This is a genomic window from Isoptericola sp. S6320L, from assembly GCF_023015685.1.
GTDB classification, from domain to species: Bacteria; Actinomycetota; Actinomycetes; order Actinomycetales; family Cellulomonadaceae; genus Isoptericola; species Isoptericola halotolerans_A.
Window position 1 is genome coordinate 1 of the sequence record NZ_JALKAT010000028.1, and the last position, 49,707, is coordinate 49,707.

Sequence of the window (49,707 nt, forward strand, 5' to 3'; positions counted from 1 at the left end):
CAACGCCGGGGGTCACGGGGTTGTCCACAGATGCGGGATCGGCCTCCCGCGGCGCCGGGCGCACGGGCACCGTGTGCCCATGCCTCCCCCACCGCTCGACCCGCGCATCCCTCTCGACCGGCCGTTCCGGGTGTCCGACGCCGTCCGTCGCGGCGTCCCGCGCCACCGCCTCCGCTCGTCCGAGCTGGCGACCCCGTTCCGCGGGGTCCGCTCCGCGGTGGCGCCGGAGAGCCTGGCCGACACCTGCCGCGCGCTCGCCGAACGCCTCGGTCCCGACGTCGCCTTCTCGCACACGACGGCGCTCGACCTGCTCGGCGTCGAACGCCCCTGGACGCTGGAGCACGACGACACCCTCCACGTGGTCACCGCCCGGCAGCAGGAACGCCCGCGGTACGACGGCGTGGTCGCGCACCGCTCCCGGCAGTCGTTCCTGGAGGTCGTCGAGCACGACGGCCTGCTCGTCACGACGGCGGCGCAGACGTTCGTGCACGTCGGTGTCGGGCTGCGCCGCCCCGACGACGTCGTCGTCCTCGGCGACGCGATGATGCGCCGCCAGCGCCCGCTCACCACCGTCGCGAGGCTGGCCGACCTGGCCGAGCGCACGCGCAAGGTCAAGGGCATCGCCCAGGTACGCGAGCAGATCCCCCGCCTGCGGGCGGGTACCGATTCCGGCCCGGAGACCGTGACACGGTTGGGCCTGGTCGCCGGCGGGCTGCCGTGCCCGCAGGTGAACGAGGTCGTCACGGACCTCGACGGCCGGTACGTCAAGCGCGTCGACCTGGTCTACCCCGCCGAGCGCGTCGCCATCGAGTACGACGGTGACCAGCACCGCACCGACCGCGCACAGTGGCGCGAGGACGTCCGCGCCCGGCGGCGTCTCGAGGAGCTCGGCTGGGTCGTGATCGTCGTCGTCGGCGACGACCTGCGCGACCTGCGACCCGTCGTCGCGCGCGTCCGTGCCGCCCTCCGCGCCCGCTGACACCCGCCCCCCCTCCCCGCTGTGGGTGCCCGACACGCCGCTGGCCAGCACTGCGAGACGGCGCGTCGTGCACCCACAGCGGTCGGGGGTGCGCGTCAAGAGTCTTGATGTCGAGAGACCCGCGATAGTCTCGTCGCATGGACAGCACGCGCACCGGGGACGAGGTCGACCGCATCGTCGCGGCCTGGCAGCGCGAGCGACCCGACCTGGACGTCGAGCCGCTCAGCGTCTTCTCCCGGATCAGCCGGCTGGCCCGCCACCTCGACCGCGCGCGGCGCGGCGCGTTCGCCCGGCACGAGCTCGACACCTGGGAGTTCGACGTGCTGTCCGCGTTGCGTCGCGCCGGCGACCCCTATCGCCTCTCCCCGGGCACCCTGGTCGCGCAGACCCTCGTGACCAGCGGCACCATGACCAACCGGATCGACCGCCTCGAGCGCCGCGGGCTCGTCGAGCGGCACCGCTCGCCCGACGACCGCCGCGGCGTGCTCGTCCAGCTCACCGCCTCCGGTCGCAGCCGCGTCGACGCCGCGATGAGCGACCTGCTCGACGTCGAGACCCGCGTGCTGGACGCCCTGCCCGCCACGGAGCGACCCCGCCTCGCCGACCTGCTGCGCACCCTCGGTGCGCAGTTCGATGCGTAGCGCCTCCGACGGCGGCACCCGCCCCGGCAACGTCCTCACCACCAGCGCCGGCTGGGGCGCGCTCGGCGCGCTCCTCCTCGTGGCGCTCAACCTGCGCGCCCCGATCACGTCCCTGCCTCCCGTGGTCGACCAGGTGGCCGCCGGGCTCGGCCTGTCCTCCGCCGGCGCCGGGCTCCTGACGTCCGTCCCGGTGCTCTGCTTCGCCCTGTTCACCCCGACGGCGGCGGTACTGGTCGGTCGGCTCGGTCCCGAGCGGACCATCCTGCTCGCCCTGCTCGGCGTGCTGGGCGGGACGCTGCTGCGGTCCACCGGATCCGTCCCCACCGCGCTCGCCGGAACCGCCGTGCTCGGACTCGGCATCACGCTCGGGAACGTCGCCGTACCGGTGGTCATCGCCCGCGACTTCCAGCGGCGCGCAGCCGCCGTCACCGGCGCCTACACCGCCACGATGAACGTCGGCTCGACCTTCACCACCCTGCTCACCGTCCCCCTGGCGGTCGCCTTCGGGTGGCAGTGGGCGCTGGCCGGGTGGGGGCTCCTCGCCGTGGCAGCACTGGCCGTGTGGGTCCCCACGGGTCGGGCGCTCGCCGCCCGCCACGCCGGGGCACCGCCGTCGGCCACCGCTGCGCCGACGGCCGGTGCGCTCGGTGCACAACGGCGGCTCGTGGTGCTGCTGGCGTTCGCGTTCGCCGGGCAGGCGTCCGGGTACTACGCGATGACGGCGTGGCTGCCGGCGATCCTCGCCGACCGGCTCGGGATCGACGCCGCGGCTGCCGGCGGGGCCGCGGCGCCCTTCCAGCTCGCGGCCGTGGCGGGAGCGTTCCTCGTGCCGATCGGCATGGCCGGGAGGCTTTCCGCGCGGACGGTGGCCACCGGGCTCTCGGTCATGTGGCTCTCGCTGCCCGTCGGGCTCCTGGTCGCACCGGGCGCCTGGTGGCTCTGGGTGTGCCTCGCAGGCGCCGCGCAGGGCGGCAACTTCACGGTGATCTTCACGCTGATCGCCCAGCGCTCGCCGTCCGTGGCGACCGCCCGGCGAGCCTCCGCCGTCGTGCAGACCGCCGGCTACGCGTGCGCGGCGACGGCCCCGACCGTGCTCGGCGCGGTGCACGAGGCGACCGGTGGCTGGACGGCGCCGCTGCTCGTGGTGGCGGTGTTGCTGGCGATCATGGCGGTGACGCTCTGGGTCGCGTCGGCGCGGCCGCGCACGCCGCCACCCCCACCCCCCTCCTCGCTGTGGGTGCGCGACACGCCGCCGGATTGATCGGCTCAACGGCGTGTCGTGCACCCACAACGACCGGGGCTACTCGGCGAGCTCGGCGGCCTCCAGCCACTCCATCTCGACCTCGTCCTTCTCGGCCAGCAGCTCCCGCAGCCGGGCGTCGAGCTTCGCCGTGGCCTCGAAGTCGGTCGGGTCGGCAGCCATCGTCTCGTGCAGCCGCGCCTCCTCCTCCGCCAGCCGGGTCAGGCGCTTCTCCAGCCGCTGCACGGTCTTCTTCGCTGCCCTCTGCTCAGCGGGCGACGCCTTGGGCTCGGCCGTCCCGCTCGCCCCCGACGACCGGACGGCCTCGCCACCACGGGGCAGGCCGGACGCCGACGGCGCCGCCGCCGCAGCACGGCGCAGCTCCAGGTACTGCTCCACTCCCCCGGGCAGGTCCCGCAGCGTCCCGTCGCCCAGCAGGGCCCACTGCCGGTCGCACACCCGCTCCAGCAGGTACCGGTCGTGCGAGACCACGATGAGCGTGCCCGGCCAGCCGTCGAGCAGGTCCTCCACCGCGGCGAGGGTGTCCGTGTCCAGGTCGTTGGTGGGCTCGTCCAGCAGCAGCACGTTGGGTTCGGAGACCAGCAGCCGCAGGAGCTGCAGCCGACGGCGTTCCCCGCCGGACAGGTCGCGCACCGGCGTGTGCGCCCGCTCGCGGGTGAACCCGAGCCGCTCGGTGAGCTGCCCGGCCGTCATCTCCTTGCCGTCGACGACGACGGTGCGCTTCTCGGCGTCGACCACCTGCACGGCGGTGAGGTGGCCGACCTCGTCGAGCTCCGTCACCTCCTGGGTGAGCTCGGCGACCTCGACCGTCTTGCCGCGGCGCACGCGTCCGCCGTCGGCCTCCCGCCGGCCTGCCAGCAGGGCGAGCACCGTCGTCTTGCCGGCGCCGTTGACGCCGACCAGCCCGTAGCGGTCGCCGGGGCCGAGCCGCCACGTGACGTCGTCGAGCAGCGTGCGCCGGCCGCCGTCGGGCTGCGGGACCGTGACGGTGACGTCCTCGAGGTCGAGCACGTCCTTGCCGAGCCGCTTGGTCGCCATCTGGGTGAGCTCGAGCGTGTCGCGCGGCGGCGGCTCGTCGTCGATGAGCGCGGCGGCCGCGTCGAGCCGGAACTTGGGCTTGGAGGTCCGGGCGGGCGCGCCGCGCTTGAGCCACGCGAGCTCCTTGCGCAGCAGGTTGTTGCGCTTCTCCGCGGCGGCCGCCGCCTGCCGGGACCGCTCCGCGCGAGCCAGGATGTAGGCGGCGTACCCGCCCTCGTAGCCGTCGACGGCGCCGGTCCCGTCGCCGCGCACCTCCCACATCCGCGAGCAGACGGCGTCCAGGAACCAGCGGTCGTGGGTGACGACCACGAGGGCTCCTTGACCACCGGAGCGCCCGGCCGTCCCGTACCGGTCGCGCAGGTGCTCGGCCAACCAGGCCACGCCCTCGACGTCGAGGTGGTTGGTGGGCTCGTCGAGCAGCATCACGTCCGGGTCAGTCACCAGCAGCGCCGCCAGCGCCGCCCGACGGCGTTGCCCGCCGGAGAGGGTCGACACCGGCTGGTCGAGGTCCAGGTCGGCCAGCAGGCCGGCGTGCACGGCGCGGATGCGGGCGTCGGACGCCCACTCGTGGGTGGCGTCGTCGCCGTGCACCAGGTCCAGCACCGTGGCCCCGGGCCGCGCGTCGTCGCGCTGGTCCAGCATGCCGAGCCGGGAGCCCCCCACGCGGGTGACCCGTCCGCCGTCGGGCGTCGCGGTCCCGGCGAGGAGGCGCAGGAGCGTGGACTTGCCGGCGCCGTTGGGGCCGACGACGCCGATGCGGTCGCCGTCGTCCAGCCCGAGCGAGACGCCGTCGAGCAGGGTGCGGGTGCCGATGGTCAGGGAGATGCCGTCCGCACCGAGGAGATGAGCCACCGCAACAGCGTAGTGGCCGGACGCGGACCGCCCGGCGCCCTGTGAGCGGGCTAACCTCGTCCCGACGCCGCCGTCCGCACCCGTCCGAAGGAGAACCCGCATGGCCCAGTTCGACCTCCCCCTGGCCGAGCTCGAGCAGTACGAGCCCACGCTCGACGAGCCCGCCGACTTCGACGAGTTCTGGGCCGGCACCGTCGCCGAGGCCCGCGGGCATGGGGACGGCGTGCGCGTCGAGCGGGTCGACTCCGGGCTCACGGAGGTCACGGTCGACGACGTCACGTTCCCCGGGTTCGGCGGGCACCCGGTCAAGGCGTGGCTGGTCCGCCCGGCCCGTGCCGACGGGCCGCTGCCGGCGGTCGTGGAGTTCGTCGGGTACGGCGGAGGCCGGGGTCTGCCGCACGAGCAGCTCGGGCTGGCCGCCGCCGGGTACGCGCACCTGATCATGGACACGCGGGGCCAGGGCTCCGGCTGGGGTTCCGGCGGGGACACCCCCGACCCCGTGGGCCACGCCCCGGCCTCGCCCGGCTACCTGACGCGCGGCATCCTGGACCCCGCCGAGCACTACTACCGCCGGGTCTTCACCGATGGCGTGCGCGCCGTCGACGCCGTCCGGCACCTCGACGGGATCGACCCGGCGCGCGTCGCGGTCGCCGGCACGAGCCAGGGCGGCGGGATCGCGACCGCCGTCGCCGGCCTGCTGCCCGACGTCGTCGCCGCGGCCACGAACGTGCCGTTCCTCAGCCACTTCCGGCGCGCTGTACAGATCACCGACGCCCATCCGTACGCCGAGATCACGCAGTACCTGTCCGTCCACCGGGAGCACGAGGACGCCGTCTGGCGCACCCTGTCCTACCTGGACGGGGTGTCGTTCGCCCGCCGCGCCCGGGCCGCCGGACTGTACTCGGTGGCGCTCCGGGACGACATCTGCCCGCCGTCCACGGTGTACGCGTCGTACAACGCCTGGGGCGGATCGGACAAGAGCATCGACGTGTACCCGTACAACCGCCACGAGGGTGGTCAGCACTACCGGTTCGCTCCGACGCTGGCGTTCCTGCGCAAGCACCTCGGCCAGGCCTGAGCCGGCACTACCTCGGCCAAGTCGGCACTACCTCGGCCAAGTCGGCACTACCTCGGCGGGGTCAGAGGACCCGCGCGCCGGGCGCGGGCGCCGTCGTGCACCACACCGCGTCGGCGGCGTCCTCGGCGGTCCACGTCGCGGCCAGCGCCAGCGCGTGCTGGCGTGAGCGGGCGAGCGCCGCGACCGTCGGCCCGGAGCCGGAGACCATCACCCCGAGCGCGCCGCCGTCGCGCGCGATCTGCAGGGTGCGGGCGAGCTCGGGACGCAGGTCGAGCGCCGCGGCCTCGAGGTCGTTCTGCAAGGCCTCGCCGAGCGCCGTCGGGTCGCCGGCGCGCAGCGCCTGCATCAGCCCGTTGTCGTCGGCGTCGTCGACGGAGGGCGCGGTGGGACCGGTGAGCTCGTCGAACCGCCGGTACACCGCCGGGGTGGAGAGGCCGTCGTCGCGCGTGGCGAACGCCCAGTGGAACTCCCCGCGGGTCATCGCCGGCGTGAGCAGGTGGCCCCGGCCCGTCCCGACGGCGGTGTGCCCGAGCAGCGCGAACGGCACGTCGGAGCCGAGGGTCGCGGCCAGCCCGGCGAGCTCCTCGCGCGGCAGGGCGGTGCCCCACAGCGCGTCGCAGGCCAGCAGCGTCGCCGCCGCGTCCGCGGAGCCGCCGGCCATCCCGCCGGCCACCGGCACGCCCTTGGCGATGTGCAGCGCGACGCTGGGGTCGAGCCCGACGTGCCGGGCGATCGCCTCGACCGCCTGCCAGGCGAGGTTGCTGGAGTCCAGCGGGACGCGGTCGGCCTGCGGGCCCTCGACCGTGAGCGAGATGCCCGCACCCTCCGGGACCTCGGTGGCGGTGATCTCCTCGTGCAGCGCGACCGCCTGGAAGACGGTCACGAGCGGGTGGTAGCCGTCGTCGGCGACCGGCCCGACGCGCAGCGTCAGGTTGATCTTCCCCGGGGCACGCACACGGACGGAGGGCGCGGGGGCGGCAGCGAGGTGGCTCACGCGTCCACCGTGCCAGCACCGGCGTCCAGGCGCTCGGCGATGCGGGCGAAGTCGCCGATCGCCAGCCGCTCCCCGCGCAGCGTCGGGTCGACGCCGGCGGCCCGCAGCGCCTCCTCGGCGGCGGGCCCGGAACCGAACAGCCCGGAGAGCGCGGCCCGCAGGGTCTTGCGGCGCTGGGCGAACGCGGCGTCGACCACGCGGAACACCTGCTCGCGCGTCGCGGTGGTCGACGGCGGGTCGTGCCGCTCGAACGCGACCAGCGCCGAGTCCACGTTGGGCACGGGCCAGAACACGTTGCGCCCGATGGTCAGCGACCGGCGTGCGGACCCGTACCAGGCGGCCTTCGCCGACGGTACGCCGTACGTCCTGGACCCGGGGGGCGCCGCCAGGCGGTCGGCCACCTCGGCCTGCACCATGACGAGCACCGAGCGCAGCGAGTCGAACCGTTGGAGGAACGTCAGCAGCACGGGGACGGCCACGTTGTACGGCAGGTTCGCCACGAGGGCCGACGGCGGTTCACCGGGCAGCGCGGTGACGTCCAGCGCGTCGGCGGTCACCACCTCGAGGTCGGCGCCGGGCAGGTGACGCTGCACGGTCTGGGCGACCTGACCGGCCAGGACCGGGTCGATCTCGACGGCGACCACCGACGCGCCGGCCTCGAGCAGCCCGAGGGTCAGCGACCCCAGGCCGGGACCGATCTCCACGACCCGGTCGCCGGGCTGCACCCCGGCCGCACGGACGATCTTGCGGACGGTGCCGCCGTCGTGCACGAAGTTCTGCCCGAGCGTCTTGGTGGGCCGGACGCCGAGGCGCCCTGCCAGCTCGCGGATCTCCGCAGGGCCGAGCAGGGCGCCAGGGGTGTCAGTCATGGGGCTGAGTATCGCCCGTCGGGGCGGCTCAGTACCAGTTGTTGGCCTGCGAGTGGCCCCAGGCACCGCACGGGGAGCCGTAGCGGCCGGCGATGTAGTCCAGGCCCCACGAGATCTGGGTGGCCGGGTTGGTCTGCCAGTCGGCACCGGCGGTGGCCATCTTGCTGCCGGGCAGCGACTGCGGGATGCCGTAGGCCCCCGAGGAGGGGTTGGCGGCCGTGTGCGACCAGCCGGACTCCTTGGTCCACAGGCTCTCCAGGCACGTCCACTCGCCACCGGTCCAGCCGCGGGCCGCGGCCATCTGCTGGCCGATCTCGCGGTTGGAGCCCGAGTAGCCGCCGGTCGAGGCGGCGACGCCGGACGAGGAACCGGACGACGACCCGGACGAGGTCGCCGGCTCCGGATCGGGCTCGGGCCGCTCCTTGGTGCCCTGCACGAGCACCTCGGTCACCGGCTCGGCGGTCACCAGGGAGGTGACCTTCTCGTCCGAGACCGTCTTGCCGTCGATCGTGGTGATCTCCCGGACGACGGTGCGCGAGCCGGGCTCGCCCTTCGTGCGGACCTTCGGGTCGAGGTCCTCGAAGCGCTGGGAGCTCTTCTTCGTCTTCGTCTCGAAGTCGATCTCCTTGACCTTCGTGACCTGCTCGACCTCGACGCGCTGCACGACGACGGCGACCTGCGGCACGTCCGTGCCCTCGGGCAGGTCGTCGGCCCGGACCCCCGCGTCGGCGGCGGTGGACAGCGTGACCATGTCGTCCTCGTCGACCTCGACCTCGACGTCGGCGAGGACGGCGTCGAGCTCGTCGGAGCCGTCGGCGACGTCCACGGTCTCGTCGTGCACCACGGCGACCTGGTCGCCGTCGTGCACCTGCAGGGGGAGGTCGGCGCGGTCCTCGGAGCGGGACGCGACGAGCGCGACGTCCTCACCGCGCTGGGCCAGCAGGTTGAGCGCCTCGTGGGCGTCCGCCGCGGTGACCCAGGCGGTGCTCTCCCGGCCGTCGATCGCGACGTCGACCTCCTTGCCGGTCCGCACGACCACCTCGGCGTCGCTGGACAGCGGGCTGTCGGCCGCCGGGGCCACGAGGTCACGGTCGCCGACGGTGACGCCCTCGGCGGCCAGCAGCCCGTCGACGTCACCGGCGAAGGTCCCGACGGTGCGGGTCTCGCCGTCGACGTCGAGGGTGACGGTCTTGTGGGCCTGCGACACGGCGACGGCCGAGCCGACGCCGAGGACGAGGGTGCCGGCGGTGGCGCCGGCGATCAGCGCCCGACGGCGCCGGGAGCGGTGCGTGCGGACGGCGCGGGTCTCGGCGGTGGTGGGCCGAGGCTCGGTGTTCTCCGGTGCGGAGGTCATGGATCTCCTGGGGTGGTGTGGGGGGTCGGCTCTCGGGAAGGCGGCGTCTGCCGGGCAGGAACGCCTCGCGGTGCGCGAACGACAGCCGACCGTAACGGATTCGTGATCGGGGGCAAGAGGGCGTGGGTCACACCTGACGGCACCGGCACCACGTCTTCACAGCCCTTCACAGGGCTTCACGGGCGGGGCACACCGAAGGCCGCCGGGAACGCTCCCCGGCGGCCTTCCGTGGGTCAGAGCAGCCCGAGCTTGCTGGCGCAGTGGGGCCACTGGCCCCACCCGGAGCGCTGCTGGAGGATCTGCGCCCGCTTCGTCTGCTCGGCGGCCGAGGCGTCCGAGGGGAGCCCGGAGCCGCCCACGGCCTGCCAGGTCGGCAGCGAGAACTGGTACAGCCCGTAGTAGCCGTTGCCGGTGTTGGTCGACGGGTTGCCGCCGGACTCGCACTGGGCGAGCTGCGCCCAGACGCCGGCCGGGGCGCTGCCGCCGGACGAGCTGGTCGACCCGCTGGAGCCGGACGACGAGCTGCCGGACGACGAGCTGCTGGACGACGAGCTGCTGGACCCGGAGTCCGCGGGCTGCGGCTCGGGCTCCGGCTCCGGCCGCTCCTTGGTGCCGGTGACGACGATCTCGTCGACCGGCTTCGTGGTGACCTTGTTGGACACCTTCTCCCGCGACTCGACCTCACCGTCGACGCGCGTCACGCGCTTGACGATGGTCCGCTCGCCGTCCTTGCCCTCCCGGGAGACGGTCGAGCCCTGGTCGCGGTAGCGGTCGGGGTCCGTCCTGGTGACCGTGTCGTGGGCGATCTTCTTGGTCTGGGTGACCTTCTTGACGTCGACCACCTGCACGACGACGCGCACCGTCGGGTCACCGGCCTCGGCGGCCTCGATGCGGTCCACGTGGACGCGGTCGTCGGCGTCGATCTCGACCGACTCCGCCTCGAACAGCTCCGAGAGCGTCGTGGCGCCGTCGTCGACCACGGTCTCCTCGCCGCCCACGACGAGCGCGACGGGCTGCTCGGCGTCGAGCCGGATGGGCAGCGTGGCGCGGTCGGCGGACCGGGAGGGCAGGAGGCGGACCTGCTCGTCACGCGTGGCGAGCTCCGCCAGCGCCTCGTCGGCGTCGAGCGCGGCGACCCAGACGTCCTGCTCCTCGCCGTCGGCCTCGACGGTCAGCTCGCGGCCGTAGCGCACCTCGACGACGGCCCCGTCGCGGAGCTCGTCACCGGCGGCGGGCGTGACCTCGTCGTTGGCGCCCACGCGGACGCCCTCCTCGGCCAGGACGTCGTCCACGGTCCCGGCATAGGTGGTGACCGCGACGAGCTCGCCGTCGACGTCGAGGGTGACGTCCTTGCGGAGCTGCTCGACGACGGCGACGCTCACGCCGCCGGCGACCACGAGGCTCAGCGCGACCACCATGGTGATCAGGGGCCAGCGGCGACGGCGCAGCGCCGTCGCGGCAGCGGCCGCCCCGGTGGTCGACTCGGGGGCGGTTGCGTCGGGCGGCGTGACGGAGTCGTCGGACCAAGCGTTCACGAGGTGTTCCAGACGTCGGCAGGTCCGGGCACGACGAGAGGTCACCGACTGGCGGTCGGGCCGGACGTCGATCCGGTGGCTCCGAAGACCGTAACCGCATCGTGATCTTCAACCAAGACCACTTGTGGTATGTATGCCCGGCTACGACACGGTATGCCGGAAAATTGACCCGCCTCTCGCGACCGACGTCACACGGTTGACCGGGGCCACGGCGCCCGCCGCGCCCCGCGTGCGCTCAGTACCAGCCGACCGACATGGAGTGGTTCCAGGCGCTGCACGGGGTGCCGTACCGCCCCGCGATGTAGCCCAGCCCCCACGTGATCTGGGTCGCCGGGTTGGTGCGCCAGTCGGAGCCGGCCGTGGCCATCTTCGACCCCGGCAGGGACTGCGGGATGCCGTACGCCCCGCTCGAGGCGTTCTCGGCGTTCCAGCGCCAGTTGGACTCCTTGGTCCACAGCTTGTCGAGGCAGACGAACTGGTCGTCGCCCCAGCCGCGCTCGGCCGCCAGCGCCCGGCCCAGCGCCCTCGCCGAGCCCGGGTCGGCCTGCACCTGCGACACGTCCAGCGTGCCCACCACGACGACCTCGTCGACGGGCTCGACGGTGACCGACCGGTCGACGACCGTGCGCTCCACCTCCGCACCGTCGAGCGTGTGCACCTGGTACGTCGTCACCCGCTCGCCCGGGACACCCCGCGTGCGCACCGTCTCGTGGCCCTTCGGCAGCTCGTCGGACTCGATGCGCTCCGTCTCGAACGGGATGACCTCCGTGACGATGTCGGAGGCCGTCTCGCCGCGGTTGACCACCACGACCATGCCGTCGACGGCGGCGGCACCCAACGGCACCGACGTCCGGTCCTCGTCGCCCAGGGAGATCTCGACCTCGGCGAGCACGTCGCGGACGGTCGCCTGCGTGGTCCGCAACGGCAGCACGGAGCCGTCGACGGACACGTAGACGGTCTTGCGGGTGGAGACCCGCACCGGGCCGCGGCCCAGCGGGTCGCTGCGGGACGCCGTCGTCACGGCCCCGTCGCCCCGCGGCCCGAGGGCGGCGAGGAGCTCGCCCACCGTGTGCGCCGTCGTCCGGAAGCTCGTGGTCTCGCCGTCGACCTCGAGCGTGACCTCCTTGCTCGTCCGCACCACGACCTCGCCGTCCCGCGGTGCGGGCGCGGAGGCCACCGGCTGCACGAGGTCGTCCGGACCGGGCCGGATGCCGTGGAACGCGAGCACCTCACCGACGGTGCTCCCGTAGCCGTCGAGGGTCTGCACGCGCCCGTCGACGTCGACGGTGATCGTGCTGTGCGCCGCGACCACACCCGTCGCGCCGAGCGCCACCGCGGCGACCACCAGGACCTGCAGGGCACCACGGGCGATCCCGGGCAAGGGGCCACGGCGACCGACGTACCGTTCCGAGGGACGACGCCGCCGGGTGCTGTCCAGCCGTCGTCCCGCCTCAGGTGTCGCCACGGTCACCAGACCGTAGTCGAACCGGGGCAGAAGCGACAGGGGTCACCACGACCCGTAGACCCGGCCGCTGTTGTCCGAGATCGCTCGGCACACCTCGTCGAGCGGTCGTTCGAGCACCTCCGCCATCGCGCGCACGGTGTGCGCGGCGACGTACGGCGCGTTCGGCTGCCCGCGGAACGGGTGCGGCGGCAGGTAGGGGGCGTCGGTTTCGACGAGGACGAGCTCGAGCGGCACCGTCCGCAACGCCTCGCGCAGGTGCGCGTTCTTCGGGTACGTCACCGGCCCGGCGAAGGACAGGTACCACCCGTGCTCCGCGGCGAGCTCCGCCATCTCCGCGTCGCCGCTGAAGCAGTGGAACACCGTCCGCTCGGGCGCGCCGTCCGCGAGCAGGACCTCGATCACCGGGGCGTGGGCGTCGCGGTCGTGGATCTGCAGCGCCAGGCCGAGCTCTTTGGCGAGGGCGATGTGGGCGCGGAACGACTCCCGCTGGGCCCGCTCGCCCTGCGGGCCGGTGCGGAACAGGTCCATGCCCGTCTCCCCCACCGCCCGCACGCGCGGGTTCTCGCGGGCGACCTGCGCGACCCGGGCGATCGCGTCGTCGAGCGGGACGTCGTGGTGGGCCTCGGGGTGCGGCTCGAGACCGTCCGGGCCCACCTCGCGGACGCCCGCGTGCAGCACCGCCTCGTTCGGGTGGATCGCGACCGCGCCCAGGAGCGCCGCCGCGTCGGCGCCCCGCAGGAGCGCGTCGGTCCACCCGACGGACGGCAGGTCGCTACCCACCTGCACCATCCGGTCGACGCCGACGGCGGCGGCCCGGCGCACGTGGTCGGCCACGGTCGGGGCCGGCTCGCCGTCGCCGCCGGCACGCTCGGGCAGGACGTCCGCGATCGCGTCCAGGTGCGTGTGGTTGTCGACGACGGGGACGGGCAGCGGTTCCGGGTCGCGCGGGAACCCGCGCTCACGCTTGCGGCCCACGCTCAGGCCTTCTCGCGCAGCCGCTCGAGCTCCTCCTCGACGATCGAGTCGTCGAGCTTGGTGAACACCGGCGACGGCTTCGCGATCGGCGTCCCCGGGGCCACGGGCCTCGACTTCCACGCGGGGAACCGGTAGCCGCCGTCGTGGTCGCCGGTGATGACCGGGTAGTGCCGCGAGTCGTCGTCGAGGTCGGTGACCTCCTCGATGCGCGGCTGCGGGGCGAACTGCCCCGTGCCGCCCAGCACCTCGTGCACCGACTGGGCCGAGTGCGGCAGGAACGGGGCGAGCAGCGTGTTGCAGTCGCTGACGGCCTGCGTCGTCGTGTGCAGCACGGTGGCGAGACGGTCCGGGTCGGTCTTGAGCTTCCACGGCTGCGTCTCGGAGACGTAGCGGTTGACGTCGCCGACGACGCGCATCGCCTCCGCGATCGCGGCCCGCTGCCGGTTGGCCGCGATGAGCGAGCCGATGTCGCCGAACGCCTTGCGCGTGGAGGCCAGGACGTCCCGGTCGGTGTCGGTCAGCTCGCCGGCGGCCGGGATCTCGCCGAAGTTCTTGTGCACCATGCTCGCCGTGCGGTTGACCAGGTTGCCCCAGCCCGCGACGAGCTCGTCGTTGGTGCGGCGCAGGAACCCGTCCCACGTGAAGTCCACGTCCTGGTTCTCCGGGCCTGCGGCGGCCACGTAGTAGCGGAACGCGTCGGGCTGGTAGCGCGCGAGCATGTCGCGCACGTAGATGACCACGCCGCGCGACGACGAGAACTTCTGACCCTCGACGTTGAGGAACTCGCTGGAGACCACCTCCGTGGGCAGCTGGAGCGAGCCGAACTGGCCCGGTGCGCCGCCGCGCGACCCCCCGCCGTCGTACGCCAGCAGCTCGGCCGGCCAGATCTGGGAGTGGAAGGTGATGTTGTCCTTGCCCATGAAGTAGTACGAGCGGGCGTCGGGGTCGGTCCACCACTCGCGCCACGCCTCGGGCGTGCCCTGGCGGCGGGACCACTCGATCGAGCTGGACAGGTAGCCGATGACGGCGTCGAACCACACGTAGAGCCGCTTGGCGGGGTTGTCCTCCCAGCCCTCCAGCGGCACAGGGATGCCCCAGTCGATGTCGCGCGTCATGGCGCGCGGGCGGACGTCGTCGAGCAGGTTGCGGCTGAAGTTCAGCACGTTGGGCCGCCACCCGTTGCGGGTCTCGAGCCACGACGACAGCGCGTCGACGAGCGCCGGCAGGTCGAGGAAGAAGTGGTTCGACTCGACGAACTTCGGCGTCTCGCCGTTGATCCGGCTGCGCGGGTTCTTCAGGTCGATCGGGTCGAGCTGGTTGCCGCAGTTGTCGCACTGGTCGCCGCGCGCGCCGTCGTAGCCGCAGATCGGGCAGGTGCCCTCGATGAAGCGGTCCGGCAGCGTGCGGCCCGTGGACGGGGAGATGGCGCCCATGGTCGACTTCTCGACCATGTAGCCGTTCTTGTGCACCGTGCGGAACATCTCCTGCACGACGGCGTAGTGGTTGCGCGTCGTGGTGCGCGTGAACAGGTCGTAGGACAGGCCGAGGGACGTCAGATCCTCGACGATGACGCGGTTGTAGCGGTCCGCGAGCTCCTGGGGGGTCACGCCCTCGGACTCGGCCTGGACGAGGATCGGCGTGCCGTGCTCGTCGGTGCCGGACACCATCAGGACGTCGTGACCCGCCATCCGCATGTGCCGGCTGAAGACGTCGGAGGGAACGCCGAAGCCGGCGACGTGGCCGATGTGCCGCGGGCCGTTGGCATAGGGCCATGCCACGGCCGAGAGGATGTGGGTCATGCCCCGAATCCTAATGGTCGACGCCGGAGGCCGGCCCGGGCGTCCAGGGTGCGGCCTGCCCCGATCCCGGCGGTGGTGGCACAGTGGGAAGCATGAGCACTCGCGCACTGATCGTCGTGGACGTCCAGCCGACCTTCTGCGAGGGCGGCGAGCTCGGTGTGGAGGGCGGCAACCAGGTCGCGGCCGACGTCGCCGCGTACGCCGGCACGCACCGCGACCGGTACGGGCTCGTCGTCACCACCCAGGACTGGCACGTCGACCCGGGCGAGCACTTCAGCGACCGACCGGACTTCGTCACCTCGTGGCCGGTGCACGGCGTCGCGGGCTCGCCGAACGCCCGGCTGCACCCGGCGCTCGCCGACCTGGCCGCCGACGTCGCCATGAAGAAGGGTCAGTACGACCACGGGTACTCCGGCTTCGACGGGGCCGACGACGAGGGGCGCCGGCTCGCCGACGTGCTGCGCCAGGCCGGCGTCGACGCCGTGGACGTCGTGGGGCTCGCGGAGTCCCACTGCGTCAAGCACACGGCGCTGGACGCGGCGGGCCTCGGGTTCGCCACGCGCGTGCTCACCGACCTCACGGCACCGGTCTCGCCGGAGCTCGGCGAACAGGCCCGCACGGAGATGGCCGCCGCCGGGGTCGAGCTCGCCTCGTCCGGCGGCGACCCGCTCGCGCCGAGGTAGTGCTACCTCGGCCGAGGTAGCACTACCTCGGCGGGAGCGGTGCTACCTCGGCGGGCGGGCGGCGAGGGCGGCGGCGTAGAGGTCTCGCTTGGGGACGCCGGCCGCGGTCGCGACCTCGGCCACCACGGCCTTGAGCCGTTCGCCGGCGGCCACACGGTCCATGACCTCGGGCACCAGGTCCTCCACGCGCGGGGCCTCGGCGGCCGGCGCCCCGCCGACGACGACGCAGATCTCGCCGCGCAGACCGGCACCGGTCTCGGCACGCTCGCCCGCGAGCGCCGCGAGCTCGCCGAGGGTGCCCCGCAGCACCTCCTCGAACGTCTTCGTCAGCTCCCGGCAGACGGCGGCGGGCCGGTCGGCGCCCAGGGCGTCCGCCATCGCGGCCAGCGTCTCGACGACTCGGTGCGGCGCCTCGAAGAAGACCATGGTGCGCGGCTCGGCCGCCAGCGCGCCGAGGAACCGGCTCCGGTCCCCCGCCTTGCGGGGCACGAACCCGTCGAACGTGAAGCGGTCGGTCGGCAGCCCGGACAGCGCGAGCGCCGTGAGCACGGCCGAGGCCCCCGGCGCCGCGGTCACCGCGAGCCCGCGCTCGACGGCGCGCTCGACGAGCCGGAACCCCGGGTCGGAGACGGCCGGCATCCCGGCGTCCGTGACGACGACGACGGTCCCGCCGTCGTCGACCACGTCCAGCAGGTCGTCGGCCCGGTCGCGCTCGTTGTGCTCGTGGTACGACACCACGCGGCCACCGACCTTGATCCCGAGCCGGCCGGCCAGCCCGTGCAGGCGGCGGGTGTCCTCCGCGGCCACGACGTCGGCCTCCTGCAGCAGACGCACCAGCCGGGGGGAGGCGTCCTCGACGTTGCCGATGGGGGTGGCGGCCAGCACGACGGACCCGGCCTCGGCGTCACGACTCATGTGGCCAACTGTCCCACGCCGACGTCATGACCCTCTAAAGTGGCCGAGGTGACCGCCCCCGATGCCGACGCTCCCGCCACCGGTGAGAACCCGGAGATCGACTCGCCGTCCGCGCCCCGCCAGTACCCCTCCCGGCGCGACATCCACGGCCACCGCACGGACACCCGCGGCATCCCCCTCGTGACGGGCGCGATCCGAGCCGTCACCGGCGCCGTGCCGAGCGTCGGGCGGAACGGCGCACAGCGGGCACAGACCACGACAGCGACCGGGACGTCGACCGGGACAGCGACCGCCGAGGACGGCGGGACCCCCACGGCGGGTGGGAGCGCTGCCGGTGCGGTCGGCCAGGCCGGGCCGGCGCCGTCGGGCACGGACGACCCGTCCGAGGACGGCACCACGACCCCGCCGGACGGCCCCGTCGTCACGGAGCAGACGCTGCTGGTGCGGCTGCTGGGCGAGCGCCGGCTGGCGCTGGGCGCCACGTGGCAGGCCCGTGCGTGGGGGTGGATCGGCGCCGTGCTCGTGACGCTGGTCGCGGCCGCCACCCGGCTGTGGGAGCTCGGCAGGCCCGGCACGCTCGTGTTCGACGAGACCTACTACGTCAAGGACGCCTACACCCTCGGCACGGAGGGTGCCGAGAGGCAGTGGCCCGACGACCCCAACCCGGCGTTCGAGGCGGGCGACGTCGACACCTACCTCGACCAGGCCGCGTACGTCGTCCATCCGCCGGTGGGCAAGTGGATGATCTGGCTCGGCATGGAGGCCGGGGGCGGACCGACCGACCCGTTCGCGTGGCGCCTGGCGAGCGCCGTCGTCGGCATCCTCGCCGTGCTGTTGCTGGCCCGGATCGCGCGGCGGCTGTTCTCCAGCACCGTGATGGGGCTCGCGGCCGGGTTCCTGCTGGCGATCGACGGCCAGGCGATCGTGCACTCGCGCACCGCGCTGCTCGACCAGTTCCTCATGTTCTGGGTCCTGGTGGCCTTCGGTTGCCTGCTCCTCGACCGGGAGCAGGCCCGACGGCGGCTGGCCGGCCGGGTGGCGGCGATCTCCTCGGCGGGCGGCCCGGTCGCCGGGTGGCCGCCGGCATGGCTGGGCGTGCGGTGGTGGCGGCTGGCAGCGGGTGTCTCGCTCGGCCTGGCCTGCGGGGTCAAGTGGTCCGGGCTGTGGTTCGTCGCGGTGTTCGGACTGCTGACCGTGCTGTGGGACATGACCGCACGGCACCGCGCGGGCCTGCGCGGCGGGGCCGCAAAGTCGCTGCTCCTCGACGCCCCCTACGCCTTCGTCCAGATCGTGCCGGTCGCCCTGATCACGTACGTGGCCTCGTGGTGGAGGTGGTTCGCCAGCGTCAGCTCGCCCACGCCCGCCTACGACCGCACCTGGGCCGCGGACAACCCGGGCCAGACGGCCTCGTGGGTGCCGGACTGGTGGGCGAGCTTCTGGCACTACCACCAGCAGGTGTTCGGCTTCCACACGGGTCTCGACTCGGAGCACGCCTATGCGGCGCACCCGCTGGGCTGGATCGTGCAGTGGCGGCCCACGTCGTTCTTCTGGGAGCGCTCCGCCGCCGGCGAGAACGGCTGCCCACCCGACGGCGGCGCGTGCGCCGTGGCCGTGACGGCGCTCGGCAACCCGCTGCTGTGGTTCCTCGCGGCGATCGCGATCGTCGTGACGATCGTGCTCGGCATCTGGCTGCGGGACTGGCGCGCGATCGCCGTCCTGTCCGGCACGGTCGCGGGCTGGCTGCCCTGGTTCCTGTACACGGAGCGGACCATCTTCGCGTTCTACTCGATCGTGTTCACGCCCTGGGTGATCCTCACCCTGCTGTACCCGATGGTGGTGGCCCTGGAGCGCACCGGGCGCCGGGCCGGACGCGGTGGCACCGTCGCCGTGATCGCCGGCGTGCTGCTGGCGATCACGGCGGTGTCGGTGGCGTTCTACCCGTTCTGGTCCGCGATGCAGGTGCCGTACGACTATTGGCGCGAGATCATCCGCTTCCAGAACTGGATCTGAGGGCTACCAGGCCACCTGCGGCGTCGGGTGGTACGCCCACCCGGCCGAGCGCCACGCCGGCGCCTGCGCCGCCGTCCGCCTCGTGAACCCGTCGAAGTCCTTGGCGTCCGCGGCGGTCCAGGCCACCTCGGCCACGGCACCGAGCCGCGGGAGCAGCATGGAGAACAGCTCGTCGCGGGTGGTCAGCGTCTCGGTCCACACCGCGGCGGAGACACCCTCCACGGCCTCGGCGGGGAGACCGGCGATCACCGCCGTGGGCTCCCACTCGTAGGAGTCCCGCAGCTCCACGAAGCCCGCCCACTGCAGGCCCAGCGGGTGCTCGGCGGTGTACTTCATGTCGAGGTAGGCGTGGTCCCCGGGCGACATGATGAACCGGGCACCGGCCTGCGCCGCTGCCACGAAGCGGTCGAGGTCCGCGCCCTTCGGCTCCCAGTACTGCAGCAGCGTGCCGGGCTCCACGGGGCCGCGCGCACCCTCCTGCCAGAAGATCGGCGTCTTGCCGTGCTCGCGCACGATGCGCTGCGCCAGGTCCACGAACCGCGCGAACTCGTCGCGCTCCATGGTGAGCACCTCGTCGCCGCCCACGTGCACCCACGCGCCGTCGGTCATGCGCGCGAGGTCGCCGACGACGTCGCGCACGAACGGCTCCGTGGCGGGGTTGTCGAACCAGAGCCGCGAGAAGCCGACCTCGATGCCGTCGTAGGCGTCGGTGGCGACGCCGTCGCTGGTCAGCCCGCCGTAGACGTGCGTGGCGGCGTTCACGTGCCCGGGCATGTCGAACTCCGGCACGATCGTCACGTGGCGCGCCGCGGCGTACGCCTGCAGGTCCCGGTAGTCCTCGACGGTCAGGTAGCCGGCCGAGCCGCCGCCCACCTGGTTGTCGGACGCCTTCTCCAGCTCGGGGCGCGACGGGATCTCGATGCGCCAGCCCTGGTCGTCCGTGAGGTGCAGGTGCAGCACGCGGAACTTGAACGCGGCCACGAGGTCGATCACGGCGCGGATGTCGTCGGGACCGAACCAGTGGCGCACGACGTCGAAGCTCAGCCCGCGCCAGCGGAAGCGGGGAGCGTCGTGGACGACGACGGCGGGGACGGTCGGGTGCGTCCCGGCCGGGGCGCCGTCGGCGGCGCGCACCACGAGCTGGCGCAGGCTGCGCGCGGCGTGCAGCAGGCCCACCGGCTCGGCGGCGGTGGCGCTGATCGCGCCGCCCCCCACCTGCAGCGTGTAGCGCTCGGGGCTGTCCGAGCCCTCCGGACCTGCCGCCTCGTCGAGGCGCAGCGTGAACGGCACGGCGTCGGTCTCGGCGACGGGGACCCCGGCGGCCGCGAGCTGTTCGGCGACGAGCTCGGCCAGCGCCGCGTCGGGCGCGTCGATGCGCACGGCCGCCAGCTCGAGGGCGGGTGCGGCGGGCTGCGTGACCTCGGTGGGCCACGGGATGAGGGGAAGCATGCGGGTTCTCCTGGTCAGGGCCCGGCGACGAACAGCGGCGCCGGGTCCGTGGGGACGAGGTCGGCCGCCTGGTCGGGGAGGTAGGTCGGTCCCGCCCAGCCGGTGTGCACCCCGTCGGGGACGTCGTCGGACACGCGGTTCCACACCCATTCGCCCGTGGTCGGCCCGCCGGTACGGTCCGCGGCGAGGACGATCTCGACCGCGTCCGTGGCGGCGGCCACGTCGGCGAGGCGTTCACGGCCGACCACGGACTCCGGTCGCGTCTGGTGCACGACCACCGTCGTCGGGGGCAGACCGTGATTAGTAACCACCCCTTCAATATAGGTGATGACGGCCTCGACCTCGTCCACCGACACCTGCTGCGGCGGCAGCACGCCGTCGGACACCCGGTCCTCCGGGTGCAGCGCCACCCCGACCCCCGGGCGTGCGAGCAGCTCCTCCAGCGGCTTCACCTCGTCCAGCAGCGCCGAGTCGCCCGCGGCGACGTCGAGCACCACGTACTGGCCCGCCTCCCGCGCCGCGGCGATCAAGGGTGCGAGCTCGGCGAGGCGTTCCTCCGCAGGACGCCCCTGCGCCGCACCGGCCTGCACGACGACGGTCGGCACCACGGGCCCGTCGCCCAGCCCCGCGTACGCCTCGGCCGCGACGGCGGCCCGTGCCGTCACGTCGTCCGGCTCCTCCCACGCCTCGGCCTCCGTGGTCACGTAGCGCGCCGGGAGCAGCTGCTGCGTGCCGGTGGGCAGCAGGTCGCCCCGCTCGGCCGCCTCGACCCGCCACGCGAAGTCGGCGGCGTCCCCGAACGTCGGACCCACCCCCACCACGGCGAGCGCCTGCGCCAGGTCGATCTCCGCGATCGACTCCGGCGAGGCCGCGATGTCGCCCCCGGGCACCTCGTGGTCGACGGCCCCGGCGGCGCGCAAGGTAGCGATCGCCGCCTCCTGGCCGGGCTGCGGGTCCGTCAGCGCCAGCACCTCCCGCAACCGCACCTCGGCCGGGTCCTGCGGCGCGGGCGACGACGGGTCGCTCGCGAGCACCGCGTCCACGTCGTCCTGCAGGCTCGCCGCCTCGGCCGCGCTCAGCGCCCCCGGCTCCTCGTCGCCGGTGTCCGGCAGTGCGCTGACCCGCAGGTGCACGACGTCGGCACCCGCCGTCGCGGCGGCCTGCTCGGCCCCGCTCAACGCGTCGGGCACCGCGGCGCCGTCGTCGGACCACGAATCGCTCTCCGCGTCGTCGCCATCGACGCGCTCTCCGGCGCCTCCCGCACCCTCGGCCACACCCGCGCCGGGCGACTCCGGGCTCACGACCACGGCGACCTGCACGCCCAGCCGGTCCAGCTCGTCAGCCACACCGTGGGCGGAGACCGCGCCGCCGACCACCAGGGCGGGAGCACCGAGCGTCTCGGCGGCCGAGGCCTGCGCCGCCCGCACCGCTGCGCCACCGTCGGAGGCACCGTCGGAGGCACCGTCGGAGGCGCCGTCGTCGGACGCCTCGCCGCCCTTCGGCGCACCGCCGCCTGGCGTGCCACCGTCTGGCGCGTCGCCGCCGTCCGGTGTGCCGCCGCCGGCGACGACCGCCACCGGGGAGCGGTCGTAGATCTGCTGACTGGTGGTCAGCGCGAGCTCGGCGGGGTCCTCGGCGCCGAGCAGCAGGGTGTGGGCCGGCGGCGGGGAGACCACCGTCTGCACGGCCGGGCCGTCAGCAGGGTCGGGAGACGGGTCGTCGGGGCCGCAGCCCGCGACGAACGCGGCCACGCAGACAACAGGAAGGACGAATCGGGCGTTCCGTACACGCACGGGCTCCATCCTCGCGCATTCCGGGCGGAAGGTCGATGCCCCGCTCCGCCTCCCCGTCAACCGACCCGGCGCAGCGGGAGCACGGCGTCGCCGACTGGCGCCGGGCCGGGCGGCTGCTCGTCGGGCACCGCGCGGCGGGAGGGCTCCGGGACCGGTGCCGCTCCCGGGGACCGGGCGAGCCGGGACTCGGCCTCGCGGACGAGCTCCTCCGCGACGGCGGCGCCCGTCACCGACCAGACGACCGACGAGCGCAGCTCCGGCCACACCAGGACGTCGACGGCGCCGGTCGGCTCGGCCAGGTTGGCGAGCACGTGGCGACGCAGGTGGTCGGCGGACGCGGCGGCCTGGATGTCGTCCATCGGCGGCAGCGTCGCGAGCACGGCGAACCGGTCGCCGTCGACCCGCCCGGCCTCGCAACCGCGCGGCAGCCCGCCGACGAGGCGGCTCGCGAGCTCGACGAGCACCGTGTCTCCCGTCGTGTAGCCGTGGCGGGCGTTGAGCCTGGACATGCCGTGCACGTCCAGCAGCACCAGCACGACCCGGGTCCGGGAGCCCTGCACCAGCTCGCAACGGCGCGCCAACGAGTGCCAGGTGGCCGCCCGGGTGGGCAACCGGGTCTGCGGGTCGTGCGTGGACCGCTCGGCCAGCGCGGCGACGAGCGCGCGCATCAGGTCGGCCGTCCCGGCGCTGAGCCACCGGTCGGCGGCCACCAGCACGTCGTCGTAGCGGTGGGCGTCCGTGCGTTCCATCGCGCGCGTCGCCACGGAGGACACCGGGTCCTGCGGGTGCACCACCATCGGCGACCAGTCGGTGACCGCGGACGTCGGCTTGCGCTCGAGGACGGCGCGCCCGTAGCCGAGCCGCCCCGTCAGCGCGGCCGTGAGCCCGGACCGCATGACGATCCCCGCCCGGCCGGACTCGTCGTCGGCGACCACGACGCAGCTCACGTCAGGGTTGCGGAACATCACCTCGAGCTGTCCCACGGGCATCGTCGAGCCGACGACGTCGACGGGGCGCGCCAGGTCGGACGCGACGCCCGCGAGTCGGGTGCCTCCACGGACCTGCCGGTGCCGGGCCACCTCGGTGATCTCGTCATGCACGGGGCCACCTTGGCGCACCCGGTGCCCGACATGCCGGGCCTGAGCGATATCGACCGGAGCTGTTCGGCCGTCGTTCACGCTGTTCACCGCCCGGACACCGGCCCCCGGGCTGGCGTTCGGCGGATCCTGAGGAGGCCCTGAGGCAGCGTCGCGGTGACCCTGAGACTGCGCCGATAGCTTGACAGCAGACGCCTCGCCGGGCGTTATCCCCCGTCTCCGCCCGGCGGGGCGCCGACATGTCCGAGGACGCCGCGCCGGACGCGAGCGCCGCACGGAACCCGGACCGCAAGCAGCCCGAGAGCGTCGGCGCCACCCCCTGCGGCACACCTTGACGGAGTCCTGAGGTTCCGCCAAGGAGCCCCTGAGCACCCGTCGATACGTTCTTCCCAGACGTTCCGCCGGACCTGCCCCCCATGCGGTCCGGCGGAACGTCCCCAGACCGGCCGAGCGCCGCCCCACGCCCTGATCACTCAGGCGCAGGCAGAGCGCCGCCACCCCCTCGACAACGACGAAGGCCCGGAACCTTGGCGGTTCCGGGCCTTCTGCGGGTGGAGCTAGGGGGATTCGAACCCCCGACCTTCTCATTGCGAACGAGACGCGCTACCAACTGCGCCATAGCCCCGTGGAGCGGTAGCAAGATTAACACCCCGCCACGGCTCCTGACCAAATCGCACCGCCGGCCGGACGAGCCGACGCCCGACTCTCAGCCGGCAGCGCGGCGACGCGCCAGGATCTGTTCGAGCGGCAGCCCGAGCGTCTCGGTGCGCGGGCGGGGCTCGTCGGCGGTGAGCGAGGCGTCCTGCGGGTCGCGCGCCGCACCCGCCGGGGCGACCGGGGGCGACGCCGCCGACGACGCGACGGCCGGTCCGCCCTCGCGCACCGGCTCCGGCGGCTCGACGTCACGCGTCTCGTGCGTCGGCACCGTTGTCGCCTGCTCACGGCGTGGCGCCGCGGGCTTGGTGACGTACGTGGGCAGCGGCACGGGCACCGGCTCCCACGGCTCGCCGCCCACCGGCTGCTCCGTCGTGCCCGCGGGCGCCCGGTGGGACATCGCCGGCGCACGCTCCGTGTCGTCGCTCTCGCCGGCGCCGTCGCCGGCGGTCCGCGCGCTCGCCGACGCCGTCGGCTCCCGCGAGGTCGCTCCGCGCCCGGCCGGGGTGACGGGCGCGTCGGCAACCGGAGCAGGCTGCGCGGCAGGCTGCACGCGCGGGATCATCCGGGTGCTGGTGTCGGAGGGGTGCACGGCGCGCCCGGTGATCCGCGCCCGGTTGCGCGGGGCGTACGGCCCACCGTGCGCCAGGGTCCGCTGCTGGGTCGCGCGCTGCTGCTCCGCCCGGCGCTCGGCACGCCAGCGCGCGTCCGAGCGCCGCGCCGCGAGCACGGCGAAGCGGCCCAGCAGGAGCACGACGGCGAGCACCGCCGACGGGACGGCCGCACCCCACCACAGCAGGTACCCGAGTCCGACGGCGACCCACGCCCCGGCGGTGACGAGCGCGAGCACCAGGGTCACCACCAGGCGACGGCGTGCTCGCGCCGCCCGGCGCTCCAGCACGGCCAGCCGCTGGGTCCGCACCCGCGGCGTGGCGCCCGACGGCGGCCCAGAGGTCCGTGCGCCCACGAGCGGCACGCTGCCGGTCACCGGCGCGATGTCGTCGCGGTCCTGTCGCATCGCACGCTCCTTCCGTCGTCGTCCTGGCCGAGCTCCACCCGCCACGTCCCCGTCCGCCACGGCGAGGACGCGCAGCCCGCCGGAGAAGCGGTCGTCGATCTGCGCGTCGATGAGCTGCTGACGGTGGCGCAACCGCTGCGGGACCCAGTAGCCCAGCCACAGCACGAACAGCGCGAGGGCTGCGAGTCCTGCCGGCGACGTCTCCACACGCCGACGGTAGGCGAGGCGGGGCGAGGCGTCCCGCACCGCGCGGCGGCGTGTCCGCGACCTGACCCGTTCAGGCGCCGTCGCGCGCCTGCTGCCACCGCGCCAGCAGCCCGCCGGGCACGTCCTCGGTGGTGAGCGCGAAGGTCCGGTGGTCGCGCCAGTCGCCCTGGATGTGGAGGTAGCGCTCGCGCAGGCCCTCGTCGCGGAAGCCGAGCTTCTCCACGACCCGCAGGCTCGCCGCGTTCTCGGGGCGGATGTTGATCTCCATGCGGTGGAGCCCTAGCACCAGGAAGCAGTAGTCGGTGGCCATCGCCACCGAGGTCGGCACGATGCCGCGGCCCGCGTACTCGCGCGCCACCCAGTAGCCGATGCTCGCCGAGCACAGGGAGCCGTACTGGATCGAGGACACGGTGAGCTGGCCGACGAGCGCCCCGTCGAGCTCCACGACGAACGGCAGGGTGGTGCCCGCCCGCGCCTGCGCGCTGAGCGCCCGCACGTAGTCGCCGAACGACGTCGCCTCGGGCCGCTCCCCCGGGGTGGTCGCCTCCCAGGCCCGCAACCAGGACGCGTTGAGCTGACGGAGCCGCATCCACTCGCCGCCGTCCCGGCGTCGCAGCGGGCGCAGCACCACCGCGCCCGACGGCGTGTCCTCCCGGAGCGTGACCGGCCAGGGCCTGGTCACCGCCCACCTCTTCGCATCGTTCATCCCGGTTCCCTCGTCCACCCGGCGCGCCGGGTCCCCGTGGCACCGGACCCTGCCACAATAAGGACATGCACGGCGACCTCAAGGCCTCGACAGCGCATCAGCCGTACCCGGTCGTCGCGGGGATGGAACCCGAAGACGCCAAGGACGAGCTGCGGCGCGCGATCCGCCACCACCGCACCGAACGCTCCCAGCGGCTGCGCGACCAGGCGGCGGAGGCGTTCGCCGAGGTCGTCGCCGGGGTCCCCGCCGTGCAGGAGGCGTCCGTCGTCGTCGCCTACGCCGCCCGGCCCACGGAACCCGGCACCCTGCCGCTGCTGGAGCTGCTCGCCGAGCGCGGGGCACGGGTGCTCCTGCCCGTGCTCGGTGCGGGCCTGGCCCGCGACTGGGCGGACTACACGGGACCGGACGACCTCCTCGAGCGCGCCCCGGGCCGGCCGCCGGAGCCCGGCGGACCCAACCTCGGGGCGGAGGTCATCACGCAGGCCGACGTCGTCATCGCGCCGGCCCTCGCCGTCGACACCAGCGGGACCCGGCTCGGACAGGGCGGCGGCTGGTACGACCGCGCGCTCAAGCAGGTGCGCCCCGGCGTGCGGTCCATCGCCATGGTGTTCCCGGAGGAGCTCTACGACGCCGTCGAACGACCGCTGCCGGTGCTGAAGCACGACGTCGCGATCCATGCCGTCGCGACCCCGGACGGCTGGCTGCCGCTCCCGGCGGCGTAGTCGGCGGGAGCGGCAGCGGGCCCGGGTCCGGGCCTACGGCACCAGGGTGGCGGTGTCCTGTGCCGCCTCCTCGACGGCCGGGCGGCTGAACGGCCAGGGGAACGTCTCCCCCGCGGCCCAGGCCGAGAGCTGGTCGGTGTAGTGCGACGAGGCCGGGTGGCCCGACGTCCCGGTCACCGTCACCCAGGTCGAGGCGTCCAGGTCGCCCAGGTCCACGACCATCCGCATCGAGGGGCCCGTGGTCACCCGGAAGCTCCCCGTCGAGGCGTCCCACGACGTCGCGTTGACGATCGAGCTGCCGCCGGGCATCTCCACCGGCCGCGGGTTGACGTAGTCGCGCACCAGCGCCGGCACGGACTCCCCGCCGATCACCGGGTGCTCCAGCGCCAGCGTGTGCAGGGCGCCCCACCGCCACTCCGAGGCGTCCTTGGAGAGCTCCACGGTGAGGTCGCCGCGCGCGGTCACCAGCGCCTGGGTGAGCGCCTCGTCGCGGGTCTCGACCACGTTGACCGTCGAACGGTCGTCCCAGAACGGGTCCTCCGGGCGCTCGAGCATGTCGCGGACCACGACGAGCCAGCGGGACCCGCCGGTGGGCCGCATGCCCACCGGCACGTCGTCCCAGAAGGTGGTGCGGAGCAGGTTGCGCCACACCGCGCTGAAGTAGGCGGCGGCCGCCGAGTCGGTCCCCGTGGTGTAGTCCCACCCGGCCAGCAGCTCCTGGCCAGCCGCGTCGTACGGGTCCTCGACCTCGACGTCGAGCAGCACGGGCACGAGCGCGGCGGCGAACGGCGACCAGTCGTCGTTCTGCAGGGCGTTCATGTCCGCGACGGTGAAGGGCCGCCCGGCGGCGACCTGCTCCGTGATCAGCCCCCGGATGCGCTCGGAGCGGAACCCGTGGTCCCAGTCGCGCGAGAGGTCCGGCCCGACGCCGCGGGGCAGCACCGCCTGGTTCGCCGCGACGATGAACCCCTCCTCGGGATCCAGCGCCCGCGGCATCTCCTCCGCGTCGACCCAGCCCTGCCACTCGTAGCGGGGGTCCCAGCCGGGCCGCGGCCAGGTGCCGTCGGCCGGAACCGGCCCGGCTACCCGCCGCCGTTCCGGGATGCGGCCCGGCGCCTGGTAGCCGATGTGCCCGTCGGTCGTGGCGAACACGATGTTCTGGGCGGGCACGTCGAACAGCGCGGCCGCCGCCTGGACGTCGTCGGCGTCGGCCGCCGTGCTCATCGCGAAGATGGCGTCCGCCGTCCGGCCCGGCTCGAGCGCGGTCCAGGCCAGCGACACCGCGTACTCGCCGAAGTCGGTGCCCACCTCCGTCGGGGAGCCGACGACGGCGCCCACGTCGAGCACCGAGGACACCACCGGCCCGTGGTCGGTCGAGCGCACCTCCAGCTCGACGGGCGCAGCGCCCGCGACCCGGATCGTCTCGGTGCGGACGTCCATGGGCACCCACTCCTCGGCGTCCGCGTCGCGCAGCCAGGTGTCGTCGCGCACGCGCTCGACGAAGAAGTCGGTCACGTCCGCGCCCATGTTCGTCAGCCCCCAGGCGAGCTCGGCGTTGTGGCCGATGATCACTCCCGGGAAGCCCGCGAACGAGAAGCCGGCCACGTCGAACGGGCACTCCTGCGACACCTGCTCGCAGTGCAGGCCCACCTGGGACCACAGGCTCGGCACGTCCAGCGCGAGGTGCGGGTCGTTGGCGAGGATCGGCGCGCCCGACTCCGTGAGGTCGCCGGAGACGACCCACGAGTTGGACCCGGCGCCGTCACCGGTGCCGACGAGCACGGGGACCGCGTCCAGCGCCGTGGCGGCGGAGGCGACGGCACCGTCGAGGGCCCCGCTGCCCCAGGCCATGTCGGTCGGCGCGGTGCGCGAGCCCTGACGCCCGCTCTCCCGGACGAGGTCGCTCTCGGCCAGGATCGGGGTGTTGCCGCCCTCGGCGAAGCTCGGGAAGAGCTCGTCCACGAGCTCGACGTCCTCCAGCGCGCCGTACGCGAGCGCCCGGTCGAGCTCGTCGTCGTAGTTGCCGCGCAGGTCCCAGGCCATCGCCTTGAGCCACGCGAGCGAGTCGACCGGGTCCCAGGGGGCCGGGGCCGCGACGTCGACCGTGGCGCCGAGCACCGTGTACTCGAGGGCGATCTGGTCCGGGCTGCGGTCGGCGAGGTAGGCGTTCACCCCTTGCGCGTACGCCTGCAGGTAGCTGCGCGACTCCGGCGAGATGAGGTTCCACTCCTGCTCGGCCACCTCGCGCCAGCCGAAGGTGCGGATGACCTTGTCCGCGTCGATCGCGGTGGGGACGTCACCGACGAGCTCGGCGAGCCTCCCGGCCGTGACGTGGCGGCGGTAGTCCATCTCGAAGAACCGTTCCTGGGCGTGGAGGTAGCCCTGGGCGGCGAAGAGGTCCTCCGCGGTCGAGGCGTACACCTGCGGCACGCCCTGCTCGTCCCGGTGGACGGTGACCTCCCCGGTGAGACCGGGGACGTTCTGGGTCCCGGAGGTCTCCGGCAGCGGCTTGCGGACCGTGACGACGGTGAACGTCACGGTCGCGACGAGGGCGAGCGCCACGACGACCGCGACCCCCACCGCCGTCCGGCGCAGGCGCGAGCGGGGCGCCGGGGCGGTCTCGTCCTCGCCGGTGTCCTCCGTCGTGGGGGTCTCGTCGGGCTCGTTCGCTGAGGGGAGGTCGCTCGCTGACACGCAGGCGAGACTACCGTCCGCGTATGATTGGCACTCGCATCATCTGAGTGCCAGCCCGACGAGGAGAACCCCGTGCCCACCTACGCCTACCGGTGCGCCGACTGCGGCCACGCCTTCGACATCCACCAGGCGTTCACCGACGACTCGCTGACCGTCTGCCCCGAGTGCTCCGGACGGCTGCGCAAGCAGTACGGCTCGGTGGGCGTGACGTTCAAGGGCTCCGGCTTCTACCGGACCGACTCGCGCAGCGGCGCCAAGAGCTCCGGCGGCTCGTCGTCCGGCGACTCGGGCTCGTCCGCCAAGAAGTCCGGCGGCTCCGACAAGGGTTCGTCCTCGAGCTCGTCGGGCTCGAGCACGTCGGGTTCCGGTTCGTCGGGCTCGTCCGGCGCGTCGGGGTCCGGCTCCAGCGGCAGCTCGTCGAAGGCCGCCTCCGCCTGACCCGGCCGGCCGAGGCCACCCCCGGCCGAGGTCGTCCACCGACGGGCGCCACGGCGCCGCTGCTGCCGGCTCGCCGGCCCTAGCGTGCCCGGCATGGAGCCCTCCACCACCTCCCGCCTGGCTCGTCTCGCGCGTACCGTCGTCTGGCGCGGCCGGTTCGTCGTCGCCGCCCTGTGCTGCGGCCTGGCGGCCGGCGCGACCGTCCACGCGGTGCGGCCCGAGGCGCCGCCCACCCGCGAGGTGGTCGTCACCGCCCGGGAGGTGCCGGCGGGCGAGCCCTTGCGCGCGGCCGACCTCGGCACGGCCACGGTGGCGGCCGAGCTCGCGCCCGACGGCCTGCTGACCGACCCGGCCGACGCCGTCGGCCGCTCCCCCGCCGTCGACCTCGCCCCCGGCATCCCCGTGCACGCCGACCTGGTCCCGGGCGGCGGCCTGGCCGACCGGGCGCCCGAGGGCACGGTCGTCGTCGGTGTGCGGCTGACCGAAGCCGCGTGGCTGCGCCCCGGCGACCGGGTCGACCTGCTCGGCACCGACGACGCCGCCGACCGCCTCGCGCGGCGGGCGCTCGTCCTGCCGCGGCTCCCCGCCGACGACGGCGCACCGGGCGCGGGCGGCCTGCTCGGCTCGGCGGCACCCGCCACCGCGGACGCCGCCGTGACGCTGGTGGCGGTGGATCCGGACGAGGCGGCCGCCGTGTCGGCCGCGGCCGGGTGGGGCGCCGTCGCCGCCGTGCTCGTCCCGTGAGCGTGCTCGTACCCTGGTCCGGCGGGAGCGACACGCGCTCCCCCACCTCGGGAGGACACACCAAGCATGCTGGCCGGATTCAAGACCTTCATCCTGCGGGGCAACGTCGTCGACCTCGCCGTCGGGCTCGCCATCGGGGCCGCGTTCGCCGGCGTCGTCACCGGCCTCATGGACGGCCTGCTCAACCCGCTCATCGCGGCGGTGTTCGGCCAGCCCGACATCTCCGGGGTGTGGTCGTTCGAGGTCAACGGCGCGATGTTCAGCATCGGCATCGTCTTGCAGGCCGTGCTGAACTTCCTGCTGGTCGCCGTCGCGCTCTACTTCCTCGTCGTCATGCCGATGAACAAGCTCGCCGAACGCCGCCGCCGGGTCGAGGACGAGGTCGCCGAGGAGCCGGAGGCGGACCTCGCTCTGCTCACCGAGATCCGCGACCTGCTCGCCGTGCAGGCCCGCCGGCCCTGACCTGGCCCGCGCCGGGACGGGTCACCAGTGCGGCGGCACGTCCCGGCGCAGGCGCTCGTCGTTCGAGTCGTGGCCACCCTCGTCGTCGGTGGTGGCCCCCCACACGGTCTCGCGCTCGCTGCCCCGGCGCACGGCGCGCCGCGGACCGCGCCGACCCGTTCGGGGCGCGTCCGGCCGGTCCGGTGTCCCCGGGCTCGCGGGGGCCGTCGTGTCCCTGTGCGGGGTCTCGTCGGAGGGCGTCACGGCCCCATTGTCTCCCGCGGGTCCTTGACGACCTCGTCCGGCTCGTCGTCGGCCAGCACCGGCACCACGACCTCGGGCGGCACCGGCACGCCGCCGGGGGTCCCGACCCGGTCGTCACGAACCTGCTGCACCAGCCGGCGCACGCGGTCCGCCTCGCCCTCCGGGTCCAGGAACGCCGCCGCCGACCACACCTGCGCGACGGTCCAGCCGAGGCCCTCGAGACGCTGGGCCAGCTGCCGGTCACGGACCCGCACGGACGGCTCGGCCACGTACTCGGCGTCGTCGGTGAGCACCGCCACCAGCAGCTCGCCCGGCAGGTCCGGGTGGCCCACCACCAGCGGGATCCGGTCGCCGTCGCCGGTGCCGTAGTCGGTCTCGACGAGGTAGCCCAGCCGCCACAGCCGTTCGCCCAGGTCCATCAGGAGGCGGTCCGGCACGCGGCCCGCGTCGATCCCGTTGCCCAGCTCCACCTGGTCCGCGACGCCCGAGCGCCGCTCGGCCAGCTCGAGGACGTCGCGCAGCAGCCGCGGTCCGGCGCCCCGCAGGCGGTCCGGGTCGAGGGCGTCCGCCGGGAAGCAGGACACCACGTGCAGGCGACGCCGCGTCGCACCGAGCGCGCCCAGCAGCATCGCCGCCCCGCCGTCGTCCCCGAGGACGCCGAACCGGTGCAGCACGCGCCCGTGCGGCGTCCGGCCGAAGCCGAGCGAGAGCAGGATCGTGTCGCGCGAGAGCCCGGCCACCCCCGTGATGTCGGCGACGACCACGGGCTCGGCGCGCCGTCCGGAGAAGAACGGGGCGAGCGCCGGGTTGGCGCGCACCTCGGCCAGCAACGCCTCGCGGATCCGGTCCGCGTGCGCGGCGGTGACCGTGACGATGCCCAGGGCCTCCTCGGGTCGGGTCAGTGCGTGCTCGATGGACACCTCGACGACGCGGTCCACCTCGGCCCGCGTGCTCTCGACGGCCCCGGAGGTCGGGTCCGGCATGCCCGTGCCGTCCACCACGTCGAGCTGGACGAGCGCCTCCGGCCGCGGCAGCGGGGCGGGCCGCAGCAGGCCCTCGTAGCCGTGCGCCGCGAGCAGCCGCGTGAGCTCCGGGTCGCGGCGGTTCTCGCGGGGCTGCAGGGTCACCGTGGGCAGCAGCTGCGACAGCTCGCGCACGCTCGTGCCCGACGCCGTGCGGGGGTCACCGACGACGACGACCTGCCGGCCGCGGGCCAGGCAGGTGACGACGACCTCGATCGGGACGTGCTGGACGGCGTCGAGCACCACCAGGTCGACCGTGCGGTGCGTGGGCAGCAGGTGCGGCACCAGCGTGGGCGTCGCCAGGACCACGGGCCGCAGCCGCCGCGCCACGTCGCCGTAGCTCTCGACGAGGTCGCGCAAAGAGGTCATCCGGCCCTCGATGAGCTCGGCGAACAGCGCCTCGGACCCGGCACGGTCCTCGCGCATCGCCGTCCCGAGGTGCGCACGGGCGGCCACCCGCGCCGGCTGCGAGAGAGCGGCGAGGTGCCGGGCGTCCAGGTCGCGGAACCGGCGCGCCAGCGCGTCCAGCCCGGCGCCGTCCTGGCCCGCGAGGGTCTGGTCGCCGCCGAGGATCTGCTCGAACACGCTGGTCCACCACGCGAGGTCCAGCTCGGCGGCCACCTGGCCGGCGTCGACCCGGCGCGAGGTGAGCTCGTCCACCAGCTCCCCCAGGCCGGCCTCCCGGGCCCGCCGGAGAAGGTTGGTGCGCTCGGGCAGCGTCTCCAGGGCCTGCGGGTCCTGGGCGAGCTGGTGCAACCGCTCGGCGAGCGCGTCCAGGTCCAGGTCGAGCAGCCGGGCACCGTGCACCGTCGGGCCCAGCACGGGCTCGAGCGCGGTGAGGTCGATGCGCACCGCCTCGTAGGTGTCCTCGATGGTGGCCAGCCCCTCGGGCAGCGTCGGCCACCCGCCCCGGGGCGAGTGCTCGGCCCACACGTCGCGCTGCTCGGCCACCTCGATGAGCGCCGTGTGCAGGTGCGGCACCCGCACGCCCGGCCGGACCATGTCGCGGGCCCGCTTGCGCAGCCGCCGGCGCGTGAACCAACCCATCTCGACGCCGTGCTCCGTGCGCCACCGGCGCGTCGCCGTCGCCTGCACCAGGTCCGTCGCGGTGCGCTCGAACACCATCGGGTGGAACACGTCCAGCGTGCTGCGCATCCCGGAGAGCATCGCGAGCTGCGTGCCCCACTCGTTGATCGTGGCGGGCGCCTCCAGGCCCGTCACCTCACCCGTGTACGCGATCTGACGGCGCAGCTGCGGCAGCGTGGCCTCCTTGAGACGCCGCACGCGCGCCAGGGCGTCACGCGCCTCGTCCATGCTGGTCAGGTGCGCGCCGAACCACGCCGTCGAGGACGGTCGGAGGGTGAACGCGCCGAGCGCGGCCGCGCGCTCCAGCTCTGCCGCGAACCGCCGTCGGGCGTCCCCGTCGAGGGCGACGGCCGTGCGCGCGTCCAGGCGCACCGACGTCGACGGTGCCGGGCGCTCCGAGGTGAGGCGCGCCAGCTCCTGCAGCGCGTCGTAGGCGGAGACCCCCCACGGCTCCCGGCGGGCGTGCAACGCGTCGATGTAGCCCGTGAGCTGTGCCCGCGCGCCGATCAGCGCGTCGCGCACCTGCGCCGCCGCCGAGGCGTCCACGGCCTCCGGCTCCGTGGCCATCGCGGAGAGCAGCCGCTCGGCCATGTCCTCGCGCCAGGTCTGGCGTGGGGTGACGTCGAGCGAGAGACCGTCCAGCCCGAGCTCGTCGAGGCGCTGCGCCAGCCGGTCGGCGGCACGGCGATGACCGGTCACGTACAGCACCGACCGCCCGGCGGCGGCCGCCTCGGTGACCACGGCGGCGAGCGTCCCGGCGACGTCCGCACCGAGGGGCGCGTCGACGAAGAAGTGCTGCCCGGTGCCCAGGACGTCCACCACGTGGCGCTGGTACGGGTCCAGGTCGCCGACGCCGCGCTCACGGGCCGGGTCCGCGTCGCCTCGGCGCGGCGCGGGGAGCTCTGCCGTCGACACGCGCGCCACGGCCTGGTCCGCGCCCGCGAGCGCCGCCACCAGCTCGTGCCGGCCGAGCGCCGGGGCGACCTCGTCCAGGTCGTCGACGAGGGCCTGGCCGGGGTGCACGAAGGTGCCGACCAGGACCCGCTTCTCCCAACGGAAGTCGGCCAGGTGCTCGGCGCCGAGCGCGGCGACCCGGTCGAGCACGTCGTCGGGGTCGAAGCCCGCGGCAGTGAAGGACGCCTGGGCGAGCGCACCCAGGTCCTCCCGGACCCCCCGGGCGCGCAGGGTGCGGGCCAGGACCGGGTTGATCTCCGCCGTCGGGCCCAGCGTCAGGTCGTAGTCCGTCTCGCCGTCGCCCCGCGGGGCCAGGGTCACCGGCCGCAGCAGGATCGGCACGTGCACCGTCCGTGTGCCAGGCGTGACCTCGTCGGGCGGCGTCGGGCGGCGGGCCGGGCGGCTCTGCCGCCGTGCCACGCTCACCACGGGGATCGACGTCGTCACGGCCGGTGCCGAGTCGGTCGCCGCGTGGTCGGCGACCGCCCGCGCGGCCCGGGCGAGCTCCGCCGGGGACGCGGCGGAGGCGGAGCCGATGTCGTCGGGCGAGGCGGCGGAGTCCGGCCCGGCGGGCGCGGGGGACGCCGCGCTGGCGCCGCTGGCCACCTCGGCGAGCGCGGTGAGGTCGCGGTGGCGGTCCTGCGCGGTCTCGCCCACCTCGACCGGCTCGGTCCAGGACGCCACGCCGATCGCCAGCGAGGTCGGGGCCAGCCCGTACTGGGCGGCGTGCTCCGCGGAGCGCACGACGACGGCGCGCGCGTGGCGCCGTGCCCGCGGGAAGGTTCCCGGCTCGCGCACCAGGTTGGACAACCGGGTGGAGCGGCCGGCGAAGAGCTGGGCGACGCCCGACGGGTGCGCGGCCGAGAGGTCGACCACGGCCTCGCCGAGCATCCCGACGTCCGTGAGGGTGGAGCCGCCCACCATCTCGGCCAGGCCGGCGCGCCAGCGGCGGACCGCGTCGACCAGCGGGGTCGTCGTGGTCGCGCCGCCCGAGGTATGGCCCGCGCGCCCACCGTGCGCCTCCGAGCCGGCCGGGGCGGCGCCGTCGGTGCTCGGGTGGTCGGGGCTCGCGTCCGGGGCGCTCCCGTCGGGGCGCTCGCGGGCGTCGTCGCGGCCGAAGGGTCGGCGCGCGTTGTCGTCCTGCGGCTCGACCGAGGGCTCGGCCGCGGCCGCGGCTGTGGATCGGCGGAGGACTCTCACGCCAGCACGGTAGACCGGCTCGCCGTGATGACGGCGCCGGGCACGCCGAGTCGACCGGGATCGTCCATGGGTCGACCGTGGATCCTCCGGGAGGGGAATCGTCGACGCCCCCTCGGCGGGGGGTCCGAGGAGGCGTCCGACCGGAAGACCGGTCAAGGACAGCGCGCACCGCGCAGGGGGCGGGCGATGCGCGCTGCCACCAGGCAGTCTGCCCCGCGCGCGGCTGACCAGTCAATACTCCGGGCACCTTCCGTAGGCCTTCCTGCGAGAACGCTCCCACGGCTGTGACGTCCGTCGACGTCCGGCGCAGAGGTGGCCGCACGCGGCGCGGTCCGCCTACGCTCCAGCAGTGAGGAGAGTGCTCGAGGCCATCGTTCCCGCCCGGATGGGTGTCCCGTTCCGGTGGATGCTCGCGTCGAGCTGGACCAGCAACATCGGCGACGGCATCGCGCTGGCCGCCGGGCCGCTCCTCGTCGCGTCCCAGACCGACTCCGCCACGCTGGTCGCGCTGGCCGCGATGCTGCAACGGCTGCCGTGGCTCCTCTTCGGGCTGTGGGCGGGGGCGCTGGCCGACCGGGTCGACCGCCGGCGGATCGTCATCGTCGCGAACGCGCTGCGCGCCGTCGTCGTCGCCGTGCTGTGCGCCGCGATCGTCACCGGCGCCGCGAACGTCGTCGTGGTGCTGGCCGCGATGCTGCTCATGGGGGTCGCGGAGGTGTTCGCCGACACCACCTCCCAGACGCTGCTGCCGATGCTGGTGGACAAGCGCGACCTCGGCACGGGCAATGCACGGCTCCAGGCCGGGTTCCTCACCGGCAACCAGCTCGCCGGGCCGCCGGTCGGGGCGTTCCTCTTCGCCCTCGGGATGGCCTGGCCGTTCCTGGTCCAGGTCGTGTGCGTGCTGCTGGCGATCCTGCTCATCAGCCGGATCTCGCTGCCGCCGGTGCCCCGCCCGGCGACCCCGGCCCCGGCGCGCCGGGAGATCCGCGACGGGCTGCGCTGGCTCTGGACCCACCCTCCGGTGCGGACGCTCGCCCTGGTCATCTTCTCGTTCAACGCCACGTGGGCCGCCCCCTGGGGCGTCCTGGTGCTGTACTCGCTCGACCGGCTGCAGATGGGCCCGGTCGGGTACGGCCTGCTGATCACCGCCACGGGCGTCGGCGGGGTGCTCGGGACGCTGGTCTACGGGCGCCTCGAGCGGCGGTTCTCCCTGGCGACCCTGATGAAGACGGTCCTGTCGATGGAGGTGGCGTTCCACCTCGTGCTCGCGCTGACCACGACGGCCTGGGTCGCGATGGCCACGGTGTTCGTGTTCGGCATCTACACCTTCGTGTGGGGGACGGTGTCGAACACGGTGCGCCAGCGGGCCGTCCCGACGGAGTACCAGGGCCGGGTCGGGTCCGTGTACCTCATCGGGCTGTTCGGCGGGATCGTCGTCGGCAACGCCCTCGGCGGCGTCCTGACCGACCTGTGGGGCATCACGGCGCCGTTCTGGTTCGCGTTCGTCGGCGCCGGGCTCACCCTCGCGCTGGTGTGGCGCCAGCTCGACCACATCGCCCACGCCGAGGCCGACTGACGAGGTAGTGCCGTCCCCGCCGAGGTAGTACTACCTCGGCCGAAGTAGTACTACCTCGCGGCGGGCGCCACTACCTCGGCGCGCCCGGCACTACCTCGCGGCGGGCGCCACTACCTCGGCGGTGTGGGGAGCTCGAGGACCGGCCGGCCGGCCTCCCACACCAGCGGCACCCCGTACAGCTCCCGCTCGACGTACGCCCCGTCCCACGCGTGGAACAGGAACATCTCCCCGTCCGGCGTCGGGACCACGTCCTGCCCGCCCGGCCCCCGGTACATCCCTCCGGATCCCACCGTCGAGAGCAACGGCTCGGGGTCCTTGGTCCACGGCCCCGTCAGCGACGGCGCGGTCGCGTGCCCGACGGCGTAACTGTCGTCGCCGTAGAAGCTCGCCGAGTAGAACGCGTGGTAGGTCCCGTCTCGGCGCACGATCGTCGGCGCCTCCACGAGGTCGCCCTCCCACGCCTGGTCCTGGCGGAACAGGCGGACAGGGTCACCCGCGAGTGACAGCCCGTCCGCCGTGAGCGGGGCGGCCTGGATCCAGGTGTCGTGCCCGCAGCAGTTGCCGTCGTTCTTCCACAGCAGATAGGTGGTGCCGCCGTCCTCGAAGGTCGCGGCGTCGATCGCACCGCCCTCGGCCTCCGGGCAGACGAGCATGCCGTCGCCGACGGCTTCGAACGGCCCCAGGGGGCCGTCCGACGTCGCCGCACCGAGGCACTGGACGCCGTGCTCGGCGCTCGCCGCGGTGAAGTAGAGGACGTACGTGCCGTCGTCGGCCCGGGTGACCTCCGGAGCCCAGGTCCTGCCGGGGATCACCCAGGGCGGGAGGTCCGGCATGGCGTCGTCGTGCTGCTCCCACGTCACGAGGTCGTCCGACGTCGCGACGCGCACGTTGGTGTGGGGCCCGTTGGTGGCGTACGCGACGTACCCGTCGTCGGTGACGAGCACGTCGGGGTCCGGGAAGTCCTGGGAGATCAGCGGCTCGGGACGCCAGGGCGCGGCTGCGGAACCGCTGTCGTCGGCGGCGCCCTCGGCGCCCGTCGCGCCGCCGCTGCAGGCCGCCAGGCCGACGACGACGGCGCTCACCAGCGCCCCGCACGCCGCCCCGCGCCGGGCCCCGGGCCGCCCGACCGACCGGGACCGCCGCGCACCGGCCGTCACCCCTTGAGCCCCGACCGCGAGACCCCCTCGATGATGAAGCGCTGCAGGAACGAGAACAGCACCATGACGGGCACGCTCGCGATCACGGCGCCCGCCATCAGCAGGTCGTACCGCACCTGGTTGGCGCCCTGCAGGGTCGCCAGGCCCGCGGGCAGGGTGCGCGTCTCAGGGCTGAACAGGACGTACACGGGCCACAGGAAGTCGTTCCAGTTGGTGAGGAACGCCAGCAGGGCGAGCGTCGCCATGGCCGGTCGCGCCAGGGGCAGGACGATCTTGACGAACACCTCCCAGCGGTTGGCGCCGTCGAGCAGCGCCGCCTCCTCCAGCTCGACGGGCAGGTTGACGAAGAACTGCCGCATGAAGAAGACGCCGAACGCGGAGGCCGCCGTCGGCACGATGATCGCGAGCAGGGAGTTCAGCCAGCCGATCTCGGACACGATGAGGTAGTTCGGGATGACGAGGATGACGCCGGGCACCAGCAGCATGGCCACCACCAGCCCGAAGACGATGCCCTTGCCGCGGAACTGCATGCGCGCCAGCGGGTAGGCCGCCATCGACGCCGTCGCCACGACGAGCACGGCGTTGGCCGTGGCCGCGATCATCGAGTTCGCGAACCAGGTCAGCACGGGGGTGTCCGACGCGGAGAAGAGCGTCTGGAACGCCTGCGTGGTGAACGGGTCCGGGATCCAGCTCGGCGTGACGCCGGTGGCGTCGGCCCGCGTCTTGAACGACGTCACCAGCATGTACAGCAGCGGGCTGACGAAGACGAGCGCGAGGGCGTAGAGCGCCACGTAGCGGGCGACCCGCCGTCGGACGACGGTGCCGGCGCGGTGGCCGGCGACCCGCACGGTGCGGTCGGGGGCGGGTGCGGTGGGAGGAGCGGCGGTCATCGGCGCACCTTCTTTCCTGTGCGGCGGGCGTCCTTGTCCCGGAAGAGCCAGAAGATCGCGGCGCTGAGGATCATCAGGCAGACGGTGAGGATGTAGCTCATGGCTGCCGCGCTGCCCATCTGGAACGAGCTGAGGCCCGTGTCGGCGATGAGGTAGATCGCGGTGCGGGTGCTCCGGCCGGGTCCGCCCTCGGTCATCAGGTAGGACTGGCCGAACATGTTGGCCGACAGGATCAGCGTGTTGACGACGACGAACATCAGCACCGGCTTGAGCCCGGGGAAGGTCACCGCCCAGAAGCGCTGCCAGGCGCTCGCGCCGTCGACGTGCGCCGCCTCGTAGAGCTCGGCGGGGATGTCCTGCAGCGCCGCCAGGTAGATGACGGCGTTGAAGCCGAGGGTCCACCACACGGTGACCCCCACCAGCGCGACCCAGGCCCAGGGCAGGGACGTCAGCCACGCCGTGGCGTCGGGCAGCCCGACGAGGCCGAGGTAGTGGTTGACCAGCCCGATGTTGGTGTCGAGCAGGTACCGCCACAGGACGGAGACGACGGCGACGCCGAGCACGAACGGCGCGAAGTAGACGGCCCGCAGGAAGTTCCGCCCGGGGAACCGCGCGTTCATCATCATCGCGACGAGCAGCGGGATCACCAGCAGCAGCGGGACGCTGGCCAGCGTGAAGATGCCGGTCGCGCGCATCGACTCCCAGAACGGCCCGCTCGCCGTGGACGACGGGTCGATCAGGGCCTGGTAGTTCTCGAGCCCGACGAACGGGTGGTTCGGGAACGTGTAGTCCCAGTCGTGCAGGGAGATCCACACCCCGAGCGCCGCGGGGAGCAGGACGAACGTCCCGAACAGCAGGAGGAAGGGTGCGAGGAACAGCCAGGGCGTGGCCGGGGCCGGGTCGATCGGACTCCGGCGGCGGCGAGCGCCCCGGGCGGACGCCCTCGCCGTGGCGAGGGCGTCCGTCGGAAGGGTGGCGGTCATGCGTCAGCCTCCGAACCTGGCCAGGTTCTCTTCCATCAGCGCGGTGGCGCGCTCGGCCTCCTCGGTGAGGGCGACGTCGGGCGCGCGGTCACCGAGCACGCCGTCGGCCACCGCGACCTCGAGGGTCTCGGCCTGGATCGTCCCGAGGCCGGGGACCGGCGGGAGGAACCGCATGGTGTCGATCGCGTCGGCGATGGGCTCCTGCACCGTGCCGTCGAGCACGCCGCTGGTCCGCACGGACTCCCGGGCGGGGATCATGCCGGCGCCGGCCCACTCCCCCGAGTGCTCGCTCATCCAGGCGACGAACACCTGGGCGGCGGCGACCTTGTCCTCGTCCGGGTCGTTCTGGTGCGGCAGGAAGAACTGGTGCGAGCTCGCCCAGGTCGCCTGCTCCCCGAGGAGCGCGGGGACGGGGACGGCCGCGTACGGCAGGCCCGACTCCTCCAGGTCGTTGATCTGCCAGATGCCGTCGAACGTGATCGACGTCTCGCCGTTCTTGAACGCCACGTACTGGGCGTCGGCGTCGACGCTGGCCGGGCTGTACCCGTCGTCGACGATCGACCGCATCCACTCGAGGGTCTCGACGCCCTCGGCGGAGTCGAAGGTGGCGCTAGCGCCGTCGGCGGCGTACGGCTCGCCGCCGCCCTGCCAGACTCCCGACAGGAACATGAGGTGGGCGGGCCACCGGGCGGGCATCCAGAACGGGTGCTCGTGCCCGGCCTCCTGCAGCGCGTCGAGCGCGGCGCCGAACGACTCGGCGTCCGTCGGCGGCTCGGTGATCCCGGCCTCCTCGAAGTGCTCGGTGTTGTAGTACATCGCGAGCGAGTGGACGTCGAGCGGGACGCCGTAGTGCTGCCCCTCGTACTGGGTGGCGTCCCAGATCTCCTGCGTGAAGTCGTCGGCCGTCAGCCCGATGCCCTCCAGGAGCGGGTCGACGGGGTCGATCACCTGGCGCACGGCGTTCGACGAGAGCTGCTCGATGTGCATGACACCGACGTCCGGTCCCTCGCCGGCGGTCACCGCGGCGGGCAGCTTCTGGTAGAACTCCGCCCACTCGATCGTGTTCGACTCGACGGTGATGTTGTCGTGCTCGGCGTTGAACTCGTCCACCATGCTCTGCATGAACGGGCCGTCGCCGCCGGTGAAGCCGTTCCAGTAGCTGAGCGTGACCTCGGGGCCGTCGTAGGTGCCGGTGAACTCGGCCGCCTGCTGCTGGCCCGGGGTGTCGCCGCCGCCGGAGCACGCAGCCAGGGCGAGTGCTCCGGTGGCGGCGAGGGCTGCGGCGCGGACGGTGCGTCCGCGCCCGGTGTGGTTCGTCATGAGTGTCGTCCTCCTCGTCGAAAACGCCTGCGCTCTGCGCGCTGGCGACGAATGTACAGCGCTGTAACGCAGGTTGTCGACCCCCGCCCCCGACGGCGGCCCCGCGGGCACTACGATCACGACAACGAGCGGGCAGCGGCGGCGGGCGAGGGAGGCGGCATGGCACGGGTACGGCTGGTCGACGTGGCCGAGCGGGCCAACGTCTCGATGAAGACGGTGTCCAACGTGGTCAACGGCTACGCCCACGTGCAGCCGGCGACGCGGGCCCGGGTGCAGGCGGCCATCGACGAGCTCGGCTACAAGCCGAACCTCACCGCACGCCGGCTGGCGACCGGCAGGACGGGCATGATCGCGCTGGCCATGCCCGAGATTGACCACCCGTACTTCGCCGAGGTCGCCCGGCACGTCGCCGAGGTCGCGAGCGACCACGGCTACCGCGTCATCATCGAGCAGACGCTCGGCGACGAGACGGCCGAGCGGGCCGTGCTGCGCGACCGGGACGCCGGGCTCGTCGACGGGGTCATCTTCCAGCCGCTGCGCATCGCCACGCTCGACATCGCGCGGTTCCACCAGGACCTGCCCCTCGTGCTGCTCGGCGAGGTCGAGGCCCCGGTGACCACGGACCACGTCATGGTGGACAACGTGCGCGGGGCCGCGGACGCCACGTCCCACCTGCTCGCCGCGGGGCGCACCCGGATCGGCTTCCTGGGGCTGGTGGAGGGCGACATCACGGCGACGAACAGCCGCCGCCTGCTCGGCTACCAGGAGGCGCTCGTGGGCGCGGGCGTGCCCCTCGACCCGGGCCTGGTGCTCACCACCTCCGGGTTCGGCTCGGACGCCGCGGCGGCGGCCGTGGACGACGCCCTGTCGCGAGGACTCCGGTTCGACGCCCTCGTGTGCCGCGACGACCGCTTCGCGATCGGGGCGCTCACCGCGCTGCGCCGGCACGGGCGCGAGGTGCCCGGGGACGTCGCGCTCGTCGGGTGGGACGACTCCGCGATGGCGCAGTGGGCCTGGCCGCCGCTGACCTCGCTGGCCCCGGACAAGCACGAGCTCGCGCGCGTGGCGTTCGAGCTGCTGCTGGAGCGGATGCAGGGCACCACGGGCGTGGGCCGGCACCGGGTGGTCCCGCACACCTTGCAGGTGCGGGAGTCGGCCCCGGGCGCCTGACGGCGCTTTACAGCGCTGTATTCATGGTCCATGCTCTTGCCATGCGTGAGACCTCGACGACGAGCACCGACGACGGCACCTACCCACGACCCCAGCTCGCACGACCCCGATGGCACGACCTGTCGGGCGAGTGGGAGTTCGCGATCGGCGACGACGACGCCCCCGCACGCCGAGCCGGCGGCACCGCGCTCCCCCGCCGCATCCAGGTGCCGTACCCCCCCGAGTCGCCGCTGTCCGGGATCGGCGACACCAGCCCCTACGACGTCGTCTGGTACCGGCGCACCGTCACCGCCGACGACGTCGCCACCGCCGGTCTCGGCACGCAGGGCGACGCTCTGGTGATCCACTTCGGCGCCGTCGACCACGACGCGCAGGTGTGGGCCGACGGCCACCTGCTCGGCGCCCACACCGGCGGGCAGACCCCGTTCACCCTGGAGGTGCCTGCCGAGATCGTGCAGCGGGGCGCGTTCACGCTCGTGGTCCGGGCCTACGACGACCCCCGCGACGTGACGCAGCCCCGCGGCAAGCAGGACTGGCGCGACGAGCCGCACAGCATCTGGTACCACCGCACCACCGGCATCTGGCAGCCGGTGTGGCTCGAGGCCGTGCCGCGTACCGCCGTCGTCCGCCTCGACTGGCGCCCCGACGTGCCGGGTGGCGCCGTCGAGCTCGGCGCGCTCCTCGCGCACCGTCCGGAGCGGGGCACCCGGCTCGCCGTGGAGATCACCGCCGGCGAGGAGACGCTCGCCCGCCAGGAGATCCGGATCGACGACGCCGAGGTCTCACTCACGGTCCCGCTGCACCGGCAGACCAACGGCCAGGCGTACGAGGAGCTGCTCTGGAGCCCTGAACGACCCACCCTGCTCGACGCCCGGGTGACCGTCACGGGACCCGACGGCGCGCTGCTCGACGACGTCACCTCCTACCTCGGGCTGCGCTCGACCGGGGAGGCGGACGGGAAGTTCCTGCTCAACGACCGGCCGTACTACGTGCGGTCCGTGCTCGAGCAGGGGTACTGGCCGGAGTCGCACCTCGCGGCCCCGAGCGCGCAGGCGCTCCGTGACGAGGTGCAGCTCATCAAGGACCTCGGGTTCAACGCGGCCCGCGTGCACCAGAAGGCCGAGGACCCGCGGTTCCTCTACTGGGCGGACCGGCTCGGCCTCCTCGTCTGGGGTGAGGTCGCCGCCCCGTTCGCCTTCACGCCGCGGGCGGTCGAGCGCACCGTGCGCGAGTGGACCGACCTGGTGCTGCGCGACCGGTCGCACCCCTGCATCGTCACGTGGGTGCCCGTCAACGAGAGCTGGGGCGTGCAGCACATCGCGCACGACCCGGCGCAGCAGCACCTCACCCGCGCGCTCTACCACCTGACCAAGGCTCTCGACCCGACCCGACCCGTCATCTCCAACGACGGCTGGGAGCACACCGAGTCCGACCTGCTCACGCTCCACGACTACGCCGCCGAACGAGCGGTGCTCGAGCCGCGGTACGCGACCCGCGAGGCCCTGGACGCGCTGCCCGGGTCCGTCGGCCCGGCCGGCCGGCGGGTCACGCTGCTGCCCTGCGCGGCAGAGGGCAAGCCGGTGATGGTCACGGAGTTCGGCGGCGTCACCTGGGCGCCGGACGCGGACATCGACACGTGGGGCTACTCGGTGGCGAGCTCGCCCGAGGACTTCGAGGCACGCGTGCGTGCGCTGTTCGACGCCCTCCACGCGAGCCCCGTCCTGGCCGGCGTCTGCTACACCCAGCTCACGGACACGTTGCAGGAGGCCAACGGGCTCACGGACGAGCACCGCAAGCCCAAGCTGCCCGTCGAGACCATCCGCTCGATCGTCCGGGGTGCGCCCGCCCGCTGACCTGCCGCTGCCCGACTACTCGCCCGTGGCGCCGTCGTGCAGCTCGCGCGAGACGTCGAGGTGCCCGGCGTGCCGCGCGTACTCCTGGAGCACGTGGAAGCAGATCCAGCTCAGCGTCGGGGGGTCGTCGTCGAACCGGCCCCCGACGGCGCCCCGTGCGGCGAGGTCGTGCTCGGCGAGGACCAGCCGTGTGCGCTCGCCGCCCGCGTGCAGCGCGGCGACCAGCTCGTCGCGCGTGACGCCGTCGGGCACCCGCCAGGGACCGTCGGAGGCGCCGCCGGCATGGTCGCCCCACGGCTCGTCGACCCGCTCGCCGAGGAAGCCCCACACGAACCAGCGGCGCTCCATGTGGACCAGGTGGATCAGCAGCTCCAGCGGGGTCCAGCCGGACGGGAGCCTGCTGGTGCGCAGCTCGGCCTCGGTGAGCCCGTCGAGCTTCCGTTCGACGGCGGCGCGGTAGTAGTCGAGGTAGGCGACGAACTGCGCCTTCGGGTCGGGTGAGTCGCGGCGTGGTTCGACGGCGGAGAGCGGCATGGGTGCAGCGTACGGCGACCGTGCGCGCCCCCCGCCCTCACCGCCGTGGCCCGCGTGAGAGCGCCCGGTGGTCGTCCGGGGGCTCAGTCCACGCCCGCGGCGAGCGCGTCGGTGAGCAGCCCGACCAGCGCTTCGAGCTGGACGTCCGTGGACGACGGGATGTCCTCGTCCGCCGCCCCGTCCAGCGCCCGGGCGGCCAGCCCTGACTTGCTGTCGATCAGCTCGGCGATCTTGGAGTCGATGGTCTGCGCAGCGATGATCCGCCATGCGGTGACGGGTTCGGCCTGGCCGATCCGGTGGATCCGGTCGATGGCCTGGGTCTGCTCGGCGTCGGTCCAGGACAGCTCCGCCAGCACGAGGTTGGAGGCGACCTGGAGGTTGAGCCCCACGCCGGCGGCCATCAGGGAGCACACGGCGATCGACACGTCGGGGTCGCCCGTGAACGCCGCGACGTTCTTCTCGCGCACCGTGGGCGTCTGGTCGCCACGGATCGAGGCAAACCGGATGCCGCGGTCGGTGAAGGTCTGCTCGGCCTGGTCCATCACGTCGACGTGCTTGGCGAAGAACACCACCTTGCCGACGTTGCGGGCCAGCTGCGCGGCGTAGTCGGCGGCCAGCCCGGCCTTGGCCTGGCCGATCCGGCGGACCATCGTGAACACGTTCTCGCCGCGGGCCTGGGGGCTCGAGTCCTTGAGCTCGGCCGCCGCGACGCGCCGGGCGAGCTCGATGTCGATGCCCTCCACGGCGACGTCGTCGGGGCGGGCGGCCACGGCAGCCCGGTAGCGCTCGACGAGCCGCTGCTGGAGCGCGGTCTCGGCCGCCCGGACCGAGCGGCCGACGGCGCCCTCGAGCTCGACCGGCAGGTCCGCCACCCGACGGGCGGGGATGTTCGCCGCCACGTCGGCCTTCCGACGACGCACGATGCCCTCGTCGATGACGGTGGCCCGGGCCGAGGCGTAGAACCCCCGGTCCGCCGGGGTCAGGCCGGTCTCCTCCAGGGCAGCCATCAGCCCGCCGATCGGCTTCGTGTCGTCGATCCAGCCGAGGAACTGCCAGATCGCCCGGAAGTCCTCGACGTCGTTGATCAGCGGGGTGCCGGTGAGGGCCATCAGGAGCGGCCGGGCGGTGCGCTCACGGATCCGCTCGGAGAGCGCGAGGACGTGCTGCGACCGCTGGGAGGTCTTGTTCTTGATGAAGTGGGCCTCGTCGACGACCATCCCGCGGAAGCCGAGCTCTCCGAGCCAGCCGACGTGCCGGTTCAGGATGTCGTAGTTCACGATCACGACGTCCGCGAAGGCGTCGACCCGATCACCGTCACCGTGGACGACCGTCGCTCGCCGCTGCGGCGTCCACAGCTCGACCTCGTGGGCCCAGTTCGTCTTGACCACGTTGGGCGCGACGACCAGCAGCGGGAAGGCGTCCGCCGCCTGCGCCGCGAGGAGCGCCTGGGCGGTCTTGCCGAGCCCGGGCTCGTCCGCGAGCAGGAACGTGCGGTGCCCGCGCGCCGTCGCGGCGACGACCTGGGCCTGGTGCGGCATGAGGGCGCGGCCGTGGGGAACCGGTACGGAGGCCGGGTCGGGCAGCGCCATGCAGGAGGGCGTGCCGGGGGACGCCCTTTCGAACGATCGGAAGAGGGGTTCGAGCAGCTCCCACCCGGCCAGCCGGCGGGGACGCGCGGGGGCGCGCTCTGCCGCCGCCTCGAAGTCCGGTGCGAGGAAGGGGTTGGCCAGCCGCTGCGAGATCGCCGACTGGGGCACCACTCGCTTCTCGGCGCCGGGCGGCGGCGCGGCGGGGGCGGGCGGCTCCGGGTCTTCCTCGGGGGGCTCGATCCCGCCCGCGCGCATCACGCTGGCCCGGTACTCGCGCGCCGCGTCGGAGACCCGAGCATCGTCCGCGAGCAGCTCGAGCAGCGAGGTGTCGCGCGCGGCGATCTTCGCCAGCATCGTCGCCACCCCGTCGAGCCGCTTGAGCTCCTGGTCCCGCTTCGCCGCGGTCAGCACACCATCGGCCTTCACGCGGGCCCGCTCCTCACGCACGAGCAGCGCCACCACCTGGAACTTCGTCCGGACGACCGGGCGGGTGGGAGGTCGCTTCACCGCGTTGTCGACGTCGCGAGCGATGTCGGCGAGCACGGGGATGAGGCCCCGCTCGGCAGGACGGGGAGCACGGCGCCGCTGAGCGCCGCCGTCAGGACGCGCTCCGCCGGACCGACGTCGGCCTGGTCTTGCCACATGCACTCCTTCGCTGACCTGCACCTCGGCCACGACGCGGCGCGGGTGTCCACGCGTGCTCGCGCCGACGAGTCGGGCACGGCGTCGCCACGCCGGTTCCCCAGCGGCGACGCCGGTGGGCCTCGGGCCGACGGCGAGACGCCGTCGGACCTTTCGACGCATCACCGCGAGCACGGTCGCGGCCCGGGGAGAGCCACGTCGCCAAGGCTGCCTGTGACCTTGACACCCTGTGCGCCTGGGCAGATTCGAACTGCCGACACCCGCTTTAGGAGAGCGGTGCTCTATCCCCTGAGCTACAGGCGCTCCCAGCGTCCTCGGACGATGGTGACCCGGCGCCGAGCACGAGGCACACGGCCCGGGTCGCCCCACAGCCTAGCGTGCATGGCGGCACCGCCGAGGCAACGACAGTCCGGTGGGCTGCCGTCCCGGCGGACTCGCCGCGGACGGGGCCCACATCGTCGTCGGCCGGCTCTCGCGAGTCACACCCACGCCGCCGGGTCGGCCACGACCTCGCGCAGCACCTCGCGCGCTCCCCCGGTCAGCGCGGCGTGCTGACCCGCCCGGGCGGCCCGCACGTCCGGCTCCGCGAAGGGCGCGGCCAGCACCCGCTCGCGCAGCACCGCGACGACGTCGTCGCGGAGCCACGGCTCGAGCTCGGCGTACACGCCGCCGAGCACGACGGTGGACACCCCGGTGAGGTTCACGAAGTCCGCGAGCGCCGACCCCAGCGCCCGGCCGGCGCGGTGCAGCGCCGCGCGTGCGCCGTCGTCGTCGGCCTCGAGCGCGGCGACGAGCGCCCGGAGCGGGGCGTCGAGCGGCAGCCCGGCGGCGCGCAGGACCTCCTCCTTGCCGGCGTACTGCTCGAGGCAGCCGTGCGCGCCGCAGGAGCAGCGCGGACCGGCGGGGTCGACGACGACGTGGCCCACCTCGCCGTTCCAGCCCCGCTCGGCGAGGAAGAGTCCGCGGTCGACGACGATGCCGGCACCGATGCCGACGTCGCCGGAGACGTAGAGGAACGAGTCGGGCACCTCGCCGGCGAGCTCGGCGAGCGCGGCGAGCTTGGCCTCGTTGGCGACGTGCACGGGGAGGCTTGCGAGGCTCAGGAGCGGCACGGGGTCGAGCGACGACCACCCGAGGTTGGGTGCGACCTCGAGCTCACCGGTCCGGACGTCGACGAGGCCGGGCAGCGCGAGCCGGGCACCGGCGACCCGCATGCCGTCGGACTGGAGCAGCTCGACGACCTCGGCGGCGAGCGTGCCGAGCCGGCCGAGCACCGTCGCGGGCTCGGAGTCGTGGAAGGCGCCCTGCTCGACGACGTCGGCGACGGTCTGCCCGGCCAGGTCGAGGGCACGCACGCCCAGGTAGTCGACGTTCACCTCCAGCCCGAGGCCGACGACGGTCCGCGCGGCCGGCACGAGCGGCACGGCGGGGCGCCCCGCGCGCTGAGCGGCGGCGGGCGGGAGCTCGGTGATGAGGCGGGCGGCCACGAGGTGGTCGACGAGCGTGGAGACGGTGGCGCGGGTCAGCCCGGTGGCGGCGGCGACGTCGGCGCGGGACGGTGGGACGGCGTCCGGCGGTCCGGACGTCCCGGCGGCGGCGTCGTAGATCGCCTTGGCCACGAGGCGGAGGTTGCGCTCGCGCAGCGTGTGCTGGCGGGAGGCGCTGCTGCCGCCCGGGGGCGCACCGGTGGTGCGCTGCGTCGTCGTCGGCTCGGCGGTCACGTCTTGACTCTAGACCAACGACCGGCAATAGTTCAGCCGTACAACAAACCGCCGCGGCGTCGCCCGGCACCCAACTCGACGAGGAGAACCCGTGAGCGACATCAAGTACTCGTTCGGCCTGTGGACCGTGGGCTGGCCGGCGAACGACCCCTTCGGCACCGCGACGCGTCCCGAGCTGGACCCGGCCGAGTCGGTCCGCAAGCTCGCGGACCTCGGCGCGTGGGGCTTCACTTACCACGACAACGACGTCTTCCCCTTCGGCGCCTCCGAGGCGGACCGCCAGGCAGGCATCGACAGCGTCAAGAAGGCCGCCCAGGAGTCCGGGCTGGTCTGCGAGATGGTCACGACCAACACGTTCTCGCACCCGATCTTCAAGGACGGTGCGTTCACCTCGAACAACCGCGACGTGCGCCGTTTCGGGCTCAAGAAGGTGCTGCGCAGCGTCGACAACGCCGCCGAGATGGGCGCCTCCACGTTCGTCATGTGGGGCGGTCGCGAGGGCACCGAGTACGACAACTCGAAGGACCTCGCCTCCGCGCACGCCCGCTACGCCGAGGGCATCGACACCGTCGCCGCCTACATCAAGTCGAAGGGCTACGACCTGCGCATCGGCCTCGAGCCGAAGCCGAACGAGCCCCGCGGCGACATCTTCCTGCCGACCATCGGGCACGCCATCGCGCTGATCAACACGCTCGACAACGGCGACATCGTGGGCCTCAACCCGGAGACCGGGCACGAGCAGATGGCGGGCCTCAACTACACGCACGGCCTCGCGCTGGCGCTGTACTGCGGCAAGCTGTTCCACATCGACCTCAACGGCCAGCACGGCCCGCGCTACGACCAGGACCTCGTGTTCGGCCACGGCGACCTGCTGTCGGCGTTCTTCACCGTGGACCTGCTGGAGAACGGGTTCCCCAATGGCGGCCCCCGCTACGAGGGCCCGCGGCACTTCGACTACAAGCCGAGCCGCACCGAGCACCTCGACGGCGTGTGGGAGTCGGCCAAGGCCAACATGGCCACCTACGACATGCTCGCCGCCAAGGCGAAGGCCTACCGCGAGGACCCGAAGGTCCAGGCGGCGTTCGAGCACGCCGGCATCTTCGAGCTGGGCGAGTCGACGCTGGGCGCGGGCGAGTCGTTCGAGGCGTTCCTCGCCGACGAGTCCGTGGACGGCATCGACGTCGACGCCACGGCCGAGCGCGACTACGGTCTGGTGAGGCTGCACCAGCTCGCGCTGGAGCACCTCATCGGCTGAGCCGAACCACCTGTGTGATGTTGTGGGCGCGATTTCTGGCCCGGAATGCCGGCTTTGCCGGGCTTCCAGGCCCAGAAATC

General features: G+C 74.0%; 38 protein-coding genes and 2 tRNA genes. 14 read left to right on the top strand and 26 right to left on the bottom strand.

The window, feature by feature from the left end:
• Positions 1-79: 79 nt before the first annotated feature.
• The 3 genes from MWU57_RS13745 (at position 80) to MWU57_RS13755 (ending at position 2,881) form a co-directional block, all read left to right on the top strand.
• On the top strand, positions 80-979 hold the full coding sequence (locus MWU57_RS13745; protein WP_246909785.1) for a hypothetical protein: 900 nt from the start codon (positions 80-82) through the stop codon (positions 977-979).
• Positions 980-1,116: 137 nt separating this feature from the next.
• Positions 1,117-1,620: a MarR family winged helix-turn-helix transcriptional regulator gene (locus tag MWU57_RS13750; protein WP_106267546.1), complete on the top strand. Its 504-nt coding sequence runs from the start codon at positions 1,117-1,119 to the stop codon at positions 1,618-1,620.
• On the top strand, positions 1,613-2,881 hold the full coding sequence (locus MWU57_RS13755; protein ID WP_246909788.1) for an MFS transporter: 1,269 nt from the start codon (positions 1,613-1,615) through the stop codon (positions 2,879-2,881). Before MWU57_RS13750 ends, MWU57_RS13755 begins: the two co-directional genes overlap by 8 nt.
• A gap of 39 nt (positions 2,882-2,920) precedes the next feature.
• On the opposite strand, the gene MWU57_RS13760 is transcribed toward MWU57_RS13755, so the two are convergent.
• On the bottom strand, positions 2,921-4,771 hold the full coding sequence (locus MWU57_RS13760) for an ABC-F family ATP-binding cassette domain-containing protein (protein WP_181340732.1): 1,851 nt from the start codon (positions 4,769-4,771) through the stop codon (positions 2,921-2,923).
• A gap of 100 nt (positions 4,772-4,871) precedes the next feature.
• On the opposite strand from MWU57_RS13760, the gene MWU57_RS13765 reads away from it, so the two are divergent.
• Positions 4,872-5,849, top strand: coding sequence for an acetylxylan esterase (locus MWU57_RS13765; protein ID WP_246909791.1), 978 nt, complete (start codon positions 4,872-4,874; stop codon positions 5,847-5,849).
• Between the two features lie 61 nt (positions 5,850-5,910).
• Here the strand turns inward: MWU57_RS13765 and MWU57_RS13770 are convergent, their stop codons facing one another.
• The 7 genes from MWU57_RS13770 to metG form a co-directional block, all read right to left on the bottom strand.
• Positions 5,911-6,843 (bottom strand): 4-(cytidine 5'-diphospho)-2-C-methyl-D-erythritol kinase, encoded by a 933-nt coding sequence (locus MWU57_RS13770; protein WP_246909793.1) that lies wholly within the window; start codon positions 6,841-6,843, stop codon positions 5,911-5,913.
• Positions 6,840-7,712 (bottom strand): 16S rRNA (adenine(1518)-N(6)/adenine(1519)-N(6))-dimethyltransferase RsmA, encoded by an 873-nt coding sequence (rsmA, locus tag MWU57_RS13775; protein ID WP_246909795.1) that lies wholly within the window; start codon positions 7,710-7,712, stop codon positions 6,840-6,842. The genes MWU57_RS13770 and rsmA overlap by 4 nt, the downstream gene beginning before the upstream one ends.
• A gap of 28 nt (positions 7,713-7,740) precedes the next feature.
• Positions 7,741-9,066, bottom strand: a complete 1,326-nt coding sequence (locus tag MWU57_RS13780) for a ubiquitin-like domain-containing protein (protein WP_246909796.1) — start codon at positions 9,064-9,066, stop codon at positions 7,741-7,743.
• A 233-nt stretch (positions 9,067-9,299) separates the two neighbouring features.
• On the bottom strand, positions 9,300-10,601 hold the full coding sequence (locus MWU57_RS13785; RefSeq protein ID WP_246909798.1) for a resuscitation-promoting factor: 1,302 nt from the start codon (positions 10,599-10,601) through the stop codon (positions 9,300-9,302).
• A 235-nt stretch (positions 10,602-10,836) separates the two neighbouring features.
• Positions 10,837-12,066, bottom strand: coding sequence for a ubiquitin-like domain-containing protein (locus tag MWU57_RS13790; protein ID WP_243400997.1), 1,230 nt, complete (start codon positions 12,064-12,066; stop codon positions 10,837-10,839).
• A gap of 42 nt (positions 12,067-12,108) precedes the next feature.
• A complete protein-coding gene (locus MWU57_RS13795) occupies positions 12,109-13,041 on the bottom strand; it encodes a TatD family hydrolase (protein ID WP_246909800.1) in 933 nt (310 codons plus the stop codon).
• A 2-nt stretch (positions 13,042-13,043) separates the two neighbouring features.
• Positions 13,044-14,840: a methionine--tRNA ligase gene (gene metG, locus MWU57_RS13800; protein ID WP_246909802.1), complete on the bottom strand. Its 1,797-nt coding sequence runs from the start codon at positions 14,838-14,840 to the stop codon at positions 13,044-13,046.
• Between the two features lie 92 nt (positions 14,841-14,932).
• Between metG and MWU57_RS13805 the strand changes: the two genes are divergently transcribed.
• Entirely contained in the window at positions 14,933-15,523 is a 591-nt protein-coding gene (locus MWU57_RS13805; protein WP_246909804.1) for an isochorismatase family protein, read from the top strand.
• 42 nt (positions 15,524-15,565) lie between these two features.
• Here MWU57_RS13805 and rsmI read toward each other — a convergent pair whose 3' ends face one another.
• Positions 15,566-16,438, bottom strand: a complete 873-nt coding sequence (gene rsmI / locus MWU57_RS13810; RefSeq protein ID WP_106267527.1) for a 16S rRNA (cytidine(1402)-2'-O)-methyltransferase — start codon at positions 16,436-16,438, stop codon at positions 15,566-15,568.
• A 48-nt stretch (positions 16,439-16,486) separates the two neighbouring features.
• Between rsmI and MWU57_RS13815 the strand changes: the two genes are divergently transcribed.
• Entirely contained in the window at positions 16,487-18,448 is a 1,962-nt protein-coding gene (locus MWU57_RS13815; protein ID WP_246909806.1) for a dolichyl-phosphate-mannose--protein mannosyltransferase, read from the top strand.
• 3 nt (positions 18,449-18,451) lie between these two features.
• Here MWU57_RS13815 and MWU57_RS13820 read toward each other — a convergent pair whose 3' ends face one another.
• From MWU57_RS13820 to MWU57_RS13845, 6 genes are all read right to left on the bottom strand, one after another.
• Complete coding sequence (locus tag MWU57_RS13820; RefSeq protein ID WP_246909808.1) at positions 18,452-19,897, bottom strand: family 20 glycosylhydrolase; 1,446 nt, start codon at positions 19,895-19,897, stop codon at positions 18,452-18,454.
• A gap of 14 nt (positions 19,898-19,911) precedes the next feature.
• Positions 19,912-21,648 carry a hypothetical protein gene (locus MWU57_RS13825; RefSeq protein ID WP_246909810.1) on the bottom strand — a complete coding sequence of 579 codons (1,737 nt, stop codon included), beginning with the start codon at positions 21,646-21,648 and terminating at the stop codon, positions 19,912-19,914.
• Positions 21,649-21,746: 98 nt separating this feature from the next.
• Complete coding sequence (locus MWU57_RS18475; protein ID WP_246909812.1) at positions 21,747-22,790, bottom strand: diguanylate cyclase domain-containing protein; 1,044 nt, start codon at positions 22,788-22,790, stop codon at positions 21,747-21,749.
• Between the two features lie 549 nt (positions 22,791-23,339).
• Positions 23,340-23,412, bottom strand: a tRNA-Ala gene (locus MWU57_RS13835).
• Between the two features lie 81 nt (positions 23,413-23,493).
• Positions 23,494-24,666: a hypothetical protein gene (locus tag MWU57_RS13840; protein ID WP_246909814.1), complete on the bottom strand. Its 1,173-nt coding sequence runs from the start codon at positions 24,664-24,666 to the stop codon at positions 23,494-23,496.
• Between the two features lie 70 nt (positions 24,667-24,736).
• Positions 24,737-25,372, bottom strand: coding sequence for a GNAT family N-acetyltransferase (locus MWU57_RS13845; protein ID WP_106267519.1), 636 nt, complete (start codon positions 25,370-25,372; stop codon positions 24,737-24,739).
• A 65-nt stretch (positions 25,373-25,437) separates the two neighbouring features.
• On the opposite strand from MWU57_RS13845, the gene MWU57_RS13850 reads away from it, so the two are divergent.
• A complete protein-coding gene (locus MWU57_RS13850) occupies positions 25,438-26,094 on the top strand; it encodes a 5-formyltetrahydrofolate cyclo-ligase (protein ID WP_106267517.1) in 657 nt (218 codons plus the stop codon).
• Between the two features lie 33 nt (positions 26,095-26,127).
• On the opposite strand, the gene MWU57_RS13855 is transcribed toward MWU57_RS13850, so the two are convergent.
• Positions 26,128-28,674, bottom strand: coding sequence for a penicillin acylase family protein (locus MWU57_RS13855; protein ID WP_246909849.1), 2,547 nt, complete (start codon positions 28,672-28,674; stop codon positions 26,128-26,130).
• Between the two features lie 186 nt (positions 28,675-28,860).
• Between MWU57_RS13855 and MWU57_RS13860 the strand changes: the two genes are divergently transcribed.
• The 3 genes from MWU57_RS13860 (at position 28,861) to mscL (ending at position 30,432) form a co-directional block, all read left to right on the top strand.
• Positions 28,861-29,226, top strand: a complete 366-nt coding sequence (locus MWU57_RS13860) for an FmdB family zinc ribbon protein (protein WP_246909816.1) — start codon at positions 28,861-28,863, stop codon at positions 29,224-29,226.
• 93 nt (positions 29,227-29,319) lie between these two features.
• Positions 29,320-29,970, top strand: coding sequence for an SAF domain-containing protein (locus MWU57_RS13865; protein ID WP_246909818.1), 651 nt, complete (start codon positions 29,320-29,322; stop codon positions 29,968-29,970).
• 66 nt (positions 29,971-30,036) lie between these two features.
• On the top strand, positions 30,037-30,432 hold the full coding sequence (gene mscL / locus MWU57_RS13870) for a large conductance mechanosensitive channel protein MscL (RefSeq protein ID WP_246909819.1): 396 nt from the start codon (positions 30,037-30,039) through the stop codon (positions 30,430-30,432).
• A 21-nt stretch (positions 30,433-30,453) separates the two neighbouring features.
• Here mscL and MWU57_RS13875 read toward each other — a convergent pair whose 3' ends face one another.
• Both MWU57_RS13875 and MWU57_RS13880 read right to left on the bottom strand, forming a co-directional pair.
• Entirely contained in the window at positions 30,454-30,675 is a 222-nt protein-coding gene (locus tag MWU57_RS13875) for a hypothetical protein (protein ID WP_246909823.1), read from the bottom strand.
• Entirely contained in the window at positions 30,672-34,937 is a 4,266-nt protein-coding gene (locus tag MWU57_RS13880) for a hypothetical protein (RefSeq protein ID WP_246909825.1), read from the bottom strand. Before MWU57_RS13880 ends, MWU57_RS13875 begins: the two co-directional genes overlap by 4 nt.
• A 385-nt stretch (positions 34,938-35,322) precedes the next feature.
• Between MWU57_RS13880 and MWU57_RS13885 the strand changes: the two genes are divergently transcribed.
• Entirely contained in the window at positions 35,323-36,513 is a 1,191-nt protein-coding gene (locus tag MWU57_RS13885) for an MFS transporter (protein WP_281495732.1), read from the top strand.
• Between the two features lie 110 nt (positions 36,514-36,623).
• Here MWU57_RS13885 and MWU57_RS13890 read toward each other — a convergent pair whose 3' ends face one another.
• From MWU57_RS13890 to MWU57_RS13905, 4 genes are all read right to left on the bottom strand, one after another.
• Complete coding sequence (locus MWU57_RS13890; RefSeq protein WP_246909830.1) at positions 36,624-37,595, bottom strand: glycoside hydrolase family 43 protein; 972 nt, start codon at positions 37,593-37,595, stop codon at positions 36,624-36,626.
• 71 nt (positions 37,596-37,666) lie between these two features.
• Complete coding sequence (locus tag MWU57_RS13895) at positions 37,667-38,560, bottom strand: carbohydrate ABC transporter permease (RefSeq protein ID WP_246909832.1); 894 nt, start codon at positions 38,558-38,560, stop codon at positions 37,667-37,669.
• A complete protein-coding gene (locus tag MWU57_RS13900) occupies positions 38,557-39,543 on the bottom strand; it encodes a carbohydrate ABC transporter permease (RefSeq protein ID WP_106267503.1) in 987 nt (328 codons plus the stop codon). The genes MWU57_RS13895 and MWU57_RS13900 overlap by 4 nt, the downstream gene beginning before the upstream one ends.
• A 3-nt stretch (positions 39,544-39,546) precedes the next feature.
• Complete coding sequence (locus tag MWU57_RS13905) at positions 39,547-40,863, bottom strand: ABC transporter substrate-binding protein (RefSeq protein WP_246909834.1); 1,317 nt, start codon at positions 40,861-40,863, stop codon at positions 39,547-39,549.
• A gap of 159 nt (positions 40,864-41,022) precedes the next feature.
• Here MWU57_RS13905 and MWU57_RS13910 point away from each other — a divergent pair, with 159 nt between their 5' ends.
• Entirely contained in the window at positions 41,023-42,033 is a 1,011-nt protein-coding gene (locus MWU57_RS13910; protein ID WP_246909836.1) for a LacI family DNA-binding transcriptional regulator, read from the top strand.
• A gap of 41 nt (positions 42,034-42,074) precedes the next feature.
• Complete coding sequence (locus tag MWU57_RS13915) at positions 42,075-43,886, top strand: glycoside hydrolase family 2 protein (protein ID WP_246909838.1); 1,812 nt, start codon at positions 42,075-42,077, stop codon at positions 43,884-43,886.
• Positions 43,887-43,901: 15 nt separating this feature from the next.
• Here MWU57_RS13915 and MWU57_RS13920 read toward each other — a convergent pair whose 3' ends face one another.
• From MWU57_RS13920 to MWU57_RS13935, 4 genes are all read right to left on the bottom strand, one after another.
• The gene (locus tag MWU57_RS13920) at positions 43,902-44,420 is read right to left on the bottom strand and encodes a DinB family protein (RefSeq protein WP_246909840.1); all 519 of its coding nucleotides are present in this window, start codon (positions 44,418-44,420) and stop codon (positions 43,902-43,904) included.
• A gap of 83 nt (positions 44,421-44,503) precedes the next feature.
• Complete coding sequence (locus MWU57_RS13925) at positions 44,504-46,651, bottom strand: DEAD/DEAH box helicase (protein ID WP_246909843.1); 2,148 nt, start codon at positions 46,649-46,651, stop codon at positions 44,504-44,506.
• A gap of 230 nt (positions 46,652-46,881) precedes the next feature.
• A tRNA-Arg gene (locus MWU57_RS13930) sits at positions 46,882-46,954 on the bottom strand.
• Between the two features lie 176 nt (positions 46,955-47,130).
• On the bottom strand, positions 47,131-48,372 hold the full coding sequence (locus MWU57_RS13935) for an ROK family transcriptional regulator (protein ID WP_246909847.1): 1,242 nt from the start codon (positions 48,370-48,372) through the stop codon (positions 47,131-47,133).
• Between the two features lie 91 nt (positions 48,373-48,463).
• Between MWU57_RS13935 and xylA the strand changes: the two genes are divergently transcribed.
• Positions 48,464-49,627, top strand: coding sequence for a xylose isomerase (gene xylA / locus MWU57_RS13940; RefSeq protein ID WP_106267490.1), 1,164 nt, complete (start codon positions 48,464-48,466; stop codon positions 49,625-49,627).
• The last annotated feature ends 80 nt before the right edge of the window (positions 49,628-49,707 follow it).

What these genes read in the sequence shown, in the direction of transcription:
- MWU57_RS13820 (WP_246909808.1), bottom strand. Translation starts at nt 19,897, where the DNA reads ATGCTTCCCCTCATCCCGTGGCCCACCGAGGTCACGCAGCCCGCCGCA.
- rsmA (WP_246909795.1), bottom strand. Translation starts at nt 7,712, where the DNA reads ATGACTGACACCCCTGGCGCCCTGCTCGGCCCTGCGGAGATCCGCGAG.
- MWU57_RS13805 (WP_246909804.1), top strand. Translation starts at nt 14,933, where the DNA reads ATGAGCACTCGCGCACTGATCGTCGTGGACGTCCAGCCGACCTTCTGC.
- MWU57_RS13885 (WP_281495732.1), top strand. Translation starts at nt 35,323, where the DNA reads ATGGGTGTCCCGTTCCGGTGGATGCTCGCGTCGAGCTGGACCAGCAAC.
- mscL (WP_246909819.1), top strand. Translation starts at nt 30,037, where the DNA reads ATGCTGGCCGGATTCAAGACCTTCATCCTGCGGGGCAACGTCGTCGAC.
- MWU57_RS13910 (WP_246909836.1), top strand. Translation starts at nt 41,023, where the DNA reads ATGGCACGGGTACGGCTGGTCGACGTGGCCGAGCGGGCCAACGTCTCG.
- metG (WP_246909802.1), bottom strand. Translation starts at nt 14,840, where the DNA reads ATGACCCACATCCTCTCGGCCGTGGCATGGCCCTATGCCAACGGCCCG.
- MWU57_RS13850 (WP_106267517.1), top strand. Translation starts at nt 25,438, where the DNA reads ATGCACGGCGACCTCAAGGCCTCGACAGCGCATCAGCCGTACCCGGTC.
- MWU57_RS13845 (WP_106267519.1), bottom strand. Translation starts at nt 25,372, where the DNA reads ATGAACGATGCGAAGAGGTGGGCGGTGACCAGGCCCTGGCCGGTCACG.
- MWU57_RS13755 (WP_246909788.1), top strand. Translation starts at nt 1,613, where the DNA reads ATGCGTAGCGCCTCCGACGGCGGCACCCGCCCCGGCAACGTCCTCACC.
- MWU57_RS13765 (WP_246909791.1), top strand. Translation starts at nt 4,872, where the DNA reads ATGGCCCAGTTCGACCTCCCCCTGGCCGAGCTCGAGCAGTACGAGCCC.
- MWU57_RS13900 (WP_106267503.1), bottom strand. Translation starts at nt 39,543, where the DNA reads ATGACCGCCACCCTTCCGACGGACGCCCTCGCCACGGCGAGGGCGTCC.
- MWU57_RS13865 (WP_246909818.1), top strand. Translation starts at nt 29,320, where the DNA reads ATGGAGCCCTCCACCACCTCCCGCCTGGCTCGTCTCGCGCGTACCGTC.
- MWU57_RS13915 (WP_246909838.1), top strand. Translation starts at nt 42,075, where the DNA reads ATGCGTGAGACCTCGACGACGAGCACCGACGACGGCACCTACCCACGA.
- MWU57_RS13745 (WP_246909785.1), top strand. Translation starts at nt 80, where the DNA reads ATGCCTCCCCCACCGCTCGACCCGCGCATCCCTCTCGACCGGCCGTTC.
- MWU57_RS13905 (WP_246909834.1), bottom strand. Translation starts at nt 40,863, where the DNA reads ATGACGAACCACACCGGGCGCGGACGCACCGTCCGCGCCGCAGCCCTC.
- MWU57_RS13895 (WP_246909832.1), bottom strand. Translation starts at nt 38,560, where the DNA reads ATGACCGCCGCTCCTCCCACCGCACCCGCCCCCGACCGCACCGTGCGG.
- MWU57_RS13780 (WP_246909796.1), bottom strand. Translation starts at nt 9,066, where the DNA reads ATGACCTCCGCACCGGAGAACACCGAGCCTCGGCCCACCACCGCCGAG.
- rsmI (WP_106267527.1), bottom strand. Translation starts at nt 16,438, where the DNA reads ATGAGTCGTGACGCCGAGGCCGGGTCCGTCGTGCTGGCCGCCACCCCC.
- MWU57_RS13920 (WP_246909840.1), bottom strand. Translation starts at nt 44,420, where the DNA reads ATGCCGCTCTCCGCCGTCGAACCACGCCGCGACTCACCCGACCCGAAG.
- MWU57_RS13750 (WP_106267546.1), top strand. Translation starts at nt 1,117, where the DNA reads ATGGACAGCACGCGCACCGGGGACGAGGTCGACCGCATCGTCGCGGCC.